General features: G+C 44.8%; 38 protein-coding genes (2 of these 38 running past the window's edge). 23 read left to right on the top strand and 15 right to left on the bottom strand.

Annotated elements, in window-relative coordinates; translation table 11 throughout:
- The 5 genes from GCHA_RS16840 to GCHA_RS16820 form a co-directional block, all read right to left on the bottom strand.
- On the bottom strand, nt 1–1,631 hold the 5' portion of the coding sequence (locus GCHA_RS16840) for an amidohydrolase (protein ID WP_007990372.1). The gene continues 19 nt to the left of window position 1, outside the view; the window shows 1,631 of its 1,650 coding nt (coding positions 1–1,631); it begins with the start codon at nt 1,629–1,631; its stop codon lies off the left edge, out of view.
- Nucleotides 1,632–1,788: 157 nt separating this feature from the next.
- Nucleotides 1,789–3,876, bottom strand: coding sequence for an elongation factor G (fusA, locus tag GCHA_RS16835; RefSeq protein WP_007990371.1), 2,088 nt, complete (start codon nt 3,874–3,876; stop codon nt 1,789–1,791).
- Between the two features lie 295 nt (nt 3,877–4,171).
- Nucleotides 4,172–5,191 carry a GGDEF domain-containing protein gene (locus tag GCHA_RS16830; RefSeq protein ID WP_007990370.1) on the bottom strand — a complete coding sequence of 340 codons (1,020 nt, stop codon included), beginning with the start codon at nt 5,189–5,191 and terminating at the stop codon, nt 4,172–4,174.
- A 144-nt stretch (nt 5,192–5,335) separates the two neighbouring features.
- Nucleotides 5,336–8,680, bottom strand: a complete 3,345-nt coding sequence (locus GCHA_RS16825; protein ID WP_007990369.1) for an amidohydrolase family protein — start codon at nt 8,678–8,680, stop codon at nt 5,336–5,338.
- A gap of 154 nt (nt 8,681–8,834) precedes the next feature.
- A complete protein-coding gene (locus GCHA_RS16820; RefSeq protein ID WP_007990368.1) occupies nt 8,835–11,045 on the bottom strand; it encodes a GspE/PulE family protein in 2,211 nt (736 codons plus the stop codon).
- 354 nt (nt 11,046–11,399) lie between these two features.
- Here GCHA_RS16820 and rpsJ point away from each other — a divergent pair, with 354 nt between their 5' ends.
- The 11 genes from rpsJ to rpsQ are packed head-to-tail and all read left to right on the top strand — an operon-like array spanning nt 11,400 to nt 16,327.
- Complete coding sequence (gene rpsJ / locus GCHA_RS16815; RefSeq protein WP_006992667.1) at nt 11,400–11,711, top strand: 30S ribosomal protein S10; 312 nt, start codon at nt 11,400–11,402, stop codon at nt 11,709–11,711.
- An 18-nt stretch (nt 11,712–11,729) separates the two neighbouring features.
- On the top strand, nt 11,730–12,368 hold the full coding sequence (gene rplC, locus GCHA_RS16810; RefSeq protein ID WP_007990367.1) for a 50S ribosomal protein L3: 639 nt from the start codon (nt 11,730–11,732) through the stop codon (nt 12,366–12,368).
- 18 nt (nt 12,369–12,386) lie between these two features.
- Nucleotides 12,387–12,992, top strand: a complete 606-nt coding sequence (gene rplD / locus GCHA_RS16805; protein ID WP_006992669.1) for a 50S ribosomal protein L4 — start codon at nt 12,387–12,389, stop codon at nt 12,990–12,992.
- Nucleotides 12,989–13,291, top strand: a complete 303-nt coding sequence (rplW, locus tag GCHA_RS16800) for a 50S ribosomal protein L23 (RefSeq protein ID WP_006992670.1) — start codon at nt 12,989–12,991, stop codon at nt 13,289–13,291. Before rplD ends, rplW begins: the two co-directional genes overlap by 4 nt.
- Before the next feature lie 14 nt (nt 13,292–13,305).
- Entirely contained in the window at nt 13,306–14,130 is an 825-nt protein-coding gene (rplB, locus tag GCHA_RS16795) for a 50S ribosomal protein L2 (protein ID WP_007990365.1), read from the top strand.
- 15 nt (nt 14,131–14,145) lie between these two features.
- Nucleotides 14,146–14,421, top strand: coding sequence for a 30S ribosomal protein S19 (rpsS, locus tag GCHA_RS16790; RefSeq protein WP_011573392.1), 276 nt, complete (start codon nt 14,146–14,148; stop codon nt 14,419–14,421).
- A gap of 10 nt (nt 14,422–14,431) precedes the next feature.
- Nucleotides 14,432–14,764, top strand: coding sequence for a 50S ribosomal protein L22 (rplV, locus tag GCHA_RS16785; protein WP_007990362.1), 333 nt, complete (start codon nt 14,432–14,434; stop codon nt 14,762–14,764).
- Between the two features lie 9 nt (nt 14,765–14,773).
- Nucleotides 14,774–15,472 (top strand): 30S ribosomal protein S3, encoded by a 699-nt coding sequence (gene rpsC / locus GCHA_RS16780; RefSeq protein ID WP_006992674.1) that lies wholly within the window; start codon nt 14,774–14,776, stop codon nt 15,470–15,472.
- A 2-nt stretch (nt 15,473–15,474) separates the two neighbouring features.
- Nucleotides 15,475–15,885 carry a 50S ribosomal protein L16 gene (gene rplP / locus GCHA_RS16775; RefSeq protein WP_006992675.1) on the top strand — a complete coding sequence of 137 codons (411 nt, stop codon included), beginning with the start codon at nt 15,475–15,477 and terminating at the stop codon, nt 15,883–15,885.
- A complete protein-coding gene (rpmC, locus tag GCHA_RS16770; protein WP_006992676.1) occupies nt 15,885–16,076 on the top strand; it encodes a 50S ribosomal protein L29 in 192 nt (63 codons plus the stop codon). Before rplP ends, rpmC begins: the two co-directional genes overlap by 1 nt.
- On the top strand, nt 16,076–16,327 hold the full coding sequence (rpsQ, locus tag GCHA_RS16765; RefSeq protein WP_006992677.1) for a 30S ribosomal protein S17: 252 nt from the start codon (nt 16,076–16,078) through the stop codon (nt 16,325–16,327). Before rpmC ends, rpsQ begins: the two co-directional genes overlap by 1 nt.
- A gap of 97 nt (nt 16,328–16,424) precedes the next feature.
- Here the strand turns inward: rpsQ and GCHA_RS16760 are convergent, their stop codons facing one another.
- Complete coding sequence (locus GCHA_RS16760) at nt 16,425–18,047, bottom strand: S41 family peptidase (RefSeq protein ID WP_083881858.1); 1,623 nt, start codon at nt 18,045–18,047, stop codon at nt 16,425–16,427.
- 243 nt (nt 18,048–18,290) lie between these two features.
- Between GCHA_RS16760 and GCHA_RS16755 the strand changes: the two genes are divergently transcribed.
- From GCHA_RS16755 to GCHA_RS16740, 4 genes are all read left to right on the top strand, one after another.
- Nucleotides 18,291–30,467: an Ig-like domain-containing protein gene (locus GCHA_RS16755; protein WP_007990356.1), complete on the top strand. Its 12,177-nt coding sequence runs from the start codon at nt 18,291–18,293 to the stop codon at nt 30,465–30,467.
- A 1-nt stretch (nt 30,468) separates the two neighbouring features.
- On the top strand, nt 30,469–31,194 hold the full coding sequence (locus GCHA_RS16750; RefSeq protein ID WP_007990354.1) for an outer membrane beta-barrel protein: 726 nt from the start codon (nt 30,469–30,471) through the stop codon (nt 31,192–31,194).
- 80 nt (nt 31,195–31,274) lie between these two features.
- Nucleotides 31,275–32,405: a GGDEF domain-containing protein gene (locus GCHA_RS16745; RefSeq protein WP_318249004.1), complete on the top strand. Its 1,131-nt coding sequence runs from the start codon at nt 31,275–31,277 to the stop codon at nt 32,403–32,405.
- A 189-nt stretch (nt 32,406–32,594) separates the two neighbouring features.
- The gene (locus tag GCHA_RS16740; RefSeq protein WP_007990349.1) at nt 32,595–34,091 is read left to right on the top strand and encodes a catalase; all 1,497 of its coding nucleotides are present in this window, start codon (nt 32,595–32,597) and stop codon (nt 34,089–34,091) included.
- Between the two features lie 53 nt (nt 34,092–34,144).
- Here the strand turns inward: GCHA_RS16740 and GCHA_RS16735 are convergent, their stop codons facing one another.
- The 3 genes from GCHA_RS16735 to GCHA_RS16725 are packed head-to-tail and all read right to left on the bottom strand — an operon-like array spanning nt 34,145 to nt 36,447.
- Complete coding sequence (locus GCHA_RS16735) at nt 34,145–34,720, bottom strand: paraquat-inducible protein A (protein WP_007990347.1); 576 nt, start codon at nt 34,718–34,720, stop codon at nt 34,145–34,147.
- A gap of 25 nt (nt 34,721–34,745) precedes the next feature.
- The gene (locus tag GCHA_RS16730; protein ID WP_007990345.1) at nt 34,746–35,174 is read right to left on the bottom strand and encodes a type 2 periplasmic-binding domain-containing protein; all 429 of its coding nucleotides are present in this window, start codon (nt 35,172–35,174) and stop codon (nt 34,746–34,748) included.
- Between the two features lies 1 nt (nt 35,175).
- Nucleotides 35,176–36,447 carry a hypothetical protein gene (locus GCHA_RS16725; RefSeq protein WP_007990343.1) on the bottom strand — a complete coding sequence of 424 codons (1,272 nt, stop codon included), beginning with the start codon at nt 36,445–36,447 and terminating at the stop codon, nt 35,176–35,178.
- A 284-nt stretch (nt 36,448–36,731) separates the two neighbouring features.
- Here GCHA_RS16725 and GCHA_RS16720 point away from each other — a divergent pair, with 284 nt between their 5' ends.
- On the top strand, nt 36,732–37,301 hold the full coding sequence (locus GCHA_RS16720; protein ID WP_007990339.1) for a hypothetical protein: 570 nt from the start codon (nt 36,732–36,734) through the stop codon (nt 37,299–37,301).
- Between the two features lie 27 nt (nt 37,302–37,328).
- Here GCHA_RS16720 and purU read toward each other — a convergent pair whose 3' ends face one another.
- Nucleotides 37,329–38,183 (bottom strand): formyltetrahydrofolate deformylase, encoded by an 855-nt coding sequence (purU, locus tag GCHA_RS16715; RefSeq protein WP_007990336.1) that lies wholly within the window; start codon nt 38,181–38,183, stop codon nt 37,329–37,331.
- A gap of 103 nt (nt 38,184–38,286) precedes the next feature.
- Entirely contained in the window at nt 38,287–38,817 is a 531-nt protein-coding gene (gene thpR / locus GCHA_RS16710) for an RNA 2',3'-cyclic phosphodiesterase (RefSeq protein WP_007990335.1), read from the bottom strand.
- Between the two features lie 115 nt (nt 38,818–38,932).
- Between thpR and hrpB the strand changes: the two genes are divergently transcribed.
- Together hrpB and mrcB are read left to right on the top strand one after the other, a co-directional pair.
- Nucleotides 38,933–41,398, top strand: a complete 2,466-nt coding sequence (gene hrpB, locus GCHA_RS16705; RefSeq protein ID WP_039992675.1) for an ATP-dependent helicase HrpB — start codon at nt 38,933–38,935, stop codon at nt 41,396–41,398.
- Between the two features lie 201 nt (nt 41,399–41,599).
- Nucleotides 41,600–43,924 (top strand): penicillin-binding protein 1B, encoded by a 2,325-nt coding sequence (gene mrcB / locus GCHA_RS16700; protein WP_007990330.1) that lies wholly within the window; start codon nt 41,600–41,602, stop codon nt 43,922–43,924.
- 12 nt (nt 43,925–43,936) lie between these two features.
- Here the strand turns inward: mrcB and GCHA_RS16695 are convergent, their stop codons facing one another.
- Nucleotides 43,937–44,758, bottom strand: coding sequence for a hypothetical protein (locus GCHA_RS16695; protein WP_007990328.1), 822 nt, complete (start codon nt 44,756–44,758; stop codon nt 43,937–43,939).
- A gap of 463 nt (nt 44,759–45,221) precedes the next feature.
- Between GCHA_RS16695 and glnK the strand changes: the two genes are divergently transcribed.
- Together glnK and GCHA_RS16685 are read left to right on the top strand one after the other, a co-directional pair.
- The gene (glnK, locus tag GCHA_RS16690; RefSeq protein WP_006992692.1) at nt 45,222–45,560 is read left to right on the top strand and encodes a P-II family nitrogen regulator; all 339 of its coding nucleotides are present in this window, start codon (nt 45,222–45,224) and stop codon (nt 45,558–45,560) included.
- 20 nt (nt 45,561–45,580) lie between these two features.
- The gene (locus GCHA_RS16685) at nt 45,581–46,849 is read left to right on the top strand and encodes an ammonium transporter (RefSeq protein ID WP_007990326.1); all 1,269 of its coding nucleotides are present in this window, start codon (nt 45,581–45,583) and stop codon (nt 46,847–46,849) included.
- A 124-nt stretch (nt 46,850–46,973) separates the two neighbouring features.
- On the opposite strand, the gene GCHA_RS16680 is transcribed toward GCHA_RS16685, so the two are convergent.
- Together GCHA_RS16680 and GCHA_RS16675 are read right to left on the bottom strand one after the other, a co-directional pair.
- Nucleotides 46,974–47,765, bottom strand: coding sequence for a response regulator transcription factor (locus GCHA_RS16680; RefSeq protein ID WP_007990325.1), 792 nt, complete (start codon nt 47,763–47,765; stop codon nt 46,974–46,976).
- 56 nt (nt 47,766–47,821) lie between these two features.
- Entirely contained in the window at nt 47,822–50,983 is a 3,162-nt protein-coding gene (locus GCHA_RS16675; protein ID WP_007990324.1) for a ligand-binding sensor domain-containing protein, read from the bottom strand.
- 328 nt (nt 50,984–51,311) lie between these two features.
- On the opposite strand from GCHA_RS16675, the gene GCHA_RS16670 reads away from it, so the two are divergent.
- From GCHA_RS16670 to GCHA_RS16660, 3 genes are all read left to right on the top strand, one after another.
- A complete protein-coding gene (locus GCHA_RS16670; protein ID WP_007990323.1) occupies nt 51,312–54,995 on the top strand; it encodes a hypothetical protein in 3,684 nt (1,227 codons plus the stop codon).
- A gap of 88 nt (nt 54,996–55,083) precedes the next feature.
- Nucleotides 55,084–56,217, top strand: a complete 1,134-nt coding sequence (locus tag GCHA_RS16665) for a hypothetical protein (protein ID WP_272994995.1) — start codon at nt 55,084–55,086, stop codon at nt 56,215–56,217.
- Nucleotides 56,218–56,482: 265 nt separating this feature from the next.
- Nucleotides 56,483–57,403 (top strand): Dyp-type peroxidase, encoded by a 921-nt coding sequence (locus tag GCHA_RS16660; RefSeq protein WP_007990320.1) that lies wholly within the window; start codon nt 56,483–56,485, stop codon nt 57,401–57,403.
- Between the two features lie 187 nt (nt 57,404–57,590).
- Here GCHA_RS16660 and GCHA_RS16655 read toward each other — a convergent pair whose 3' ends face one another.
- Nucleotides 57,591–57,671, bottom strand: partial view of an adenylate/guanylate cyclase domain-containing protein gene (locus GCHA_RS16655; protein ID WP_007990319.1) — the 3' end only. 1,014 nt of this gene lie beyond the right edge of the window; 81 of the gene's 1,095 nt are visible here — the last part of the coding sequence; its start codon lies off the right edge, out of view — the gene reads right to left on this strand; its stop codon occupies nt 57,591–57,593.

Genomic DNA, 57,671 nt, shown 5'->3' with positions numbered 1-57,671 from the left:
CGTTTGACCCCACCAATCCACGTTTCAAGTACCTTGGTTTTCCAGATGTCCTGCGGGTTGATGGTAAATATATCTTGGTCAACTAAAATAAAGTCCGCCCACTTTCCAGGTGTTAATCTGCCAAGAACGTGCTCTTGGTGCGCTGCATAAGCTCCATTGAAGGTAAACCCTTTAAATGCCTGTTCCACGGTAACCGCTTCCTCTTTGAGCCAACCGTTTTCGGGTTGATTGTCTCTGTTTTGGCGTGTTACGGCTGCATGTATACCGAAAAAGGGATTGGCTAATTCAACCGGAAAGTCAGAGCCCAGAGCGACTATGGACCCTTGTTGTTCGAACGTCTGCCAAGCGTAGGCCCCCTTTAAGCGGTTTTTACCAATTCTTTGCTGTGCCATATTCATATCGCTCGTTGCGTGCGTAGGTTGCATTGAGGGAATGATATTGAGTGTTTTGAACCTAGGTATGTCAGATACATCAATGACTTGTGCATGCTCTATGCGGTGACGTAAGTGCTGTCCCTTGATACGTGAGAAGGTCTCTTCGAATTGATCTAGCGCTAGACGGTTACCACGATCACCGATTTCGTGAATATTGAGTTGAAAGCCACTGCCAATAATTAAATCAAATAGAGGTTTTAGTTGTTTTTCAGGGGTAAGTAATAAGCCTATGTTCTCATGATCATCGCTATAGGGCGCAAGCATAGCGGCACCGCGACTGCCCAAAGCTCCATCACCGTAAACTTTGACGCTACGAATAGATAAATAGTCATACTGATCGCGGATTGGACCTGCCTCTAGCATGTCGGCCAATTTAGGATCGGTCGCTGCAATCATGGCATATATGCGCAGGGACAAGGTAAGCTCACGGCTACGCTTGAGGTAATATTCATATGTTGCGTAATTTATGCCTGCGTCATGGGTGCTGGTAATTCCTAGAGCGAGCAAGTGTTCGCTAGCAGCATCAAGTTTGCGTTTTAGTTGCTGCTCCGTTTCTTGAGGTATTTTTTCCACAAGCATGTTCATGGCGTTATCGATTAGTATGCCAGTAGGCGCGCCGTTTTTATGACGCATGATCTTGCCCCCCGGTGGGTCGAGGGTGTCTTTTGTTATGCCTGCTATCTGAAGCGCCTTGCTATTTGCCCACCCAGCATGACCGTCTATTCGCCTTATCCATACAGGGCGGTCTTTAACGTATTCATCTAGCATGGCTGACGTAGGAAATGCTTTGTCTGGCCAAAGGACTTGGTTCCATCCACCACCTAATATCCATCCTGCATCGGGGCTTTGCTGGGCATAGTCGCGCACTTTTTTTGCAGCTGCTTTAGCGTTTGGAATTCCTCGAACATCAACCGCGAGCAAGGTTCCCCCTAGCCCGAGTATATGTCCATGTGCGTCGATAAGCCCGGGCATCAACACTCGGCTTTTTCCGTCAATGGCTTGAGCTTGGGGATACGCTCGTGCTGCCTCTTCATTGCCTAAGGCAATAACTTTTCCCCCATCAAACACTATATTACTAAAGCGGGAGAGTTCATTATTATCATTGAGCGTGTAGCCTTGTATATTATATATATGGGTAGGGGCAGCTAGCGCAGTACTGCTCACTAAGCTGAGTATAAAGAAAAGGGCGTGTTTCATAGTCTTGTCCTTGTGCAATAACGCAATCAAGTACAAACGTTGGCCTAAAGTCTGCGAACATGCAAATTTAATGGAATTAGTATTGACCGAATAACGGATACAAAAAAGCCTCACTGGTTTTCACCAGTGAGGCTTTTTTTATAAAGCTAACAAGCGCTTATTTTTTAGCGTCACGCTCTTTAACTTCAGCGATTACTTTTTCAGCTACGTTGTTTGGACATGGTGCGTAGTGTGAGAACTCCATAGAGAACTGACCACGACCTGATGTCATTGTACGTAGTGACCCGATATAACCAAACATTTCTGAAAGAGGAATATCAGCTTTAACACGCACACCAGTTACACCAGCTTCTTGGTCTTTGATCATGCCACGACGACGGTTAAGGTCACCGATAACATCACCAACGTGATCGTCTGGCGTGAACACATCAACTTTCATGATTGGTTCAATCAGCTGAGGACCCGCTTTAGGGATAGACTGACGGAAAGCGCCTTTCGCAGCGATTTCAAATGCTACCGCTGATGAATCCACCGCGTGGAAACCACCGTCAAAAAGCTCAACTTCAACGTCAAGAACAGGGAAGCCAGCTAGAACACCAGTGTCCATCATGCTGTTGAAGCCTTTCTCGATTGCTGGGAAGAATTCCTTAGGAACGTTACCACCAACAACTGTTGAAGAGAATGTGAAACCAGAGTTTGGCTCACCAGGCTTGATACGGTAGTCGATTTTACCAAACTGACCAGAACCACCTGATTGCTTCTTGTGGGTGTAAGAATCTTCAACTTCTTGAGTAATCGTTTCGCGATACGCTACTTGAGGCTCACCAACAACCAAATCAACACCGTAAGTACGCTTAAGGATGTCAACTTTAATGTCTAAGTGAAGCTCACCCATACCAGATAGGATTGTTTCTCCTGAATCTTGGTCAGTTTCAACACGGAACGTAGGATCTTCTGCAACCATCTTACCGATAGCAATACCCATCTTCTCAGTTGAACCTTTATCTTTTGGCGTAACAGAGATTGAGATTACTGGCTCAGGAAATACCATTGCCTCTAGGATAATTGGGTCTTTTGGATCACACAAAGTGTGGCCAGTTTGAACATTAGTTTTCATACCAACGATAGCGATGATGTCACCAGCTTGAGCTGATGTAAGTTCATTACGATCATCTGCTTGCATCTCACACATACGCCCAACACGCTCAGTTTTACCTGTAGCGGCGTTAAGTATGGTGTCGCCTTTCTTAAGCGTACCAGAGTAGATACGTACGAATGTAAGCGAACCAAAACGGTCATCAGTGATTTTAAATGCTAGTGCTTTAAAGGTTTCGTCAGGAGAAACAAGAGCATGTTTACCCGTTGGCTCACCTTCTTCATCTGTAAGAGGTTGTGGATCAACTTCTGTAGGTGAAGGCAAGTAATCAACAACAGCATCAAGAATATTTTGAACACCTTTGTTTTTAAATGCAGAACCACAGTAAGTTGGGAAGAACGACATGTCGCGTGTTCCTTTACGGATACAACGCTTAATGTCTTCAATAGAAGGCTCTTCGCCATCCATGTAAGCCATCATTAGGTCGTCGTCTTGCTCAACAGCAGTTTCGATTAGCATTTCACGATATTCTTCTACTTTATCTACCATGTCCGCTGGAACATCTGTGATTTCGTAGTTTTCAGGAAGACCAGTATCATCCCATATGAATGCTTTACGTGTAAGAAGGTCTACAACACCAACAAAGTCATCTTCGATACCAATAGGCAAAACCATAACGAGTGGGTTAGCACCAAGTACTCTTTTAGTTTGCTCAACAACACGGTAAAAATCAGCACCCATACGGTCTAATTTGTTTACGAAGATAATACGTGCAACTTCTGAGTCATTCGCATAGCGCCAGTTAGTTTCTGATTGCGGCTCAACACCACCAGAACCACAGAATACACCGATGCCGCCATCAAGTACTTTAAGTGAACGGTAAACTTCTACTGTGAAGTCAACGTGCCCAGGAGTATCGATAACGTTAAAGCGGTGATCTTTCCAAAAACATGTAACAGCCGCAGATTGGATTGTTATCCCACGCTCAGCTTCTTGTTCCATAAAGTCAGTAGTAGATTCACCGTCGTGAACTTCGCCAGTTTTATGGATCTGACCTGTAAGTTTGAGGATACGCTCTGTCGTAGTCGTTTTACCCGCGTCAACGTGGGCAAAAATACCAATATTCCTATATTTTGATAAATCTTTCATTATTCCAACTTCAATATGAGTAAAATTTGCGCGGGATTATACAAGATATTTCCGCGGGATGCCGATTTTCTTTTAAGAAAAATCTAAATATTCACACTTCTCTACGGATTTCGAGCGTCCGTTTAAAAGAATGCGCGGATTTTACATGGTTTGGGGTGGCGAATAAAGCGGTGTTTTGTTTGTTTAATCGTCAGCTTAATTAAAAAAATATACTGCTTTGTTATTTGTTCGTAAGTTACAAGTATTTTGCTTCGTTTTTTTGTAAGGGGCATGGCTGAAATAACATATGATTTGGTTAATTTGAAATAGGCATAACGCGATTACGCCCTAAATTCTTCGCATCATATAAATGTTTATCAGCTGCTTGAATAAGTCCTAATGGGTTCATGCCTTGCTTCATTTCGGCAACGCCAAAAGAAGCACTGATACCACCAAGCACCTCGGATGTGCGCTTATCTCGAACACCTATTTTTTCGATCGCTCGGCGCATAGTTTCGGCGATTTGCCGTGCTACATTTAGCTTGCAATTGGGTACGATGATCGCGAATTCCTCGCCACCAAAACGGAACGCCTGAGCTCCTTCACGACAAGCGACCTGAAGCTTTTTAGCGCAGGCCTTTAATACTAAATCGCCCATGACGTGGCCGTGAGTGTCGTTGATCGTTTTAAAGTTATCGAGGTCGACTAATATTAAACACATGTGTGGTCGCATGGCATGGGCGGCTAGCTCTTCGTCAAAATATCTGCGATTGCATAAGCCCGTTAGCGCGTCATACAGGGCGGCTTGTTGACTTTGTTCTAGTTGACTTCTCAAACGGGAGATTTCTTTTTCTGCATCGTTTAGCGCACTGCTAAAAGATAAGGTGCTGCCACGAATTTGTTTTGTTTGGTTAACGAGTGTGCGGACCAGATCCATCACTTCTTCCATGCTTAACCCTTCACGCTCAACTTTGGCTAAATCGTCCATGCAGGTATCCATGGTACTTTTGAAGTTGCGGGTTTCACTGCGGGTATCTTGTACTGATTGGGACAGTTCAATGACCATGCTTTCAAGAGAATGGCGAAGATCCCATGTATCTATATCCTGTTCATCGGCGACATGTTTTCGATACAAATCTTTGGTTTTTGAGTCTGATATGGGCAAATTACGTTGCAACGCATCATCCAGCGTTTCATTTAGAGATTCAGATTCTTTACTGGCGTATGTATACCATAAAGCATAGTTTAGCGGCACAGCGGGAATTTTGTGCTTAAGCAACAATGGAATGGTATTTTTAAGATGCTTAAATGAATTTTCTAAATCGTGATTCTTCACACAGGTCACTCATAAACCGATTATATTTCAAGCTTACCAGACTGTCGTATTAGTTCCAGAAAATGTCTTGCCGTGTTGAGTTGATAAAAGACTAAAAAAGACAGTGGCTTAAGAAATATGCCACTGTCTTTTAGTGACTGAATTTTAATGAACCCAGTGATGCTTTTCAGATTTACGTTGTATGCTCTGCTGAGTTGCTTCTGGCAAAAAGAGTTTATTATTCTTTTCGAAGAAAAAAGCGGGGCGTTTGGTTTTGCTGCCAACCTCATTCATGGTTGCTGCGTCATATACACGACCATTAATAACGGTGTAGCTAACATATTCGCTACGACGAATATCATTTAGCACATCGCCATCAACTATCATCATGTCCGCCAATTTACCAGCTTCGATGCTGCCCAAATGGTCGCCCATACCTAAGTGTTTAGCACCGTCAATTGTGCCACCGCGTAAGGCTTCCCATGGTGTAAATCCGCCGTGTGTCATCAGCCACAGCTCCCAGTGGGCGGCTAAACCTTCACGTTGACCATGGGCCCCAATGTGAACGCTAACACCTTCATCACGCACTTCTTTAGCGTACTTTGCTACTTCAACGTGATTATATTGGTTATCCGGCGCGGTTGGACGGCGGATCGCGCGCTCGTCTAGCAAGAAACTTGGGGTATAGCGCAGCAGGCGTTCGTTTTTCCACACTTCTGTGCGGTCGTACCAATATTCTTCGCCCATTAAGCCGCCGTAAGACACGACAAAGGTAGGGGTGTAGCCAAACTCTGTTTCAGCCCACAGTGAGGTTAAATCTTGATAACCCTTGGCAATAGGCAGTGAATGTTCAAGGCCTGTGTGCCCATCAACTAGCATGGAAATATTCTGCTGGAACTTACCACCACCTTCAGGCACCACCATCAAGTTTAATTCTCGAGCGGCAGCTAAAATTTGTTGGCGTTGGTCGCGACGAGGTTGGTTATAACTTTTAACTGAAATTGCCCCTGCGTCTTTTAGGCGCTGCAGATGTGTTAGCGCATCGTCATAACTATTAATAATCGCTTTATAGCCCAGAGCTTCAGCACCATAGATGATAGTGCCTGTAGAATAGGTTCGCGGTGCAACGCGCTTTCCAGCCTTTTGCAATTCAGCGGCAGCGAATATTTCTGACGTATCGTTCGAGGGGTCATGAATGGTGGTTACGCCAAATGCCAAGGCAGAATACATATTCCAATTTTGCTCAGGAATAATTTCGTAGCTACCTTGTGAACCATGAGCATGGGCATCAATGAGGCCAGGTAATATGGTTTTACCCGTGGTATCAATTTCTAGTGCTCCGTTGGGAATTGCCACGTCAGCACGTTTACCCACTTCGATGATTTTGTTTTCTTTGATAATAACCACCGCATCTTCAATCACTTCTTGTTGGTTATCAGCATCACGCATAGTGACGACAGTCCCACCTACGAGGGCTTTGTAGCCAGAAGGTTTATCTGCTTTTTGTTCGAAAGAAAGGGATATTCCTTGGGTAACTGGATCGGGTAAGGTTTCTTCTGCACCTGGCACGAAAGCAAACGCTTCGTTTAATTCGCGCTCGTAATAGGTGGCTGCGTGATACCAACTCACCGTTTGGCTATCGCTGTGCCATGTAAGGTACTCGCCAGCTCTGTCTGACAACTGCTTAATAGGGATCGTGGTACTGCTGGGACCAATATCTTGCCTTTGGCCAATCTCGGTGAAGGGGGCTACATAGGCTTTGTATTGATATACAAAGGCGATCCACTTCTTATCCGGAGACAAACGATATTCTGCGATTTTGTCACCACCGTAAAGGTGTTCCCGTTTGTCTTCGCCGTTCAAGTCGACGCTGACGAGTTGTTGCTCAGGGTAGTCGCTACCGGCGACTGATTCGGTGATATAAACGCGGCTGTTGTCGCCAGCAAAGTGCGGCGCTGCGCCTTTTTTAGCGACACGTTTATGGTTCTTGCCTTTACTGCTCGCAACATAGATACCTGGTTCAACTGAGTATTCTGGAGCTAATAAATATCCGCCGGTTTTTTTATTGTAGGTTATTAGCTTGTCGTCAGTGGAAAAGCTTGGTTCTATATAATGGCCGGGTGCTGTGGTAATAACCTTCTCTGATCGGCCGCTGGCTGACACGGTACGTACACTGCCTAAGGTTTCGTCACTCCAAGTAGTGAATACGATTTTTTTACCGTCATGAGAATAGCGAGGGTAGTATTCATCATGATCATTCTGCCGAGTTAGGCGTTTGGCTTTGCCGCTTTTTATGTCCTGCACGTAAAGCTTGCCTAGCGCTTGGAATAAGATACTTTTTCCATCTGGTGATTTTTGTGCCCAGCGAGCCATCTTGATATCAAATGTATCTGGAGCTACATCTACATCAAAACGCACTGCATCTGCGTATTTCACGCTGGCCTTTACTGACACAGGTATGTCTTTTATGGCTTGCGTTTTAACGTCCAACGCGTGAAATTTGCCAGCGGTCCAAAAGACGATGCTTTTTGAATCAGGCATCCAGTCGAAGTAGGGGAAGTACCCTTCAGAACCAAAACCTTCTTGCATGTCACGTTCAAGGGCTAAATAGAGAGGGGTTTCAATACCGGTCGCGATATTCTTAATAAATAAGCCTGTTTTGTTTTTTACTCGGCGTATAAAAGCAATGTGTTTTCCGTCAGGAGAGGGGGTAGGCACCACAGCGCCGCCGGTGCCACTAATATAGCGCTCTTCTTCACCCGTGTTTAGATCGTAGCGCGCGATTGCGAAGATAGATTTTAGTGGATCACGGTTATAATCGAAGGTACTGCCTGGTGAGACATCTTGCGTGTAATAAAGGTATTTTCCATCAGGAGAAAACGCAGGGTCGGCAATATTTTTTTGATCTGGATTACCGTGCACGCGCTTTTTTATCACCATGCCGTCTCCGCCTGAGTGGTGATATAACCAAATTTCCCCTGCAGGAATACTACGGCTAGACATGATGCCTTTATTAGCCACTATATATTGGCCGTCAGGGCTCCACTTAGGCGAGTGAATGAGATTATTTTTTTCGTCAGTAACTTGAACTAAATTACTTCCGTCGCTGTTCATTACCCACACATTGGATAGGCCATCCCGGTCAGAGATGAAAGCAATTTTACTGCCGTCGGGGCTAAAGGTAGGTTGAATATTCCAAGCAAAATCTTGGGTTAGTGATTTTGCCTCACCGCCAGCGATGGGGCTTACATAAATATCACCCAACATATCAAAGACAAATTGCTTACCATCAGGAGAGACATCCAAGCTAGACCATGTTGTTTCGTCGGTGCTGATGGATACTTCGTGTAAGTCAAAGGGAGGGTTCAATACGTCCCATTCAGGTTCTTTGTTACTTTTCTCTTCGTGGGTTGCAGGTTTGCTGTCTTGGGGCTCAACGCGACTAAGCGCATCGCCACTTAAGCTAAACATCGCACCAAACAATGCGACATTGATGAGGTTTTTATACATATGTGTTTCCCTGATGGATTATTGTTATGCAAATGAAGCGAGTAAATCGTGTCAGGAATATACAAAACATCGATGGCCGTGACTATTAACTGAGCCGAGTTACTTCGCTATCAAAATCTCACTTTGTGAACTTAAGTTCACAGCTTGGAAAAGATCAAACCCCAGCAAGCATTTGGATTTGTGCAATATCAGTATCCCCTTTAATGACTTTTAAAATGCCATCTTGGATTAAGGTGCGCATGCCGTCGTCCATTGCTTGAGATTTTAATTGACTAACGGGGGCTTCCTTATATACCAATGAGCGTAGGGCAGGCGTCATGCTCAATAATTCGTGGACCCCAGTTCGACCTTTATAGCCCGTGTTTCCGCAACTGTCACAGCCTTTGGGTTTATATAGCATTAACGGTGTTGGTAATCCGAGTTCTGGTAGGTAGTCTGCGCCATATTGGCGGCTAATAAAGTCTAAATCTAACTCTGAGGCGGGGGTGGCCTCTTTACAGTTTTTACACAGAGTTCGCACCAGCCGCTGGGCTAAAATCCCGATACAAGCATCAGAAAAATTAACCGGGTCTATTCCTAGGTCGAGTAAACGGGTAATGGTTTCAGGCGCAGAGTTAGTATGTAAAGTAGAGAAAACCAAGTGACCAGTAAGTGAGGCCTCGACACCCGCGTGAGCGGTTTCTTTATCGCGCATTTCACCAATCAATATAATGTCTGGGTCTGCGCGTAGAAAGGCTCGTAATGCACTGGCAAAAGTAAAGCCAATTCGCGGGCTTACTTGTACCTGTTGCAACCCTGCCTGGGTGATTTCTACTGGATCTTCTGCTGTCCAAATCTTTTTATCAGGCGTGTTTATATGCCCAAGCACTGCATGCAGGGTCGTGGTTTTACCTGAACCCGTAGGTCCCACGACTAATAAAATGCCATGCGGCTTATCTATCATGCGGGTAATGCTTTTGTTATTAGCAGGGGATAGGTTCATCTTCTCCATTGGTAGCGCGCCGCCTGTGGCAAGAATACGCATGACCACCCCTTCGCCGGCCACAGTAGGAATGGTTGCTACTCGTACCTCAATAATTTGCCCCGACAGCTTAAAGGCAAGCTTGCCGTCTTGAGGCAGGCGCTTTTCGGCAATATTTAGATTCGACATGATCTTAATGCGGGCGATAACGGCATTGTGATGAGAAGCTGGCACTTGGGTAATATCGCGGCACACACCGTCAATTCGCATACGTACCCGGGTTGGTGCGTTTTTCTCTGCATCTATATGGATATCAGATGCATCTAATCGTTTGGCATCATGCAATATACGGCTGACCAAACGTACCACCGCCGGTGCATCGTCTGACATATCATCTGTTTGTTCGTCGGCTTCTTGGCCACTGGTTTCAATCTCATCCAGTATTTCATCCATTGCACCAGGCCCAGCTCCGCCGCCACTTGCTTCACCTAGATACTGTAAAATGGTGTTCGGCAAGGCCACAGAGATACCGTAGCTATCAATGCCTAAGGCGCTTTCAATTTCCATAAGTAAATTGGCATTGCTAGGCTGAGCCATCAACACTATGGGTTTTTCTGTCGCATCTGTGACTACGGCAACGAAGTTGCGTTTTAAATAAGACAAGTTTAGCTTGCTGTCACTTTGGTAAAGGTGAAAGCGGTCGGGTTTGTATCCTATATAAGGAACTTGGTAGTGAACGGAGAGTGCGATGCCCATTTCATCTTCTGGGATACGCTTTTCAGTCATTAAACGTTGAACAAGCTGAGCATGCTCTGGATTAGCCTGTACATACTTGGTTAACGTGGCTTCATCAATGACGTTTCTGTGCACTAGGTAATCAAACGGTTGACTTGTTCCACCCAGTTCATAACGAAACTTATTACCTAAGGCTTGGGCCACTTTATCAGCCAGGGCTAAATCAGCCGACTGAAACGCGCCGTCATTCTTGTTGATAATTTGCATGATGCCCATTAACACACCGGAATTTAAAATAGGGATGCAAATCAGGTTTTCGGTTTTAAATGCGGCGCTTTTATCAAATTTGTCGGCAAACTTGAGGCGAGGATGTATCGCTGAGAGTTCTTCACTACTATATGGGTCGTTAACGATAAGGGGCTTTTGACTTAACGCTACGTAACCGGCGATTGACTGTGGGCTAATGGGCACCTTAATCTCTTGAACTTCGCTCCCGGTTTTGAAGCGTGCCACCAAGTCTTGATGTTGCATGCGCCGCTGAAAGATACTCATGCGCTTTGCATTGAATAACCTTAAAAGTAGCGGTTCTAATTTGTCGTACGCGCTAAGTAGCGAAGGTGCGTTAGTTAATAGTTGCTTTAGTTCTTGTAAAGCCAATTGCTGTTCCATAAACGCCTGCGTTAAAATTATTGTTATTTACACTTATGTTCACACTATAGCCGAGTGAATAATGGGTTAACACTTGTTTTACGAACAGGCGAATACTCTTGCGTATTCTTAGTGGAAAAGGTACCGGCGATTAATCTCTATTTATTTACAAAAGGTTGTTGCAAAAGTAAGCGATAAAGGTATAATTTGCGCCCACTTGTCCAGAAGGGCAGTGGTTTTGACCAAAGCCTAGGCTGAACGTCATTAAATACAGGACCCTAATTTTGGGTTAGCAGTTTTTCATTCATCCCCCTACCTAAAGTAAAAAGGTAGTCGAGGATGGTTTTTTTTGTTCTTTCGATTGGAGCTTAATCGATGCCAAATCAAAGAATTCGTATTCGTTTGAAAGCGTTTGATCACAAGTTGATCGATCAGTCTACGGCTGAAATCGTTGAAACTGCGAAGCGTACCGGTGCTCAGGTTAGTGGACCTATTCCTCTACCTACCCGTAAAGAGCGTTATACAATACTTACTTCACCTCACGTAAACAAAGATGCGCGTGATCAGTATGAAATTCGTACACATAAGCGTTTGGTGGATATCATCGAGCCTACTGATAAAACAGTAGATGCGTTGATGAGATTGGACTTGGCTGCCGGTGTTGATGTTCAAATCAGCCTGGGCTAACAAGAGAGGGTTTTAACAATGGCGATTGGTCTTATCGGTCGTAAAGTTGGTATGACACGTATCTTCACTGAAGACGGCGTTTCAATACCAGTGACTGTTATAGAAGCCACCCCGAACCGTGTTACTCAGTTACGCACTGACGAAACCGACGGGTATACAGCGCTTCAAGTAACCGCTGGCGACAAAAAAGCAAGCCGCGTAAATAAAGCTGAAGCAGGTCATTTTGCTAAAGCTGGCGTGGAAGCTGGTCGCGGTTTATGGGAATTCCGTTTAGACGGCACCGAAGGTGAAGGCATTGAAGTAGGCAGTGAAATCACTGTTGAAATTTTTGCTGAAACTAAAATGGTTGACGTTGCAGGAACTTCTAAAGGTAAAGGTTTCCAAGGTGCAATTAAGCGCTGGAACTTCAGCCACCAACGTAATTCACATGGTAACTCATTGTCTCACCGTGCTCCTGGTTCAATTGGCCAAAACCAATCACCAGGTAAAGTCTTCAAAGGCAAAAAAATGGCCGGTCAGATGGGAAATAAACGTGTGACAGTTCAGTCTTTGGATGTAGTGCGTGTTGACGCAGAGAACAACCTTCTTCTAGTAAGAGGCAACGTTCCTGGAGCGCCAGGTGGCGACGTCATCATCAAAGCTGCAGTTAAAGCGTAACGTCTGGGGAGTTAAGTGATGGAATTAGTATTGAAAGATGCGCAAAGCGCTCTTGAAGTATCCGAAGCAACCTTTGGACGTGAATTTAACGAAGCACTAGTACACCAAGTAGTAGTTGCATTCGGTGCAGGCGCCCGTCAGGGTTCTAAAGCACAAAAAACACGCTCTGAAGTTCGTGGTGGTGGTGCCAAACCTTGGCGTCAAAAAGGAACTGGTCGTGCCCGTGCTGGTACTATCCGTAGTCCTATCTGGCGTTCTGGTGGTGTAACATTCGCTGCTAAGCCACAGGATCACAGCCAAAAGGTTAACAAGAAGATGTACCGTGGTGCTATTCAAAGCATCCTTTCAGAATTGGTACGTCAAGAACGTTTAATCGTGGTTGAAAAGTTTTCAGTTGAAGCGCCAAAGACTAAGGAATTACTTTCTAAGTTGAACGGCCTTGAACTAAGTGATGTGCTTATCGTAACGTCTGAAGTTGATGAGAACTTGTTCTTAGCAGCTCGCAACTTATACAAAGTTGACGTACGTGATGTACAAGGCATTGACCCAGTCAGCCTGATCGCATTCGAAAAAGTGTTGATAACTGCTGACGCAGTGAAAGCATTAGAGGAGGCGTTAGCATGATTAACGAAGAACGTCTTTTAAAAGTGGTTTTAGCACCACATGTTTCTGAAAAAGCAACGCTTGCAGCTGAAGTTAACAACACGGTTGTTTTCAAAGTGCTTAAAGATGCGAACAAAGAAGAAATCAAAGCGGCAGTTGAGAAATTGTTCGAAGTTGAAGTTAACTCTGTTCGTACTGTTAACGTAAAGGGTAAAACCAAGCGTCACGGTGCATCTTTCGGCAAGCGTAAAGACTGGAAAAAAGCCTACGTTGTGCTTAAAGAAGGTCAAGACATCGACTTTGCTGGCAGCGAAGGCTAAGAAGGGGACTAGACATGCCATTATTGAAAGCTAAGCCGACTTCTGCTGGTCGTCGTCACGTAGTTCAGGTTGTTAACCCTGATCTACACAAAGGCGCTCCTTACGCACCTTTGCTTGAAAAGAACAGCAAATCTGGTGGCCGTAACAATAACGGACGTATTACAGTACGTCACGTTGGTGGTGGCCACAAGCAACACTATCGTGTTATAGATTTCAAACGCAACAAAGACGGCATTCCAGCTAAAATTGAGCGTTTAGAATACGATCCTAATCGTTCTGCAAACATCTGTTTGGTGTTGTACGCAGACGGCGAGCGTCGCTATATCTTGGCTCCTAAGGGTGCTAAAGCGGGTGATCAGATTCAATCTGGTTCAGACGCTGCGATCAAAGCTGGTAACTCTTTACCAATGCGCAACATCCCAGTAGGTACAACTGTACACGCTATTGAGATGAAGCCTGGTAAAGGTGCACAAATTGCTCGTTCTGCTGGTCAGTACGCACAAATCCTAGCGCGCGCCGAAGGTTATGTAACTCTTCGTCTACGTTCTGGTGAAGTTCGTCGAGTATTAGCAGACTGCCGTGCCACTATTGGTGAAATCGGTAATGCAGAACATATGCTACGTTCACTTGGTAAAGCCGGTGCGAACAGATGGCGCGGTATCCGCCCAACTGTACGTGGTGTTGCCATGAACCCGGTAGATCACCCACACGGTGGTGGTGAAGGACGCACATCAGGCGGTCGTCACCCAGTATCACCTTGGGGTATTCCTACTAAGGGTAAGAAAACCCGTAGTAACAAGCGTACCGATAAACTTATCGTACGTCGTCGTAATAAGTAACAGCGAGGATTCACCATGCCACGTTCTCTCAAGAAGGGTCCATTTATAGACCTACACTTGCTGAAGAAGGTTGAGGCTGCAGTGGAAAAGAACGACAAGAAACCAATCAAAACTTGGTCTCGTCGTTCTATGATCATCCCAGATATGATTGGGTTGACCATTGCGGTCCATAACGGTCGCCAGCACGTTCCAGTTTTCGTCAGTGACGAAATGGTCGGCCATAAGTTGGGCGAATTTGCGCCAACGCGTACTTACCGCGGCCATGTCGCGGATAAGAAAGCTAAGAGATAGGGGATAAAATATGGAAGCATTAGCTACACATCGCCATGCCCGTACCTCAGCTCAAAAGGCACGCTTGGTTGCAGATCAAATTCGCGGTTTACATGTTGAAAAAGCACTTGAGCTTTTGGCTTACAGCCCTAAGAAAAGTGCCGATCTAATGAAGAAAGTATTAGAGTCAGCAATTGCGAACGCTGAACATAACGAAGGCGCCGACATCGATGAATTGACTGTCGCAAAAGTTTTCGTTGATGAAGGCCCAACTATGAAGCGTATCAAGCCAAGAGCTAAAGGCCGTGCTGATCGTATATTTAAGCGTAGCAGTCACATCACTGTTGTTGTGTCTGATAACTAGGAGAAGATAATGGGACAGAAGGTACATCCTACAGGCATACGCCTGGGTATCAGCAAACCATGGACATCTACCTGGTACGCTAATACTGCAGATTATGCAGATAACTTGTTTAATGATCATCAGGTACGTCAGTATCTGACGAAGGCACTTAAAACTGCTTCTCTTTCTAAGATCGTTATTGAGCGTCCAGCGAAAAGCATCCGTGTGACTATTCACACTGCGCGTCCTGGCGTTGTAATCGGTAAGAAAGGTGAAGACGTTGAGAAGCTACGTAAGCATGTATCTAAGTTGGCCGGCGTGCCTGCTCAGATTAACATCGCTGAAGTACGTAAGCCTGAATTAGACGGTCAATTGGTTGCTGACAGCATTGCTAGTCAGTTAGAGCGTCGTGTAATGTTCCGTCGTGCTATGAAGCGCGCAGTACAAAACGCGATGAGAATTGGTGCCAAAGGTATCAAAGTTCAAGTTAGTGGCCGTTTAGGCGGTGCTGAGATTGCGCGTGCCGAGTGGTATCGTGAAGGTCGTGTACCACTACACACTTTCCGTGCTGACATCGACTATGCAACATCAGAAGCTAACACGACTTACGGTATCATTGGCGTGAAGGTCTGGATCTTCAAAGGTGAAGTATTGGGCGGATTGCCTCTTACGCAAGAGCAACCAGCTCAGCCTAAGAAGAAAGGCCGTTCACCTAAGCGTGAGGGCTAATTATGTTACAACCTAAACGTATGAAGTTCCGTAAAATGCACAAAGGTCGTAACCGTGGCTATGCCGCTGGTGACAGTGTGAGTTTTGGAACGTTCGGACTAAAATCCGTTGGCCGTGGTCGTATGACTGCTCGCCAAATCGAAGCAGCTCGTCGTGCTATGACACGTGCCGTTAAGCGTCAAGGTAAAATTTGGATTCGAGTTTTCCCTGACAAGCCAATTACTGAGAAGCCTCTAGAAGTGCGTCAAGGTAAAGGTAAAGGTAACGTTGAATACTGGGTTTGCCAAATTCAACCAGGTCGTGTTCTATATGAAATGGAAGGTGTTCCAGAGTCAGTAGCTCGCGAAGCGTTTGAATTGGCCGCGTCAAAACTGCCGTTTAAAACCACCTTTGTAACTCGGACGGTGATGTAATGAAAGCCACAGAACTGAAAGATAAAAGCGTAGAAGAGTTGAACACTGAGCTATTAAACTTGCTTCGTGAACAATTTAACCTACGTATGCAAGCGAGTACTGGTCAGCTTGAAAAAACTGACCAAATTCGTAAAGTACGTCGCAGTATTGCGCGTGTTAAAACCATTCTGACTCAAAAGGCTGCTGCATAATGACTGAACAATCAAGTCGTACAGTACAAGGTCGTGTGGTCAGCAACAAAATGGATAAAACCATTACTGTTGCAGTAGAACGTAAAGTGAAACACCCAATTTATGGTAAGTTCATTAAGCGTACTACTAAACTACACGCTCATGACGAGACTAACCAATGCAACACAGGCGACGTAGTAACAGTACGTGAATGTCGTCCTATGTCTAAGTCCAAAAACTGGATGTTGGTAGATATCGTTACTAAAGCTTAATAAGTTTTAGATACATAGCTAAAAGGCGCGTCTCGTAAGAGTCGCGCCTTTTTTGTATTTAACCTTTAGCTAATACTGCTAAAACGATGAATTGGTATTAATTACTAGGTTCACTAATAGGTTGGTTAATCGCGTTTTCAACTATGATCGCATCCAAGATACTTGATGAGGTTTGAATCTTCAGACTATCGTTTGCAGATAAGCGCATTATGGGGCTTTTAGCCGCAGTTTGAACGGGACATTTTCCTGTTTGCAAATGATTCAATGCTGCGCTCAGCATGCCTTCGTTAACATTGCCTAAAGCATGGTTGAAATCATCTTCAACTAGACAACCTTGCACGTCTGCTTCAAATAACGGAGACGGGGTAGGAATGAAGCCATCTGCGTATTCACCAAAGCCTTTTTGATTACTGCCTTGAAATTGTATGGTGAAGTAGGTGGTGCCGCAGTTGTCGGTCGGGTAGAAGCCATAAGGCTTTCCACAGGTTGTATCACCCATCAACACAACATCAATGTCGATACCTCTGAGGCCATTAATCAAAGCCTCGCTGGCTGAACACGTTGATGCACTTGTGAGGATATAAACACGCGTTAAGCCTAGACTTGGTAACGAAGTACTTGTGAATACGTTTCGATCATAATCAATTTCACGGCTGTAAAATAAAGTGGGTTGAACTTGTCCTCCTGTCACGGGATTGATATTTGGGCGTTTATTATTGAATGTGAGCTTATTGAAGGTTAGGCCATCGGTTTGACCAGCGCCTGTAATCATATAAGCGAGTTGCGAAGCCAAGGCTAATAAACCACCACCGTTGTAACGCATATCGAGTACTAAAGCATGAATACGGCTCTGATCGAATAGCTCGAATGCTGAAATCAATTGGCTCTGCGCGCTTTGAATGTGGCTATTAAACTGCAGATAACCAATTTCAGCATTTTCTGTGCTGATAACCTTGGCATTATGCACAGGGGAAATCGCTACGCTTTGTGCGCTAAGCTGATAATCTAATTGCTCTCCACTTGTTTTACGTAAAGTGAACTGGGTTTCTCTTCCTGCGTTTGATGGAAATAATATTTCATTAATCATATCAATTTCATCACTGTTTTCGGTGTTGATGAAGTCGATATCATTTAGGGCTATTAGTTCATCTCCTCGTGCAAAACCCGCTTGTTCAGCTGGCGACCCAGGCTCTGTGTAGCGCACGATAATGCGTCTGGGCGCTGTGGCTTGTACAAATTCCCAACTTACTCCATAGCCAAATGAAGTGCTGGTCTGTGTTCGAGTTAAGTACTCTTGGGTACTTTGGGAAAAATGGAAGTTATCTTTAAACGACCCAGAATCTGTACGAAAATCGGTTTTGAGTTGATTAAAGTAGCTTAGTATTGAAAAGTCTGCTGGGTCATTATCATCGACTTCGTTATACCAAAGGTAGGTGGTGTTGGTCCATGAACGCAACCATAGCTTTTCATCCATGGAATCACCGGCTGTGTCGGTATACATTTCACCCGTGATCTCACTCACGCCACTTCTGGGTGCAACGCAACGATCTTTATATAAAGATGCATCTTCGAACAGGCCTCGTGTCCAGCGCTCATCCGCTTGAGGGGTTGGTGCTACAGGCGTTATTGAAGATGACTCACTTCCTCCACCACCGCAGCCAAACAATAACAGACATGCTGAACTTGAAATCGTTAATGTAAAACAGTGTTTTATTCGCACGTACTACTCTCTTGTTGAAAGATTAAGCGCATTACGCGATAAAAAATTAGGCTTGGCAATTTTATTTTCCTTTTTTTGTGTTTAGAGCCAGCGTTCGAACATGAGAGATATAGCTGTATATCAAGTAGACCGCGCGGTGTCAGCTTTTCTTACACTAAAGTTGAATAACCAAAAGTTCAATTTTTAACGGGTGTTCGTAAAGCTAAGATTTCACTGTATTTTTAGCCAAAATGAAGAACCACCATGCGTCAGTTTTTTCGAGCCAGTTTATTTACGGTATCTTTTGTTGCTTTTCAAGCATACGGAGCAACGCCCTCTACAACAAATACATTACCTGCAGAGGTGTTTTCAGGGGAACAAGTCTGCTTTGATGCTAACTTTAGGAATGCTGGCACAACTGGCTATGGCCCCTATTTAAGGGCATTTATTGATCCTGAGATAACACTCGACTCAGTTTCCGTGTTTGGCAGCAGCGTCAATGTCACGAATGTAGGCATTTTTGGTGCGAATAACACCCTAGAGGATCCCAAGATAGAGTCTGATGTAACGGGAACTCAAGGTGACTCGTTAGTGGTCTTTTCATTACCTGCTGGTTCTGTGGTTGCCGGTGGCCCTGCACTTACCAGCGAAATTTGTATCACAGCGAATAGTTCGGCAGATATCGGTGTGCCACTGTCACTCGCATTGCAACCCGTGTATGAGTTTGGTGATACAGCGACGGGTGACAATGGACCCATTGAAGGGGCTAGTGTTAATGCGAATATTACACCTACCGTTGTTAATTATGAGGTGACGAACAATGCATCTGAGTCAGAACGTGTGCCAGGCGCAGGGTTTGAAGTTGCATTTAATCATGTCATAGATGTGGCGAACGGAAAAACACTAACTGCTCCGCAAATAATCGATAATTTAAGTGCTTCATCAGCCTTTGTTGCATCGGCTACGTTTAATGGTGGCAATGGTTGTGCAATCAGCAGCGAGCCCGCAGCTGATGAAGTTAATGGTCAGGTGCAAGGCAGCTGTACTAATATTGCAGGCAGCGCCTCTGAAGCGGACGCGACACTGAGTTATTCTGTTTACGTAGGGGATGTATTAAATGGCGCAACGTGTGCGGTTTTGCCCATTACCCACTCAAGCACGTCTGATAGTCAGTTTCCTGCAGGGACATCTTTAACGCAAGCGGCGCAGGATAGTACATTTACCGCTAAGCACTTAGCTATTCAAGAAGCGCATTCTAAAGAAATCCTTGTTCCAGGAGACACATTTACGGTCACCAATCGTATTCAGTTATCTGATTATGAGACAGCTAACGCGCTTACCGTTACCGATACCCTCGATGATGGTTTAACGTTCAGCAACCATAACGCAATGACAATAAGTGGGAATGTTTCTATCACTCCTACGGTAACCGTTAATAGTGACAGCACTACCACGGTTGAGTACGACATTCATTCCGTAACAGGAGATTTAGCTGGGGGTACGGAAATCACCATAGTCTACACAGTAAGTGTGGACCAAACATATGGCTCAACAGAAGATCCGGTATTAGCAAATGACAGCTTAGCGACTAGCACTAGTGCAAAATACGGACTAATAGCCGGTGCTACTGGGTGTACGGATGGCTCCAGCGACTCTGTAGCTGTACAAACTATTTCCACCTCGAAAGTTATTGTGAACGAGCAAACAGAATATGCCCCACAATCACAGGTAACGTTCACGTTATCGATGGAGATTCCGTCGGGGGACACCAGCGGCATCGTGTTTGAAGATTATTTCCCGCTGCCTATTTTTGATGTGACTGATATTAATCTGACTTTTGGTAATCATATCGCGTTGGCCAGCACAGATACTGCAAATTTAACCCCTACTAGCATTACCGCTGATGGCGGTTCAAATGTATTGCGTATTGAATGGCCTAACCTAAGCAGTACTGAAACTGAAACGATTGCGGTGGACGTCACAGTGACAGTGTCGGATGAACCGTTTGCGGATAATTTAGAACTAACTAACTTATTTCAGGGGGCAACAAGTAGTACGCAAAATGGTCAAGCTGTCAGTCTAAAAGGCAGTTCGCTGACCGTGCGTGCTCCTGAGTTGTCTGTTGTGTTTACAGACGACATAGCGGATGACATTGTAGATGCAGGTGATGTTATCGGCTATACCCTTACTATTACCAATGATGGCGGGGCACCAGCTTATGATGTCACTGCGTCTTCACCCGCCGCAACGGGCCTTGATGACGCGGTATTAACTCAGGTGACCGTAGACGGTAACGTTACGATAGCCTACTCAGGCACGTTAGCGGGCGGTGATTTTAAACTAGATGATCCTGTTCCGGCAGGCAGTGTAGTGGTGATTACTTATACGCGCACGGTGGCAGAAAATGTCACCCCTCGTCAAGAAATAGAATCAGTTACTAATACAGTGTGGGCGAGTAATACTAATGCGACGGCTTTCCCAACAGAAGTGGCGACAACTGACCTGGTTGTTGATGGGCCGGTAATCAGTACAACGATTGATTCCATTTCACCTAACGGCGACGGTAGTAATTTTGTCGTGGGCGATATCGTTACCTATTTAACGAGTGTCACTTTACCTGAAGGACAAACACCTGATTTATCCCTAGCCCTAGTACTACCTGCAGGCCTTTCCTATGTAGCCTCTAGCTCCAACGTCGATACCACGGGATTTGCCGGAACTGTAGATACTGCACCAGCGGTTTCTACCTCAGGAACGTTAGCAACTGGGCAAGAAATTGATGTTGTCTTTGATAGTCCTGCCACCACTACCGTGACCGAAGATAACAACGACAGCAATAATACCTTTACCTTTACGGTTCAGGCGTTAGTAGAAGATGATACTGCCAATAGTGCCACTACAGCAGGGCAAAGCAAGAGTATTAATAGTAGCCTTGAATACACAGGAATAACGGGGAGTGACGTCACCTCTGCTGTTGCGCGTAATTTTACCGAGCATGTTTTAGTTACATCGACTTCCGCTAGCCCTGCTAGTAACCTACAAGCTGGGGACACAGTAACCACAACCGTAACTGTGCAAAACACCGGTACCGCCCCAGCTTATGATGTCGTGGTGTCGAGCGCAGTTAATTCAGATATTTTTGATTTAGCCACCCCTGCACAAGGTTCTACCGCAGCGGGCTATACCTATGCTTATTCAAGCCCGAACGTTACCTATACATTAGACTCAGGAAGCTTAGCAGCCGGAGATAGTGTTACCTTCACGTACACAGCAGTAGCTAAAGATGATGTACAAAGCGGGGCAACGTTTAGTGTGGATGCCTCGTCAACGGGTGATAGTCAAGATGGTGATACGGCTGTTGAGCGAGACAGTTCAAATTCCGGTAGTAGCAATGTCAGTACTGCCAACCCAACTGCCGATTCTATTTCCCTTATTGCTTCTAGTGAAGCGTGGACCGCAGACTCAGGTACAGTAGAGTTTGCTATAGGTGAGATTGCGACCTACGAATTCGAGGTTACCTTACCTGAAGGCGTTACTAATGAAACGGGTAGTAACTCTATTGTTGAAGTGACATTACCCGATGGATTTCAGTATTTAACGACTACCGCTCGTATTAGAGGGGAATTTGATACAAGCCTTACAGGCAGTAATAGTGGAGCACTTAATAGTTCGAATACCAGCATTACCCCAACGTTTACTAGTCAGGTTTTAGCATTTGATCTTGGTAGCGTAACGAATGCCGATAATGACGCAAATGCTGAAAAAGTGATCGTTACCTTTGATGCGTTAATCCTCAATACCACGGATAATAATCGCGCAGACACTAAAACCCTAACCGGCCGCGTGCATTACAATAATCAAGCAAACGCTGCACAAGCTGATTCAACGCAAGCATCTTCAAAGGTGGCTCTACCGAATATCGCACTTACTCATGTTGCCACACCTGACAGTGTCGATGGCGGCGATACGGTGACATACACCTTAACGGCGACCAACACTGGTGGAACAAATGTGACACGTGGTTGGGAGTGGCTAATCGAAGATACATTGCCTGTACGTTTGCAATCGCCAGCCATTAGCAGTGCAACATTATCTCGTGGCGATGTAGACATTGCCACCTGTGCGAGCTTCAGTGGCAATGATCTTACTGTCGATAGTAATTGTTTAGCTGCTTCAGAGCGCTATATCGCACCAGGAGAGTCAGTTGAGGTAGTATTTACTGCGCAAGTCGACCCCGCAATTGGCTTTGAAGAAGAGGTTAGCAATACTGCAACAGTAAGCGTGACAAGCTTGCCAAGTAACAATGGCACTGGCGATGTTACTCCTGGAACTCCAGGCTCAGACACGGGCGAGCGTAATGGCACTCAAACAAATAATGACTCTGGTCAGGCCGTAAATGATTTGACGGCAATGACAAGTGAAGTGATTACGTCTGGCGCACCTACCGTTTCTTTAGTGACTTCCAGTGAAAATGCCCATATAGGTGAGACAGTTACCATGACTGCTACCTTCAGCATTCCTACTGGCTCAACCGATAATTTCGAATATTCATTAAACTTACCAGATGGTTTGACATACAGTGGGGCACCAATCAGCATCACCTTGCCTGATAACGATTTTAGCGCGACTAATTCACCTAGTACCACTCCAGCGACTACCACGAATCCGTTGGTGTTAGATTTTGGAACCATCACCAACAGCGCCAGCACGTCTCAAGTCATCACCATAGATGTTGATGTTGTGGTTGATAATATTCTGGATAATCAAAACGGCACGACGTTAGAAGCTAAGGCTGAGTTGGGTTATGACGGCGCAAGTACACCCATACCTAGTGCGCTGGAAACCGTAACCGTAATAGAAGCGAACTTAGACATTCAACAGACCATTACCGCCGGAGCAACAGGCAGTGATGCTGGAGACACAATTTCATATCAGACGGTCATCACGAATACATCAACTGATGCAACAGCATATTCGGTTGATTTAGCGAGCTTAATTGACGCTGGATTACTTGGTGCGCCCGATGGTACTGGTAGCGGTAATGCTTTTAGCAATATTGTGCTTACAAACACCTCGGATCTTGTTGTTCTTGAATCAAGTAACACCCCTGTAACTGATGCTAACCTTAGCCAAGTTGAAACCAACGCTGCTGGCGATACGTTAGAGTTGGCTACAGTTGACTTCCCCCCAAGTGGCGTTCTCACGTTAACCTACGATGTTGTCGTTAGTAATAACGCCGCCGCAGGAGACGTTTTGGGTAACGATTTCAGTGCTAGTTATTCAAGCCAGCCTAATGACCAAGGCCGCGACGGCTCAAGCGTAAATAGTGATGATGATAGCGATACGTTACTGAATAACTACAACGAGTTAGCGAGCAGTGAGTTAACTGTAGCAAATACCTTGGCAGTACAGTCTTCACTCAACTCTGTGCACACGACTAACGATGTGACTATTGGCGATACAGTGACCATAGATTTACGTGTAGATGTTATTGAGGGTGATATAGCAAATGTGATCATCAGCAATGAATTGCCTGACGGTTTACGTTTTGAATCTAGTTCGATAAGCGCGGGTAGTCATATAAGCGTTACAGGGGATGCCAGTGGTTCAGTCGATGGCAACAACCTAGTAACGATCGACCTAGGAACGGTAAGTAACATAGCAGATGCAGACAATAGTAATGACAGTTTTATCGTCAGCATTGTAGCGACTGTTATTGATGACGTAAGCAATGCTAACGGTGTTACATTGCAAAACTCGGTTAACGTTGCTGGTGGGGGGGCTACTGCAGGCCCTAGCACACTCGATATTGACATTGTAGAGCCTGCTTTATCTGTATCTCTAACGTCTAATAGAGAATCAGTTACGCTTGGTGACATTGTGACTTATACCTTTACTGCCACTCCGCAAATGAATCGTACCAATGCCTTTGAAACCAGTTTAGAGGTAGCGATACCTGCCGGTTTAACCTATGTCGATGGTAGTTTTATGGGGCAAAGTGTAGATGTTTCAGATCCAACAAATCTCGAGGTTGATTTTGGCACTATCGCGGTAGTGGATGGCGCAGAAACGTTTACCTTTGATGCGCGAGTAGACAACGACGTCGATATTGGGGAACCCTTAGTGGTCTCAATCAATAAGGGTGTGTATTCCAGCGCACCGGGCGTCAATGCAGATGAGCGATCCTACGCCTTTACAACAGATAAGTCTGTGGTAAGCGATGATGCTAACTTTATCTCTGCAGAGCAGGGTGTCGTTTTGCAAAATGATATCAATGGTAATGGCTTCGCGGACCCAGGTGATACCCTGCTGTATACCGTGAACATAACTAACAATGGTACTGATGCAACTCAAGTAACATTTGACGAAAGTATACCGGCAAATACCACTTATGTTGTCAACTCTGTTACTACAGATGCAGGCACCGCGGATGACACTTCGGGTATTTCGGTTGATATAGGGAATTTAACAGCGAATGAAGCCGCTACTATCTCATTTGAAGTAACTGTTAATGACAATGTGATTCTCGGTACGGTTATCTCAGCGCAAGGTGTTGTTGATTCAGCTAATACAGTGGCTGAATTGACCGATGCAGATGCTAATGATGCCAACGGTGATCAGCCAACTACATTGCGAGTGGGAGAGCCAAGTGAGGACGTAACGAATTTGTACGTTTCGCAAGCGGCGCAACTGAGCAGTGATAATGATAGTGACAATGCTATATCTGTTGGTGATGAATTATTAATGACTTACGTCATAAGTAATTCAGGAACTACAACACTGGACAACATAAATTTAAGCGACTCTTTGCCTGATGGTTTGTCCTATGTTGCCAACTCGATCCAAATCGAGGGAGCAAACACCGCCGGTGTCGTGAGTGACAACATTAGTGCTGACATCGTCTCTCTTGCTGCTAACGACAGTGTTGTCGTAACGCTATCTGTAACGGTTGACTCACCCCTAGTCGATAATAACGGCGGAACTGATGATGAAGTCATCACACTACAAGGTTCACATTCAAGTGATCAAACAAGCACGCAATTAACAGACAGCAACGGTGTTCAGCTTGATGGTTACCAAGCACTGAATATTGCGATTGTAGATAATCAAGCGGGCGAGCCTGACCTCGAATTTAGCCAAACTTGGGAGCTTTTAAGCGACCAAAATGGCAACGGTCAAATTGACCAAGGTGACACGGTGAAAGTTAATTTGAGCGTATTGAATCAGGGGTCTGCCAACGCTGAAGGCGTACAAATTAATCAGGCATTGCCAGCCGACACACAGCTTATTGCAAACAGTGCTTTGGTCAGCCAAGGGATTATTGTGACTGACGAGCCTTATTTAGCAAATGTAGGAGATATCGCACCAGGTAATATTGTTACCGGCAGCTTTGCGTTCATCGTTGATGATGTTTCTGATGGCACAGTGCTGGGGGGGCAAGCAACCGTAGGGGGCGATAACTTCACTGATTTAGGTTCTGACGATAATGCGCTAAGCGATGATGGTACTAACCCGACTCTAGTAACAATCAGCGGGGGGAGCAATTTATATACGGTTCCTACTTTTACCCTTACTGATACATCAGATCTAAATACAGACAATGCGGAATTTGTTCAGGGTGAGACCTTAGAGCTTGCTATTAGCATGGTGATCCCCGCTGGCAGCACTAACGAATCAAACTTTTCCTTAGTGCTTCCAGAAGGATTAGCGTATTTGGCTAACTCAGCTACGTTGACACGTGTGTACGATACAGGCTTGAGTGCTGGTAACGATCCTGGTCAAATTAACAGTACGACAAGTGACCTATCAACCAATGTTGATAGTCAAATACAACTCAATGGGCAGGCTGTAAATCTAGCGTTGGGCGGACTCATCAATTCTGATAATGATGTGAATGATGAGCAATTCATTCTGACGTTAACCCTTGATAGTGACGCTATTATTCCTACGCAAAGTAGTGAAGACTTCGCCGCTCAGGCAGCATTTAGTTACCGAGATGGCCTGGGCCAACGTCAAACATTAAGTGCACAAAATGTGACCCTAACCTTGCTAAATCAGCTACCTGTTACCAGCCCTGACGCTTTTAATATCACTGAAGATGACGCAAGTGCAGCGTTTAATGTGGTTTCAAATGATACAGATGCAGATGTTGGGCAAACCATTAGTGTAGCCTCTGTTACCTCAACTTCCGGCAACGGTGTTGCCAGTGTTTCTGCAAATGGTACAAGTATTGAGTATCAGCCTGCAGCGGACTTCTTTGGCACTGAAACGGTTAACTTTATCGTTTCGGACGGCGCTGGCGGCACAGATGTGGGTTCTGTTAGCTTCACAGTGGCAGGCACGCCAGATGCCCCAGTTGCTATAGCTGACCAAACAAGTGTTGCTGAAGATACAATATTGACCTTCTCTGCATTAGCGAATGACATCGACGTGGATAACGATACCTTAACGATTGATAGTGTTTCAGTTGATTTTGGCAGTGTAAGTGTCAACGGCGATGGCGACATTGTATATGTACCACCCGGTGACTTTAATGGTCCTGCTGTTATTAGCTACACAGTGGCTGATGGAACAGGACTGTTCGACAGCACAACCGTTTCAGTTGATGTGCAAAATGTAAACGATTTGCCTGTCGCGACAGGAGAAACAGCGACGATTGCCGAAGATAATACGCTTAATCTAAACGTATTAAGCAATGATTCTGATGTGGATGGCGATACATTGAGCGTTGTTTCGGTTAGTGCATCTGTTGGCTCAGCATCGGTCGCGAGCAATGGTAATGTGATTTACACGCCTCCTGCAGATTACTTCGGCCCAGTCACTATTAGCTATACTGTCAGCGACGGTAATGGTGGTTCAGATGATGCGAGTATTTCGCTAACAGTCACGTCAGTAAATGATGCTCCTGTTGCTAACAGCGACAGTTACGGCACCTCTGAAGACCAAACAGTGACAATCTCAGTATTGAATAATGATGTGGACGTTGAAAACGATAACCTAAACATTTCACAAATTTCGGTGGATGTAGGCAGCCTCACTGCCAATGGAAACAATACATATTTGTACACGCCTGTGGATAATTTTAACGGTAACGTCACTATTAATTACAGTATCACTGATGGAAATGGCGGTACTGCGAATGCGACATCAACCATCACAGTGGCAAGTGTGAATGATACGCCTGTGGTTAACGGCGAAACCGCCACAATCGATGAAGACGAGACACTGAACTTAGACGTACTAAGTAATGATTCTGACATCGATGGCGATGTGCTGAGTATTGCCTCAGTCAGCGCTTCCGTAGGCGCTGTGAGTGTGGGTAGTGACGGTAACCTCGTGTTCACACCGCCGGCACATTACTTCGGCCCGGTGACGATCAGCTATACAGTGAGCGATGGAAATGGCGGTACAGCCAGCAGCACAGTTGATTTGACCGTTACTTCGGTTAACGATGCACCTCAGTTGACTTCAGATCGAACAACATTGAGAGCATCTACTGAGTTGGTTGCGCCAGTAGATATCGACATATTATCCAATTTTGATGATGCCGATAAAGATCCGATGAGTATTACATCAGCAGGTAGCGCAAATGGAACAGTGCAAATTAATTCAAACGGTAGTATCACGTTTGTCGCTAATGAAGGCTTTGTAGGAACGGCAGAGGTGAACGTGTGTGTCTCTGATACAAACGATGCTGTGACCTGTATTATTGTTCCAGTGGTGGTGATTAACCCGAATATTGCACCCGTACTAACCGATTTGGTTGTTTCTGTGCAGGAAGATGGCAGCTTACCACTTAGTTTGGTTGGCACCGATGCCGAAGGTGATGCATTAACCTACACCCTGTTAACGCTACCTAACGGTGAATTAATAGGTGATATGCCAAATGTAATCTACAACCCACCAGAAAACTTTACCGGTGAGGTGACCTTCACGTATCAAGCTAACGATGGGCAATTGGACTCAAACATCGCAACCGTGACTATTGAAGTGCAAGGTGAGAATGACGCTCCTCTGGCGGTAGACGATGTATTCACCTTAACCAGTTTCGAACCTGCCGTATTAGACGTACTAGCAAATGACACTGACTCTGACGGCGATACATTACGTATTGTGGGGGCTACGGCCACCATCGGTGAAGTTAATTACACCGACAGCACCCTTACTTATACGCCTGTCGATGGTTTTATTGGAAATGCGATCATCGAGTACAGCATCGAAGATACTGAGGGATTAGCTTCAAATGCCCGTGCGGTGGTGACTGTCACCCCTGATGGTGTGGAGCTACTTCCGGTTATAGAAGTACCTGAAGACGTATTCATCGATGCAACTGCCTTGTTTACTAAAGTGGACCTTGGTGTAGCGTCGGCTGTGGATCGTTTCGGCAATCCTCTACCTGTATCCTTGGTGGATGGGGTGACGTTCTACGAGCCTGGAGTGAATACCGCATTCTGGTTGGCTGAAGATGGCGAAGGTCGTCAACGAATTGCCAGTCAGTTCGTGCGCGTAAGACCGCTGGTGTCAATTGAAAAAGACCAAAGTGTGCTAGAAGGTCGTCAAATCACAATCGGTGTTCATTTAAACGGTACATCTCCTGTTTATCCTTTAGAGGTGCCATACAGCGTGTCAGGCACGGCCGATGGCAGTGATCATAATCTGGTCGATGGGGTACTCGTTTTTGAGTCAGGCAGTGATGCTTACATTACCTTTGAGTCATTCAGTGATGATGATATTGAAGGCATCGAAACCGTTATTGTAACACTTGACCCTAGTATCAATCGCGGCAACAAGTTTGAGCATGTCATCTCCATTCGTGAAGATAACGTGAATCCAGATGTGGCCTTATTCGCAAAACAAGGTGGCAACAACACGATTTTAATTGCTAAAAATGGCGGTTTAACCACTGTATTTAGTGATATTACCCACCCTGATGCAGATAACGAATATGACTTTGAATGGGAAAACGTAGAGCAGGTATTGTTTGATGAAGACAGTAACCTAGATACCTTTACCTTTGACCCTGCAAATGTTCCAGTTGGTATTTACCGCATTAGCTTGCGCATAACTGACAGTGACGCGCCCAACTTTGGTGATGCAGAAATTATCTATCTAGAAGTTGTGGACGCATTCCCTGTGCTGACATCGGTTGATTCTGATGGTGATGGCATTCCTGATGATCAAGAAGGGCTTGATGACAGTGATAGAGACGGCATTCCAGACTACTTAGATGCTATCCCTGAATGTAATGTACTGCCAGAGGAAGAGGCATTCACCAATGGCTACTTGGTCGAAGGCGACCCTGGCGTATGTTTGCGCTTAGGTAACTTCGCGATTGATGCGATTGAAGGGGGCGCGAAAATATTAGACGAAGATATTGAGCTTGATTCTGAGTTAATTCCTGACCCAGACGCAACCAATATTGGAGGCATCTTCGACTTTATTGCTTACGGACTGCCTGATGTTGGTCAAGCATACAAGATTGTTATGCCGCAAATTCGCCCAGTTCCGCAAAACGCGGTGTATCGCAAGTTCTATGTCTCAACGGGTTGGTTCCTGTTTGCTGAGTCAGAATTGAATCGCGTTTGGTCGACAAAAGGTGAACCTGGCTTCTGCCCACCTCCTGGCGGTGATATTTGGCAGCCGGGGCTAAATGAAGGTGATTGGTGCGTTCAGATTCAGATTGTCGATGGCGGCCCTAATGATGCCGACGGTATTGCTAACGGCACAATCGTTGACCCAGGCGGCGTGGCGGTTATGGGTGTTGGGCAAAACGAACTGCCTGTGGCAACCGACGATGAAGCAGAGCTGTTAATCGATACCAGTATTGAAATCTCGGTGTTAGATAATGACATTGATGCTGACGGAGATACGTTAACAGTTACTTCAGCTAATGCTGCCTTTGGCGAAGTTACCTTTACCGCGACAAGCATAATTTATACGCCTAGAGACGGTTTTGTAGGGGAAGATATTATCCGCTACGGTATTAGTGACGGCAACGGTGGAACGGCCTTAGGCGTTGTTCGACTTGGGGTCATCACCAATAAGGCTCCCATTGCACAGGACGATAGTGTCAGTATGACCGTTAACCAAAGTGTCACGGTAGACGTACTAAGCAATGATTCAGACCCAGATGGTGAGGTGTTATTTATTGTTAGTGCGACTGCGCAAAATGGCACTGTGGTGGTTAATAACGATTCCACATTAACCTATACACCAAACAAAGGTTATGCGGGAACAGATGTCATACGTTATGGCATTAACGACGCTGATGGCGCGTTAGCTGAAGCGCAATTAGTGATTACCGTTAACCCCGCCGAGGTGCGTATTGAAAACTCCGGTGGCGGGGGTGGCGGAACATTTGGTTGGATGTTGCTTCTCTTGGCGCTAGCAGGCGCTGCAAGAGGGTATCAAAGAAATGTATTTACCCGTGGGGAACTATGACATGAAGTGTATTAAAGCAGGGTTAGGCCTAGGGTTGTCGCTGGCGTTAGGGCAAGCGGCTTGGGCGCAGACCGCGAATTCAGTACAGGATGAGTCCCAGCTTCCGTTACTCGCATCGAAATCACTGTGTGTGGTTGACGAAGATTGTTTGTTTGAAAACTGGTATGTACAAGCGAGTTTAGGCTATGCGTCAGGAGCGAGTTCAGAACAAAATATCTATAACGAAGCGCAAAACATTGGCTTTGAAGTATATGACATTGATGTGGACGACTCTCGAAGCGCCTTTAAATTGGGAGTGGGCACATCTTTGAGTGAGAAATTCAGCTTAGAGTTCGGGTATACGGATTTAGGCGAGGTGAGTACCGCATTTACGACGACCACCACTGAGCCAGAGAAATTTCTTGATCTCGCTAGAGCAATCCATCCTGATTCGGTAGAGGGATTTACCGCCAGCTTAAATTATCAATTTTGGCGGCATCAAGACTGGTTTGTAAATGCGCGCGCAGGGCTGTATGTGTGGGAAAGCGAGTATGACTCTAGAGAGGTATTCAGCGACACGCCATTGCCTGCATTAGATGGTGAGGACGGCATCGACCTATACATAGGTCTCGGTGCGAATTACCGTTTATCAAAGCGTTTTCAAGTAAATGTGGAATGGGAGAGATACTACCTTGAAAGCGACGATGTGGATTTAATTACCTTAGGCGTGAGTTACCACTTCCATTAAACGCGAACACAACTTAGAGGCGTAAGAGCATGGCGGCAATCTTTACTAAATATAATCGACCTGGTTGTATACAAGGAGCTATGCTCACAAGCATCGTTTATTTATTACTTGGCGGATTGTTGGCCATTTTCGTGCACATAACGTTGGAAAAAGTGATCCAAGCACAAGCCAACGTCGCGCAGGAGGCTAATATTAGCGGGCAACAGCGAATGCTGTTGCAACGTGCCAGTCTATTTGCCACCGCATACTTATACAGTGAAGATATTGCTGCTAAGCAAACCAGCTTGCAAGCGTTAGGAACAATGCAGGCCAATCATCAACTATTACTCGAACCACACTATAGCGCACTGAAAAATGGGTTAGCCTCGCCTTTGTCGCCCGAGCTACAAGCGCTATATTTTACCTCAGATAATAATGTGAGTGATCAGCTTAATGCATTTGGAGAACAAATTTATTACGCGTTAAACTTACAGGTTAAGCAAGGCGATACTAAATTGGATGCAAAAGCGTTAATGGAAATGGCATATACGCCGTTACTAAATAGCCTAAACGAGGTGGCTTACGAGTACGAAAGTCAAGACAACGAAAGAATGAGCACATTAAAACTAACTCAGTTTGTGGTGTTCTGGCTTATCGTGGCTATTATGGTCATTGGCTTCATCGTCATCATATTGAATGCCAAAAAACAGCGCAAAAATTTGGCTATTTCTAAAATTCTAAATGTTAATTCTGAGCAAACTAAACCAATGTTTAATCGCAAAGCATTTGAATTATCTGCATCTAAACTTATTGCTACTGCGCGCAGACATAACGAGACAATGAGTATATTGGCTTTCGATATAGACCGCTTTTCACGAATACTTACTCACCAGGGGCATGACGTCGCTGAAGATGTGTTATCTCATGTGGCCCAAGGGCTGTTAACCATCTCTCGAGAATCAGATTATCTCGGGCGCGTTGCTGATGACAAGTTCGTGCTGCTATTACCAAAAACGTCAGCAGCGCAAGCTTTATGCTTAGCCAACAAAATACGCGCATTTTTTAATGATATGCAAGTTCATGATGTTCCAAATGGTATTCATGTATCGGTAAGCATAGGTGTCACTGAACTAGAAAAAGAAGACAGCATGCTACAACATATTATTTCCCGTGCGGACAATGCCTTGAGAGGTAAAGAAAACCAAGGTAACGCTAGGGTCTGCATGGCTTAATAGAATCACTTGATTAAGCCTATCTAATTTCCTCTTTGTTCTTTCATTAGGTATTACTGCTACTATTGTTCATAACAAGCGACTGACCTGCGTAATGCGTAGCGGTTGTAAATGAACGTAGCGGTTGTAAATAAACGTAGCGATTTATATGCACGTAGCGTTTTCAAATGAAGCAATGGAGATAAGCGAATGACAGATAAGCCAAGATTAACCACCAGTGCAGGTGCACCAGTGCCTTCCAATCAAACCTCGAAATCAGCCGGAGAGCGGGGGCCATTACTGCTTACTGATTACCAATTGATCGAAAAACTTGCTCATCAAAATCGCGAGCGCATTCCAGAGCGCGCCGTGCACGCAAAGGGCTGGGGATTGAAAGGAAAATTCACAGTTACCCATGACATCAGTCAATATTCCTGCGCTAAATTATTTTCACAAATTGGAAAAACAACTGAAGTGCTCAGCCGTTGGTCAACGGTGGCCGGTGAGTCAGGGGCGGCAGATACAGAACGTGATGTGCGCGGCTTTAGCCTTAAGTTTTATACCGAAGAAGGTAATTGGGACATGGTAGGGAACAATACGCCAGTGTTCTTTATACGAGACGGCTTTAAGTTCCCTGACTTTATTCGCACTCAGAAAAGGCACCCAAAAACAAACTTGCGGTCTCCCGAGGCTATGTTTGATTTCTGGGCAGCACAACCGGAATGTGTGCACCAAGTGACCATTCTAATGTCAGATCGCGGGATCCCAGTCAACCCTATGTACATGAATGGCTATGGTAGCCATACGTTTAGTATGTGGAACAAAGATGGTGAACGCCATTGGGTGAAATTCCACTTTAAAACGCAGCAGGGACATAAGCATTATACTAATGCAGAGGCCGAAGCTCTGACCGGTAAAACTCGCGAGGCTTATCAAGAAGATTTGTACAACGCGATAGAAGAAGGCAACTTTCCGAAATGGACCATGTACATCCAAGTCATGCCTGAGTTAGATGCAGAAAATCAGCCGTTTAATCCGTTTGATATTACCAAAATCTGGCCTCATGGTGACTTCCCGCTGATTGAAGTAGGGGAGCTAGAGATGAACGAGAACCCTGAGAACTATTTTCAAATGGTAGAGAATGCTGCTTATAGTCCATCTAACGTTGTTCCTGGAATTGGATACAGTCCAGATAAAATGCTGCAAGCGCGGGTCTTTTCCTACGCTGATGCACACCGCTATCGTTTAGGAACGCACTATGAAGCTTTGCCTGCGAATGCGGCTAAAGCATCTAACGTGCAGCATTATCATAAAGATGGCGCGATGCGTTTTTTCACTAATGATTTTGGCAACCCAGATGCTTATTACGAGCCGAATCAACATAACGGACCAGTCGCTGATGCCAGTGTAGAAGAACCACCACTGCGCATCGACGGTGATGCAGCGCGATACGACCAACTCGAAAGTGATGCAGATTACGTTCAGCCACGCGCTTTGTATGAAATGTTTGACGCTGAGCAAAAACAGCGCCTATATGAAAATTACGCCGCAGCAATGGGGCCATGCTCATCGGCAGTTAAAGAACGTTGGTATGCGGTACTTGAAAAGGTACACCCTGATTATGCAAAAGGGGTGCGTCAGGCGAATGAAAAGCTAGACAGTGACACGAACGCTGTACCGATCACGGATGATACCCCAGCACGCTAGTTAAATGCTGTGACAAAGATTAAAGGCCGCTAAGAGCGGCCTTTTTGTGGGTGTTATTCGCTGTCCAGTCGTTTTATACCATAAGGTGACGTTGCGATATGGCTTGCAAGCAAAGAAAGTAAACAATACCCCACAAAATAGAAAAAACCATCTCCAACGGCTGAGAGCGTTTGAGTGCTAATATCAATACCTAAGGTAAAACCGAATAAGGTGAGGGTTTCTTGGGATAGAGTGTCGGCGTGATTAGTCGACAAAATAGCCAAAAATACTGCCACGACAAACACGTCTGCCATCGACCATTTCCCTATTGCAGATACAAACTGCGATAGATTTCGTCGGACGTTTATATTGCGGGTAAAATAAGCCAAACTCATCAATATTGTTTTTAGTATTGGGACGCACACAGAAAATAAAAAAATAAGCGCTGCGACAAGAAAGCGCTCTCCTTCCCATAATTCCTGTACCGTATTAAGGATAGATAGCTCTTTGTCTATTAATGTGGATGAAATACCTGCCGCGTTCAATAGAGCGGACATTTCCATGTTTAACGCAAACATGGGTAGGGTAATGCCGGGGATAAATAGCCCAATGGCAATAATATTTAATGCGAATGCAACGTGTTGTTTCAAAAAAGTAATCTCAAAAAAGGCTTTATTATTTTTCGAAACGATAAACGACTTTCAATGAATCATCCACCTCTGATTCAAGCACATAACCTATCGTTTGTTTTGAGCTACGCAATTCATCTAGCATTTCATCATTAGTGGCATAGCTACTGGGGGGGCTAGCACGGCCTGAAAAGAGCAATCGAGCCCAGTAAGCATTAATTTTTTCTTCACTTTTATTAACCAATAAACGATAAAATTTTTGTTTCGCATCGCTGCCAGCAACGCGGTCCAGAGGTCTGGCGACCACGCCATTTGGAAAGGTGTTGTACCTGCCCATATAAATATCAATCACTTGTGTTTTACTAAGTGCTTCAACGGGATTGTTTTTACCTACCACGACAACCAAAGCATGTGCTGAGTATGAACAGGAAACGAACAAGAAAAAGGTGATGAGATGGATCATGCACTGGCGCATGTTAAAACACCCAATTCAAGCTAAGACTTGCCACATTGACAGTATGGTCTGCTTCGGGCTCATTATATACGCGCCATAATGCATAATCATCGTCTGCGATAACACTATGATCCAATTGTAATTTTGCCACTAAAGAGGCTGAGAACATCCAATTTACGCCTAAGCTAAAGGTATGCTGGTTAGCTACATTTTGCTCAAGCGCCTCACGTATTAACGGCCTAAATGACTGTATTGCAGCAGCGATAGCGGCAGGAGCGTTAGGTGAAATCTCTCCAACTCTGTCACTCAAGTTGTTTTTAGTCGGCTCTACTGCGGATACAGTAGCAAAATACGTCATACCGTCATTTTGATACCCTAAGCTAACGTAGCCAGATACTGTGTCTCTTTCTATATCCCACTGTGAATTGATGAAGCCAATTTCAGATTGCACTAGCCAAGTGTCATTATCAAACCGGTAACCTAAGCCAAAAAATTGCTGCTTTTTACCGACAAAATCAAAACGCTCCCTTAGTCGAGGCCCCCCAGGCCAGATGTTAGGTGGAAACAAGGCTATAGCGTCATCAATGGTGTTGAGGTCGGCGCTAAAATCATTTACTCTCGCATCAAGAAATGATGCTCTAACCTGCCAATTATTTTGCTGATATGACGCTGAGGCCATTAGCATATTAGTAAAATGTACGTCTAAACCATCCCCCGTGGTTGCTATTGATGCGTCGGTTTCGCCATAGCCTAATTTTGCGGTAAAGAAACCATCGCCCAGTGAGCGCTTAAAAAGAACATCTCCTCCTTCGAATTGAGAAACTGATGTCACTTTTGAATAAAACTCCGCTGGTGGTCGTGCCCAGAGGTACGCATAACCTACAGACTTGTACTCTGACAAAAAGTAGATATCGGTATTCATTCTACCGCCACGTAATTCTAAGCGATTATTTAAACGGTAACGTAGAAAGGCCACATCTAAATAGTTAATTGCTTTTTCATCCAGCTTATCGCGATATACAGCCTGAATCACTGCGTCCCATTGTGGGCTGATGTTGATGTTGGCTTGCAGGCCTATCAAAGAGTCAGGTGCTAAAGACAGCCCAGTGCGACCAGGAATTTTTAAGTTAGGGCGAAAACCCAAATCATCGCTATCGTTATAGATTGCCCCTAATGTAGCAAAACCATTCAATTTAACTTTATCGTTCGCGGCGAAGCTATCCGACACAGCACATAAACTTAGCATTAATAAGCAGGCAGCAAAATGCAGTTGTGAACGTTTGAAATGTAGCATGATTAACAATTTACTCGGTCTTTAGCATTAAAATACGTTGTTAGTTTCTGCTGCGCTAAATAATAAGCTTTTAACATGAAACTACCCCTTAACTAGGTAAATTACCTTTTAGTTTGTCCATTACCATGTCGTTATGACTAGTTAAGCTCTGTGCTGCCAGAAGTATAGCGGCCAATATTAGGTTATCAGTATCAAAAACTATACTAAATAATGTGCCTAAATACCCATGTTCCATCATTGCAGTCTACAGTTAAAGCCTGTTTTAAACGGTTAGAGTAAGAACGTTGCGCTCACTCATTGCTATTTTCACTATTTGTTTTGCCACCCAGATATCTGCAGCTGAGTTAAATTGGCAGCAAACGTTACAGTGGTTGAAACAATCGTTGCCGCAAAGCACTGAACTCGATTTTAATAAAAAAAGCATTAAATTCGACGGGTGTCATCAACGAGATTATCAACTGACTTTTCATCAAAAATTTGGTGATGCGATTTCAGTTGATACGCAAGTGGGCTATGTCAAAGGTGAATTAAGCTGGGGGGCGCACAATCAAAAAACAACCACACGTCAGTGGGCTATTTTACCCCGCTATCGTTTGAATCATCATGTGAGTTTGGGGCTAGGGTACATCAGACAAATGGACACCAACCTTGAAACTTCCCAAGGTGCAGATATTCAACTTCCTGCGAGTAACCAGTGGCTATTGAGTTCGCGTTTTATGTTGAACTCAGAGCATCAGTATGTTGAGGTCGCTTTGTCGCGCGCGCTTTGGCAAGCAAACGACGCGGGACATACTTGGGCAGGCCAAGGACGCACAGACAAGCATATTAATTTGGTGTACGTCGCAAACTTTTAGCCTGTATGCCCCGCGCTATAGCTGATACTAAGCAAATACCACGGTTTTAGAGCGGTGAATAATCACCCTATCTTCTAAATGATAGCGAACACCATTCGCCAGCGCGGTCTTTTCACAATTCTTCCCTTTGCGAACCATGTCTTGCGCAGAATCACTGTGGCTAATACGCATTACCTCTTGTTCAATAATCGGCCCTTCATCTAAGTCGCTGGTCACATAATGACAGGTCGCCCCAATTAATTTCACTCCTCTGTCATAGGCTTGCTGGTAGGGTTTTGCGCCAGCAAATGAAGGTAAGAAGCTGTGATGTATATTAATCGCTCGCCCAGCTAGTTCTTTGCATAAAGAATCAGGCAGAATTTGCATGAAACGGGCAAGTACCGTTAAATCAATATTGTACTGTTTCAGCAGTTGACTAATTTGCGCAAACGCAGCTTCTTTTCCTAAGGTTTTGAAATCAATCCAGTGAAACGGAATGCTATGCCAATCAGCAAATTGTTTCATTTGTGGGTGATTGGCAATAATGCATGGGATCTCACAGTTCAACTCTTTGCTGTGCCAGCGGTGCAATAAGTCCATTAGGCAGTGAGATTCATGACTGGCTAACAAGGCCATTCTAGGCTTTTTGTTTGAATCTACGAGCTTCCAATTCATCGAGTATTTGTCAGCGATTGGGGTAAAAGCTAAACGAATTTGCTCGATATCCATAGTGAGAGAATTGGTGCAAATTTCATGACGCATAAAAAAGCGCCCTGTTTGTAAGTCTGTATGGTGGCTAGCTTCTACGATGGTGGCGTTATGCTGAGCTAAAAATTGGCTTACGCTGGCTACAAGACCAACTTGATCTGGGCAATCGATGACCAGTCTTAATGTTTGTTCCATGGGGAAATCATCACTTCAAAAATTTGCACCTGTTTTACCTTGCCTGCAGTGTAAGGTAAATAGCGAATCGTTATTGATTAGCTCAATTAGTATTATTTTTTGCTTAAAATGAAAAACGTGGTGAAAATGGCCAGCTTAATATTGGTCTATACAGGACTCCATAGGGGCTAGAAACAGATTCGTATAATGTCAGCTCAGTATTTTGAAACGTGAAGTTCGGTTCAATTAACGCTGCTGGAGGATTTTCATGGCATTTTCGAGCAAGGGTTAAATGAGAGATATAATCCCGTTTTTGCATTTTAATTCCGCACGTGGCAGCCGCTTTTTGTAAACAATCGACTAGTTCAAGCTGTTCTTTTGGTAGTGCTGTATTGCCTAGCCACAACGCTTTGGGTTTTGACCAATAACCTACGTAGTCCAAGGTGATGGAAAAGCACTGCATGTTCAAATGGCTATCCACGTATTGACTTAACGCGTCCAAGTGGTTCTCGGTTATTTCTCCTAAAAAAGCTAACGTTATGTGTAAGTTACTCGCTTTGACAGGGCTAAAAAAATGCGGAAACGCCTTTTCTCGCCAAGCGTCTATAGCAAGTTTGCTTGATGGGGGTGGGGTGAGTGCAAAAAAAGCGCGCATTAAGAACTCCTGAAATTTCTGAAAAATACACCATCAGAGGATACACTAATCACAGACCTTGTTATGGGGTCGTTGTTGATAACCTGTATGAGATAAAGCCTTGCCCACTGTGAAAATGTCATTACCCGTCGAAGAGATTCTACCTTCATTAAATAGTAGCCTACATAAGCGAGACGTTATTTTAGTCGCGCCGCCAGGGGCAGGCAAGTCCACATGTGTTCCCCTCGCTTTATTGGAGCATAGCGCCTTTGTAAAGCAAAAAATGATTATGTTACAGCCTAGGCGAATTGCTGCGCGCAATATTGCGCATTTTCTAGCGCGGCAATTAGGGGAAGAGGTAGGCCAAACAGTGGGTTATCGAATTCGTGGCGAGAGCAAAGTAGGTAAAGACACGCGTTTAGAAATTGTCACTGAAGGAATTTTGACGCGAATGCTACAAAATGACCCTGAGTTGCCAGAGGTTGGTTTGGTGATTTTTGATGAATTTCATGAGCGTAGTATGCACGCTGATTTTTCACTTGCGCTGTGCTTAGAAGTCAAAGACGCCCTTCGAGACGATTTGCGCCTATTGGTTATGTCAGCCACGCTTGACGTTTCAAGTCTCAGGGAGCTTTTGCCTAGCGCCGAGTCCATTGCTTGTAGTGGCAGAAGTTATCCTATTGAAACCAACTATCGGCCTGATACCAGCAATGGTTCAATCGTTGATAAAACTGCGCGCCTCACATTATTTGCCGCATCTGAGCACCAGGGAGATATTTTGGTGTTTTTGCCCGGCCAAGGTGAAATTCGGCGTTGTGAAAGAGCACTCGCCCAGTCGCTGACGAAAGACACCCAAATTCATTGTTTGTTTTCACAACAAGCAATGTCGGCGCAAGAGGCGGCCCTAACGCCAGACCCCCAAGGACGTAGGAAAATTATACTGGCGACTAATATTGCAGAAACCAGTTTAACCATAGAGGGCGTTAGTGTGGTGGTTGACAGTGGCATGCAAAAAAAAGCAATTTACCAGTTAAATAAGGGCTTAACCCAGTTACAAAGCCAGATGATTTCTAAGGCCTCAGCCACGCAACGAGCGGGCCGTGCAGGGCGCTTGGGACCGGGAGCGTGTTACCGTTTATGGAGTGAAGAGCAGCATCAGCGCTTTGTTGAGCATGACCAAGCAGAAATACTGACCAACGATTTATCGTCCTTTTTGCTCGAAGCCTGTATGTGGGGGGCGAAAATCACCGACTTTGCCCTTATTGATATGCCCAGCGAAGCGCAGATTACCCAAGCACACAGTGTATTAATGGGCTTGCAAATAGTTGATGAAAACTTGCAGGTGAGCCTGCATGGCAAGGCGGTGCACAGGCTTGGTAGCCAAGTTCATATAGGCACAATGTTGCTTAAAAGCCGACAACTGAGTCCTGCCCATCAAAGTCTAGCTTGCGCTTTAGCGGTTCTGCTAGAAGATAAAGACCCAATGGGTAATCAAGCGGGTAGTTTGTGTTATGAACGCCTAACGCTGTTACAGCAACAGAAAAATCATTCACTTTGGCGCGGGATACGCCAGTGGCATAAAAAACTAGAATGTAAGTTAACACCCTGGCCACTGGAAGACACCGCTGTGTTACTGGGCTTTGCTTTCCCGCATTGGATTGGCAAGGCAAGTGGTGCAGCGCGTTACGCACTGGTCAATGGTACTGGTGCCCAGCTTTTGGAGCATGACCCGTTAATCGGACAGGATTGGCTAGCTGTCGGTAACATGTTACTGACTGATAGCGGCCAAGCAAATGCCAGAATTACCCTAGCAGAACCTTTGAGTCGTCAGCAAATTGACCAGTATTTCAATCACCTGATCATTGCTGAAACTCGATGTGAATGGGATACGTCTCGGGCGGCTATTTCAAGTCACACTGTGCAGCGTTTAGGGCGCATTGTGATGCAAAAAACACCCAGCGCGAAGCCAAGCGGTGAACTAATCATCGCCCTTTGGCACAAGCAAATTGATGCGCGCGGTATAATGGGGCTGCCATTTAACGAGGCGGCACTACAACTTATCTATCGTTTGCGATTAGCTAAAAAACACCTGACGGATGGGCAATGGCCAGATGCCAGTGAGGCAGGCTTGCTAAACAGTGTAGAGCAATGGCTAATGCCATATCTACACGATGTATTGAGTTGGCAACAACTGACTAAAGTCGATTTCTACTCCCTGGTGCTTAATCAGCTGACTTATGCCGATCAGCAGGCGTTAAATCAGCTATTACCCACTAGTATTACCGTGCCTAGTAACAGCCGTATCCGCCTACATTACGACGAGACAGGTGGAGTGTCTTTGTCCGTCAGAATGCAAGAGGTTTATGGATTAACGGACACACCTAGCGTTGCTAGGGGAAACGTAAAAGTGCAAATGGTTTTACTCTCGCCAGCGGGACGACCGCTACAGCAAACACAAGATTTAGCCGGGTTTTGGCAAGGTAGCTACAAAGAAGTGCAAAAAGAAATGAAAGGCCGTTATCAAAAGCATTTCTGGCCTGATGATCCTGCAACAGCCCCCGCTACGACCAAAACAAACAAGCGCCGTTTAGCGTCAGGCTGAGCGCACTTTGTGGTAAAAATAAGTCGTGGTTGGGGTAATAGTAAATGGCACTATAGCGTTAGATTTGCTCGCGCTGCAGCGGTTTTAATACACAAAAATACACCTTTGGTACGGTTATTTACTTCAGGCCTACCTGTATTAACAGGTAGGATATGTCACAATAGAACAAAGAAATCTCCCCTTTGACACAGTATTCAATAAATGCCGAAAAAGCCCCAAAAAAAACAGCCTTCTTTGCCAAGTAAATTAAATCCATTTCGTTGGCTAATGCGCCATTGGTGGCGACTACTCATTATTATTGCAGCAGTTATCGCCGCCTACGGAGTATATTTAGACGCACAAATTGTAAAGCAATTTAGTGGCAATAAGTGGCAAGTACCCGCACAAATTTTTGCTCGGCCAATGCATTTAGAACTCAAGCAAGAAATCACTATAAAGGAAATAGTCGAAGAGCTAGAGTTGCTGGGGTATCGAAAAGTACGCCATGCTGACGATACGGGGGAGTATCAATTAAAAGCAACGGGGGTACGTATTCAGCGCAGGGCTTTTCATTTCCCCCACGGACAAGAGTCTGAAATTTCAGTGGACATCACTTTGGCCAATGGCCGCATCAGTAGCTTACGAAACCTAAAAAATAACCGAGCGCTGGATGAAATATACCTAGAGCCTTGGCTGGTTACCCGCTTGATGAGCAGTGGCCGAGAAGACCGCATGTTGGTTAATTTAAAAGGTGTACCCCCGTCTTTGATCAAAGCCTTAGTATTGGTTGAAGACAAGGACTTTTACCAGCATTACGGTATTGCACCCTTGTCGATTTTACGCGCGCTTATTGCCAATGTATCCGCCGGGCGCGCTGTTCAAGGTGGCAGCACCTTGACGCAACAATTAGTGAAAAATCTGTTTTTAACCAATGAAAAGTCACTCGTACGCAAAGCGAAAGAAGCGCTAATGGCGCTGATCATCGATGCGCGTTACAGCAAAGATGAAATTATTGAAGCGTATTTAAACGAGGTTTTTCTCGGCCAAAATGGTAATACTGGGGTACATGGGTTTGGCTTAGCGAGCTTATTTTACTTTGACCGGCCAATAGCTGAACTGAACGTGTCTGAGATTGCCACGTTAGTGGGGATCATCAAAGGACCGTCTTACTATAATCCTCGCCGTCACCCTGAGCGCGTCACGGAGCGCAGAAATCTGGTACTGCGTATTCTTTTTGAAAACAATGAGCTACAGCGAAGTGAATACGAGTACGCAATTAATCAACCTTTGAACTTAGCGTCAGGGGCAAGCTTAAAGTCAGGTAAACATCCTGCGTTTATGAACTTAGTACGCAGAGAGCTTAAAACAGTGTTAGCTGATCCAAACATGCGGGAGTCAGGCTTGAAAGTGTTTACCACTTTAGACTCGGTTGCGCAGCGTAAAGCAGAAGAAGCGGTGATCGCTGGAGTCGCCGCGCAGCAGAAGCGCATGAAATTAACTCAGTTACAATCCGCTATGGTCGTCACTGATATCAAAAGTGGTGAAGTGCGCTCTATTGTTGGCGATGCAAATCCTCAGTATCAAGGCTTCAATCGTGCTTTAGATGCTAAGCGTGCCATTGGCTCATTAATTAAGCCGACGATCTACTTAACAGCATTGGAACGCGCTGCACAATATAACTTAGCGAAACCCCTTACTGACGAGGCTATTAAGCTTAAAAGCACCTACGGTAAAATGTGGGAGCCAAAGAATGCGGACAAAAAATTCCGTGGCCAAGTGACGTTGGTCGACGCCCTAACTCAATCACTGAATGTGCCGACAGTAAATCTGGGCATGGAAGTCGGTTTAGATGATATAGCCTCAACGATCAGGCGCTTGGGCGTGAATGAGCCTATTGATATTTACCCTGCTATGACATTAGGCGCAGTAAATTTCTCGCCAATGCAAGTCAACCAAATGTATCAAACGATTGCCAATAACGGGCGCTATATACCTTTACATGCAGTTACTGCGGTTCTATCTCCTAAAGATAAGCCATTGTGGAAGTTTAGTGCCAGAGGCGAGCAAAGAGCGGATTTAAAAGCGACTTACTTATTAAACTATGCACTTCATAAAGTGACGCGCGAGGGAACAGCCAAACAAATAAGAAAGACGTTCGGCGACATCAATATGGCGGGTAAAACTGGCACCACTGATGACTATCGTGACAGCTGGTTCAGCGGCTTTGACAATAACATCTTGGTGACTACTTGGATGGGTAAGGACAACAACGAGCCGATTAATTTAAGTGGCGCAACGGGAGCCATGCAGTTATTCGTAGGTTATCAAAAGCTGCAGCAACCTAAGTCACTTGTTAGGCGTTACCCTAAAGGCCTTGGCATAGCACATTTCGATGAAGAAAGTGGAGCGCTTAGTCGCCCAGGGTGTGCTAACACTATCAGTGTACCGGCCATTTTAGATGCGCTGCCCCCCGTACCGAAAACATGTAACGGGGAAGTACGCGGGCCGCTCAAAAAGTCACTTTGGGAACGTTTATTTGGTAACTAATGGATGAGTAAATTACTTGTCTTTTTTATCTTTCATTGCAGGAAGGTGGGCTGATTTATTTAGCCTGTCTTGAATGAAAGATTCTGCACCATTGGTGGTGGTACATTTGATATTTCCGCCGGTTAAGCCAGCCAATATGGCTACACCTTTATTGGTGTAGCTAGAACAATCTGCCAGTATTTCATTTTCTTTTTCTAGCTTTTCGTCCTCAGTCAATTGACTGAGCTCAGGTTTGTCTAACAAACTAGGAGAGGTTTGCTCGCGTCGATAGCGTGCTGCCTCTTCTGCTGCTAACTCAGCGATCGATTGCTGCGTGCTGTTGTGCAGCTGGCCTTTTACCTTATCTGCAATGGTTTGTTCTTGCCCTTCTGCGAGCGTCGGTTTCTTGCTGCTTTCAGGCGGTGCTAAAGGGTCTTGCTGCATAAAACTGGCTTCACTTTCTGTTTTTGGCTGCGCTACCTCGGTGTTTGGGGGTTCTGGAACGGTTTCGGCAACGGCTTCTGGCTCCGGTTCAGGAGCTACAACTGGCTCAGGGCTGTTTATTGGCTCAGGGCTGTCCATAGGCTCAGGGCTGTCTATCGGCTCAAGGCTGTCAACAGGTGTTGATTCAACTTCAGCAGGCACCTCAATAGGCGGAAAGATCAACCGTGCGGTAATTGGTTTTATTTTCACTTCGCCATCTTTTGACGTATCGAAGTTGGGGATTTCATGTGGCGTTTGGGCAACAAGAAAAAGAATGCCTAGATGCAACAGCACAGACGCTAAAATTATCCATAATGTACCCGTTTTCGGTTTGGGTCTGGGTGGCAGGCTAGGGCTGAAATCCACTTTCATTGGGTAGTGTTCTGTTGTAAGCACGCGATCCTTAATGGGCATAAGGCAGTAAAACAGAGTAGAGTAACAGATGAACCGATAAGTTCAGCGCTTTGAATGTAAAGGTAGTGTAAAGATGAAGCGCACCTCGCTATTTTTTATCCTTCAAGCCTAAGGTTGTTCGCTTCGCTATGCTTTTGCTGGCTTTTAGGCAGTCCTTCAAACTAAAAAACGCGCTTTATTGACATCTATTTGATGGCAAATACTCTCTGAAACGAGATGATACAAAATTTACTCTCCACCTCGTGCGCTAATTAGGTGCAATTGTCCAAAATTGAACCAATATTGTGCGCTGCATATCAACTAAAGTCCGCTTTTTTATTGTAACTATCTGATTTTTATTAAATAAAATTTATGGCATAGCTCTTGTTCTATTCAATGCAAACAAAGCGTGAATATCATAATAATTATCGGGAGCAGCAATATGAAACTAGTCACAGCGATCATCAAGCCATTCAAGCTAGATGATGTGCGCGAAGCCATTTCTGAAATAGGGATCGACGGTCTAACCGTTACCGAAGTCAAAGGCTTTGGGCGTCAAAAAGGTCACACAGAGTTATATCGTGGCGCAGAATATCAAGTGGATTTCCTACCTAAAGTGAAACTAGAGGTCGCGGTTCAAGACGACCAAGTTGAGCGTCTAGTAGAAGCCATAGTCGGTGCAGCCAAAACAGGCAAAATCGGTGACGGTAAAGTCTTTGTTTATGACTTAGAGCACGCAGTTAGAATTCGTACGGGTGAGACCGACGGCGAAGCTATTTAGAGATACAGAGGATAATAATAATGGAACAAGCATTTCACCTACAATACGCTATGGATACGTTTTATTTCCTAGTGTGTGGCGCACTCGTTATGTGGATGGCCGCCGGCTTCTCAATGTTAGAAGCAGGCCTAGTCCGCTCAAAAAACACCACTGAAATACTGACTAAAAACATCGCTTTGTTTGCGATCTCTTGCCTTATGTACCTAGTGTGCGGTTACGCCATCATGTACGGTGGCGACTACTTCTTAACTGGCATCGAAAGTGTTGATGTAACAGAAACATTAGGCGAATTCGCTGGTCGTGAAGATGGTTTTGAAGGTGGCTCAATTTACTCAGGTGCATCAGATTTCTTCTTCCAAGTAGTATTTGTTGCAACCGCTATGTCAATCGTATCTGGCGCAGTGGCTGAGCGCATGAAGCTTTGGGCTTTCCTTGCTTTTGCTGTTGTGATGACTGCTTTTATCTATCCTATGGAAGGCGGTTGGACATGGGGCGGCAACTCTGTTTTCGGAATGTACAGCTTAGGCGACGACTTCGGATTCTCTGATTTTGCTGGTTCAGGTATCGTACATATGGCTGGTGCCGCTGCAGCGCTTGCGGGCGTATTGCTACTTGGTGCTCGTAAAGGTAAATACACCGCGGATGGCAAAGTGAACGCTATTCCAGGCGCTAACTTACCAATGGCGACATTAGGTACATTCATTTTATGGATGGGTTGGTTTGGCTTTAACGGCGGTTCAGTTTTGAAGCTAGGTGATATCGCGAATGCTAACTCAGTGGCCATGGTATTTTTGAATACGAACGCTGCGGCAGCAGGTGGTGCAGTTGCTGCTTTAATCTTGGCCAAAATATTATTTAAGAAAGCTGACTTAACCATGGTCCTTAACGGTGCGTTGGCAGGCTTGGTAGCGATTACCGCTGAACCTTCTACACCTTCAGCGTTAGGTGCAACGATTATCGGCGCAATCGGTGGTATTATTGTTGTATTCTCAATCATTAGCTTAGATAAACTGAAAATTGATGATCCAGTGGGCGCTATCTCGGTTCACGGCGTAGTTGGTTTCTTCGGTGTAATGGTTGTACCTGCAACAAACGACGGCGCAACGTACCTAGGTCAATTCGTCGGTGCACTTACCATCTTTGTATGGGTGTTCTTTGCTAGCTTGATAGTATGGGCAATCCTGAAAGCGGTAATGGGTATCAGAGTCTCTGAAGAAGAAGAATTTGAAGGTGTTGATATTAGCGAATGTGGTTTAGAAGCTTACCCAGACTTCACGACCGGTCGTTAATCACGCGTTCAGATAAACAAAACACACATGGTGGGCAAACAATAATAATAGTACCCACCCTGCATTCTTTCTAGAGTGTGAAGTAAAAATCAAAGCCTCGCTTATTAAGCGAGGCTTTTTCGTTTTATTTGCTTAGGGTTTTAATAAATTTTAAAGGGGGAGCGGTGTATTTCGCTTTAAATGCATTACTAAAATTGGCTGAGTTAGAGTATCCCAGTGCATCTGATACGTCTTGTGTTGACGGCAATTGGCGTAATAGTTTAGACGCTAAATAGAGTCGATAACTGATAATGTATTCTTGGCTAGATAACTGAAAGTATTTGTTAAGCAGTGGATACAGTTTACTTTTTGGTTGAGTCATCAACGCGTATATGTCTTTTAGCTTGTCGCCAGATTTAATACGCTTTTGCGCCGCTTGATGAAAATCCAGTAAAACCGCTAACTCCTTATCGTTCATGGCCAGCGCACTCAAATGGGCTTGTTCGCTCTGTGTCATACTGGGGCTGGCTGAAAGAAGCGTTTTTATTTGTTCTTCTAGAATGTCGCTATAGCGCTCTGCTTTCTCTAAGAATACAGTCGCCCCGTGCTGCAGCGCTTTTTTATGGGTGTCATTTTGCGCTGAACCGGTTAAAAACAACATAAATACGGTTTTAGAATGTTTTCTTCGCACAGCGCGCATGAAGTTCAGGCCATTCATCGGCTGCATTAACCAATCTACGATAATTAGAGATGGATTGACCAGCGAGATATTATCAAGTGCAACGAGTGCTTCATGATAAACAAAAGGTTCTACCTTTAGATCCAAGCATAACTCTTCTAGGTAGTCAGTCATTGAGCTGTCGTCGTCAATGATCATCACTTTTCGGGTGTTTTCCGTTAGCGTATCTAGTTCTGCGAAATAGTGATCAATTAACATCGTTACAAACAGTGTTGAAAAATGGTTGGGAAACGTTCATCAATAACCTAGTTAGTTCACGTCTCGCTAAGGGGTATTTTAATCCAAACATTTGTGCCTTTGTTGTTGTTTTTAGTGACAAAATCAATGCTGCCATTAAGGATATCGAGCAACGACTTTACATTGGTTAAGCCCACACCGGACCCCCTACTTTTGTATGAGTTGCTATTAGAGCGATAATGCAACTGAAAAATCTTCTCTAAATCTTGCTCATCAAATCCACATCCTCTATCTCGAATATTGACCTGCAACTGTGCGCCGTGTAATTCAGCAAATACATTGACCACACCACCTTGTTCTGAAAACTTGATGGCATTGCTGAGCAGGTTTTCTAGGATCAAAAACAAGGCTTTTTCTGGGGCGAGTAGGTTTAATTCGTTGTGAATGGAGGGGGCTATTTTCACCTTAATAGAAACATCAGTGTCATGGGCGACAGGTTGCAATAACTCAACGGTTTTAAGTATCGTTGAGCGTATTGCTTGCAACGTAAATACTGGTGCTTGGTAGCCTTGTTTACTTAATTGTAAAAGCTCATCAATCAACTCAGAGGTATCGCTAAGGGCGCTTTGCAACTTATGGTTTTTACGTTTAAGGCTATCAATGTCGCTATGAGTGAGTAGGTTGCTGTGCTGCAAACGTTTGTCTATTTGTTTAGATAAACCAATACTGGCAAATATAGGAGATTTAAAACTGTGTTGGATTTGTAAGTACAGGTTTTCCTTAAAGGATAGGTGTTGTTTGATCTGACTATGTTGTTCAGAAATCATGCGGTTTTTATTTACCAGCATACGTGTATAGCGCCGATCGTACAGCCATTTGAGTATAATAAAGATGAGTAGCGAAACTAAGATTAGGTAGCCGAAATAGGCGATAGGAGAAAGTAAAGGATGGCCTTTCTTGACGACGCTAAGCACGTCATCAGTCTTGGTGGATAAAGGGACAGTGAATTGCCCATTTGCTAGTCGGCTCAAGCTTAAATTCGGTGTGCGATAATCTATATTTTTAGCCTCAGGCGTCACTAAACCGAAATATGGATTGCTAAAGGTGAGAGTGAAATCTCGTACGGCCCAATCAAGTGTTAATTGCTGGGTCAAAAACATGGGGCCTGAGGTAATTTGCGGTACTTTTTGCCACAGGCCATAGGTCTCGCCAGCGTACTCAATGCTTGAAATAACGCGAGAATAAGACGGCACATCTTTCGTGATAAAGGTTTTAGGGTCAAACACTACAAAACCATTAATTGTTCCCAGCACTAATCGCTGTTGAGTATCCAGTAAGGCTGCGTTGAGATTATGTTCGTTGCTTGATAAACCATGTTCTTCTTTGAGTACCAATGCTTTGCCTGTTTGCATAGAATATTTATACACGCCGTTATTCGATGTCACCCACAGCGTATCGTCGTGTAAATCAGGCGCTGGTTTTTGTATCACGACAGAATAAGCGTTGCCTTGAGTGATCCCCAGATATTCAAAGCTGCTGAGGTTTTCATCGAAAATGTATACCCCACCATCCGTGGCAACAAAATACTTCTCATCATGCCAAGGAGTAATATCGAACACCCAATCGGTCTTTAAGTCTGAGTTGTGCTCATCGAAATGGCGAAATTGATGACTGGTTAAGTCAAAAATACTTAAACCGCCACCCGTACCGATCAGCACTTTTGTGTCTTTCATCGTAAGTGTATAAATATCTTTTCTACCCATGGCATGTTCGGTTCCCCACACGTGCCATGTTCGATTGTTGGTGTCAAAAGAGACTAAACCCACTGTTGAGCCAATCCATAAAGTATCGTCCTTTATGGCCAAACTGTAGTTATAAGAAGCGCCTATGGGGGAGTTGGTTTCGTCAAAATGCTGAATGACTTCATGTGTGTGGGCGTCTACTTGATACAGGTTATTACGCGCCGCCACCCACAAAAAATCACCGGATTGCAAGGTGTCATAAATGACTTGATTGCCCAATGCAGAAATGGGTTGAGCACGGTTCTCATCAAACAGATACAAGCCAGCTAGCGTGCCTACCCAATATTTGCCAGCTGTTTGCTCGGTGAATGACAAAATATAATTGTTGTACGTTTGACTGTCTGTTGCCCGATATATAGCGACTTGCTTACGTTGCAAATTGGTTACCGATAGCCCGCGGTTTGTACCTACCCAGATACGACCAGCTTCATCCAACACTATTTTGCGTACCGTATTGCTTAATAAAGAATGGTAGCTCAAATTATTGTGGTAGATGTTAGTCCAGCCACGTTGCAAAGGCTGTTTAGCATCAAGTGAGCGATAATTTAACCCAAAGCGCGTACCGACCCACAACGTATTGTTTGTATCTAACGCCAGCGTAAGGATTCGGTTGGCTGATAGGGTATCTGATATATCTGAATCAGCGTATATGTGATGGTAGCCGCCTGCGGCGCTTAAAAAATGTAAGCCGTTATCGGTTGCCAGCCAGAGCCCACCTTCGTCGTCAAATAACATATCCTGAATATGGTTATTTTGAGTAGATTGCTGACTCAGTGGTTGTGAGACAAATTGAAGGTCTTTCAAGTTGTATGCAAACAGTTCGTTATTGCCACTAAACCATACTTTTTCACGTTCTGGGTGATATAAAATCTTACGTACAAAAAAGTGACATTCCACTGTTTGTTGTGCCTTGGCGCAATAGTCGACTGGCAGTGAGCGTGGTGAGGTTTCACCACCGTAAAATGCTTGAATATGAAGCGCGTTGTTCAGTATATAAATACCGCGATCCGTCCCTAACCAAAATGTGTCCTTTACTTGCGTAATGGAATACACCCCAGCACCCGATAGATCAACATATTGTTTGTTGCCTGTTAATTGTTCAACAACGACCAATCCATCTAGAGTGGCAACAAAAAGACGCTCATCGAAAGCTTTAATGTCGCGAATGTAACGATACTTAGGCAAAGAACTAGGGCTGAGATCGACTAAGGTAACCGTATTGCCATCAAAGCGATGGAGCCCGTCTTGAGTGCCTATCCACGTAAAGCCATATTGGTCATTCGCTAGGCTGTAAACAGATGCTTGGTTTAGTCCTTGTTCTAGTGAAATGTTATCGAAATAGAAGTCTCGCTTTACCGCTTGTTGCTTTGTTTGCGGTACGGATAACGCGGAAAAACTGCATAAAATCAGACTGATTAAAAGAATAAAAAACTGCACAAAACGTCCATGTGTCAAGGGCTTACAAAAACTAAGTATGCAAAATTTCATCGGTCTAGGAAACTATTAAAGTTTATTCATTTATTGTGCTAATTCATTCTTTTACCTGAGGTAAATCGCCGCAGCCCTTTGTTTATCAGCTTATTAGTGACTTTTTAGCGACACTAAAAGCGGTGTAATACTTTCTAACGTTTTAACCTTTGACATCGATTCAAAGGAGACACTGTTGAGGTTTGTTTCATTCTATTTTGAGAAGCGTTTATGGGATGGTTTGGAGCAACAGCAGCGAATGATAATAAAAAATGCTAGAAGTTGATTAAGGATAAGTATGAAAGCACACAAGACGTTAGTTTCCATGTCAGTAGCAGCGTTGCTCAGTGCATGTGGTGGTTCTTCTAACGATAGTATCGATGCACCCGTCGTTGTCGCGCCTGCCCCAGTGGAAACCACCATTAGTGGAAAAGCGATTAAAGGTTTATTAGCCAATGCAGTTGTCACTGTATTCAAATATGTTGATGGCGAAGCGATAGCCCTATCCGGTGATGAGCTAAAAGACAGTGAAATAAAAACAGATGCGCAAGGCGGTTATACCTTTACCGTGTTGGATTATACAGGCCCTATTAAGGTAGAACTGTCAGTAGACAGCGATAGCCCAACGACTATGGTGTGTGATGCTCCTTCGGGCTGTGGTAGCGCCGAATTTGGTGAAACAGTCGATTTAACCGCACTAGATCCAAACTTTACCTTATCCTCAGTAGCGAATGTTACGTCAGGCGAAGAAACTCAAATTAACGTTTCTGCATTGACACACTTAGCGACCTTATTGGTTGAACAGCAAGAGACCATTAGTGCAGAGGTGATCACTGAGCAAAGTGCCATTATTGCCAACACCTTCAAAATTCAAGGTAGTTTATCAAGTCAAACCCCAACGTCAGTTGAAGATAGTGCACAAGTCGCTGCTGAAGATAACGCCAACGAGCTGCGCTACGGGCTGATTAATGCGGGTATCGCCCAAGCGTTATTCGCTGGTGAAAGCAGTGCAGAAAATGTGATGTCAGAGAAGTTTGCCGCGCTTGCGGCTGATCTGATAGAAGGTAATGGTCAATTACTGAATAGCCAAGATGAAGATGACGATTTTGAATTGGCGATCAGCGATGTACTATCGGGCGCACAATCAGCGGCAAACACGGTTGCTCAGCAAGTAGCCGATAACGCTGAACTAACTGATACTCAAGCGCTTCTCACCTCGTTATCTCAGCTTGATGTAAAACTAGCCAACGAACAACAAAATAATAACCTACTGGCGGGTGAAAGCGGACGAGTAGCGGTAGGAGCCGATACTGTCACCCAAGGTGATGCAGTGGCCAAAGCCAGAGCTATGGTTGATGATGTGCGCGTGTTAGCAAATTTGTTCGATTTACAAAGCGACGAAAATGCCGCAGTGACCACGTTAGGCGAGGAGTATTTAACCTTGCTAGATGAAGCAGGACAAATGATAGAAGCCCAGGCCGATGACTTTGTATTGCTCAGCCAAGTGGCTCAAGCCGTCACGCAACTCAGTTTAGTGCTAGAAGACGAAAGCGAAACACAAACCCAGTTTACCATCAGCGAGCTTATCGACGCTGAAGGTATAACCGGTAGTATTACCTTTGATGAAGAAAATTACCTGTATGCTATTGATGCTTCTTCCGCCGACGGTCAAGTAGTGAAGTTGACTACGAATGTCTCGCTTGACGATACTGGTACAAAAGTAACCCTAGCGCTAGAAGGGGAGCTAGACAATACCCACGCGAGTTTTGTGATTGCACCGGGCAGTCAGATTTCACTTGAGCTTGCAGAAGCTGCCGAAAGCTTAGATTACTTGCAAGGTCGAGATGTGGACGTCATGCCCATTGCAGGGGAATTAGCTCTTGATGTTACCTTGGCGCAAAAAGCCAATGATACGGTAACAGACCCTGTGACATTTAGCGGTCAAGTCTCGGCTAAATTACTGCCGCTAGAAATCGCTCGCCTGAGAGAAGATCACGACCATCAAGTCAACAATGGAAATTTGTATATCCCTCAGTCCGAAGTTGTCGCTCTGCCAGAGATGCTTAGTTTAGCTGGTCGCTTCAGTTCACTTAGTGGCAATGAAGTACGTGCTTCACTTACGGTTGATGTGGCGAATGCTGATGGCTACCAAGCCCCTGAATTCACTTATATTGGTCGTGAAATAGATGACGTGTATGGCATTCAAGTGTCGGAAGACGGCTTGACCTTAAAAACGATTGTACCTGAAGAGACAGATCACCTAGGTTACACCAGCACAAGTGTATTTGAACCACTGAGCTTCAGTGAAGGTGCCTACAAACAGACCTTTAGTTATGTGGCTGATGTGCCAAGTGAAGACTTTTTTGGTAATGGTTACGAAGCTGTCATAGTCAGTAGTGGTGGCTTTAATGGCAACCCCTCTGAATCCTTCTTTATCACAAAGGCCTACAAGTATGAGGATGGTGGGTATTACGTTACGTCACAAACGGTAGAACCCGTGTTTAACAATGATGGTAGCGTCGGTGGCTTTGAAGTCTATTGGCTACAGTTTAGCTCTAACAACCTAGAAGATTTTGAAATCGACCGAGACAACATGTTTAACGGTCAGGGCGAGATCATCGATGTTCAAGGCAATGTTGTTTCGCGTACGACATATTCTGTCGGTTTCTATTACAGTTTCGAAGAGTTAACCCAAGTGAGTTGGTTATACTCCGACTTGATGTACCAAGCGAATAATGCAGCGGACCTTTTCGTAGCGGCTCGCGAAGATTACCCTAAACCTTTCGTATTTTACTTGCCGGACTTAGGTAACGCAGCCCTACTGTGGACAGAAGAAAATATTGGCCAAGTTACACCAGGGGCGGATGTGTCGTTCAGCGGCATACTCTATCAAGCTCGCATTGAAGGTGCCTTGAATATTGATGTCAGTGAAGATGCCAATATGGTGACCGCTACGCTAGCCGATCAATTAATGGCGACCACAAGCTATGTTGAAGATGAAGCGGGTAACCATGAGGTTTCGATATTATCTACGGATCAAAATGGTGAGGTATTTAAGCAGCATATTAGTGTTGAAAAAACGGCTAGAAACCTTGATAAACCATTGCTATTGGTAAATATGCAGGCGACTTTTTATCAACAGTTTAGTCAAGCACAACGTTTGCTATTGATTCCTGGGGATGCTAACGATGATGGTATTGCTGATGGATATGCAGTTACTGTTTTTTATGGTGAATACTTTGATAGCGAAGGTAATTTAATTAACTATGGCTCTGATGAAATAGTCAATCATCCAAGCTCTAATTATTATCTTTCTGCCAACGAACGATGGGATGATTTTTTCGATCAAATTACGATCGGCTATGACCCGCTAACAGTAAGCAACGCTTTAGATGTATTTTCCGGTTTGATGGAGTACAACAATGGTGATTCGCTAACAGAACTTCAGTACAGCTTTGATGATTATACTGTTGCTGAACAAGGGGTTTATAACATTCGCTTAAGTGCCGAAGAACTCTCAACTCTAGCTGCTGGAGCGAGCACCCGCTTTGACGCTGTTATAGCGGAGCCAGAATCAAGCACAATGCTAGAAGATGATGAAACCTACTTTGACGTTAATGCCGCTTTATCTGTAGGGGTGACGTTAGGGGACTATGTGCTTGATTTGACATTGCAAGGTCAACGAAGTGCGCGGGAAGAGGGGCAGTTTTCGTTAGACGTTCAATATCAAATCCCAGATGAGGAAACTCAACGTTCGTTCACGGTTAACGCCAACACCGAGCAAGAGGACGCTTACATCGTTAGAAACAGCGAAAGTGTCACCTTGGTGCTCAGTAACGTTGAGGCGCAGGCTGATGCACAAGGCGAAGCTTCTCTTGGCCAAATACTGGTTGGTTCAAATGCTGAAGTTGCTGCCGAAATCGTCGACCGTGATGGGGTTATTATGGTGCTTTACGCTGATGAAACAGTAGAAAGCCTGTAGTTACCTCATTCATTTTCATAACCTTTAAAAGCATGTCATTCACTTTGTGAGTGGCATGCTTCTCTCGTTGTTAATTCCTTCGTAAAAGATGATGCTAAAACTAAATATATTTAAATATTCTCTGCTCGCCAGTGTTGGTTTACCCATGTGTGTAGCCGCTGTTCATGCAAGTGAGTCTTCACAGCAGTTTTCACCGCCTTCTCAAGTCAGTATGTATTTTAAGAGTGAATCTTACAGTCATATTTTGCCGATAAAACAATTAGTAGAAGACGAGTGGCACACCAAACCGAAAGACGATGCTGATCTCGCATTTAGTCAAAACGAACTGGGTAGCGAAATTCTGATAAATAATTGGAGTATCAACCCAGCGTATCGAGTGGATTATTTTGTACGTACCAACCCTGATACCGCCGCTGCGTTCTATGCGGATCGCACGGATCTACCGTTTGAAAAGACGCAAACTTACAACCTCTCTCTAGCACTGCGAGAGAACCGAGCGAAAGGTCTTCGACTTGGTTATCAATGGCAGAATGAACATTTTTTTAGTCATATTAAGTTAGGTTATTGGGCCGTTGCCGGAGCGCGAGATTCCAGATTAAGCGGTACTTTGACTCAAAATAGTGCGGGTGAATTGCAAGGTACCGGCCAGTTAACGGAACACTACACTGATAATAACTTTTTGAAGCGCCCCAACGTCAAAGGGGAGCGCTGGAATGACAGTGGAACGGGTTATACTGTGGATATCGCATTAGCATGGCGGGTCACATCGGCTCTCTTGTTACGTCTCGATGCCCAGGATCTATATTCTCGCTTCTCATTGGACGACGCAGGCCTAAGTGACGGCTTAGTTGATACCGACAATCAATACACTAGAGCCAGTGGAATAACCGGCTTCAAACCGTTATACAGTGGTATCGAAACCAGCGCCTCGCATGATTACCAATTACCAAAACGGGTAAAACTTGAAGCTGCCTATCAATTTGACAAGGTGGTTATGCACACACAACTGCGTTATATCGCTAGCCAAGCTTTTTATTTATTGGGTGCGAGTGTTTCCTTGGCGGAAGAAAGTCGCTTAACCTTGCTGATTGATATAGAGCGTGCCACGCCGCACCTGATATTAGATACTAAGTGGCTGGACGTTACTCTAGCTCTAGACAAATTAGCCACCAAGAGCGCATATCAGTTTGCCTTGGGGGCAACGTTTAGTTACTCGTTCTAAATTAGGGTAATTTATATTGATAGTCGCTTTGCTCATGCTCAGCGGCTGGCTTTTAAAAGCGCTAAAAGGTGTTTTCGCTTTATATGCACAGCGGGAACTCTTGTCGTGGCGTATTCTAGTGGCAGGGATTATGCGTAACGGTGAAAATCGCGTATATTAGTTATTAGCGTAAAGCCCCGTGCAAGAGGGTATTCATATTCATCGGGATTGTATTCCCAGTATGAGCATAACGCTTGACTAAAACCACAACCACACTAAGAATTTTATGCCACAACCACAAAAAGGGATTTGTGCTGAAGCAAGCTTGCATGCCCTGTATTTATTGCTCAATGTGAACGACGACGATGATCACGCTATGCGGGTCAAAATCGCGCAAATTGTTGATCTAATTGCCCATTATGACGAAGAATATTATGAGGCTATGGTCACAGGGGTTGTTGCGATCGGTAGTAGCTACTGGCACGAGGTATATCCTGGGCTAATACCGGTAGAGTTGGCCCCCTTTCCTGATGTGCAGTGCGACGATCGCGGTGCCCCAGTTGCCCCATGCGACCTATTCATTCAAATTCGTGCTGACCGTGCCGATGTTTGCCACGCCCTCGCGATGGAAATCATGCGTTTGCTGGGAAATCATGTAGATTTGATTGAAGATATACGTGGATTCAGATATTTAGATGGCCGTGATCTAACAGGGTTTATATACGCCGATGACAACCCCAAAGGCATGCAAAAATTGGATATTGCTTTGGTGGGGGAACTTGACCCCGACTTCGCTGGTGGCAGTTACTTACATGTTCAACGCTATCGCCACAATATTGCCAAATGGGAGCAATTGTCGACCTATCAGCAAGAATACATTATGGGTCGTAAAAAGTCAGATAACAGCCCGTTAAGCGACGCGTTTAAGTCCCCGCGTAGTCACTATGATTGTACGCAAGTCACGGACACGCAAAATCAAGCTATGCGTCTTTTACGTCAGAGCATGCCTTACGGAGATATGCATGTGCAGGGGCTGTTTTTCGTCAGTTGTGCTCGAAGTCCTAAGCCTTTCGAGCATATGCTGCGTAGTATGCTTATGAATGATGAAAATGGTGAGTACGACCGCTTTTTGGATTTTACCAGTGCAGAAACTGGAGCTGCTTTTTTTGCGCCTTCACTGACCTTTATCAAACAACGAGCTAACTAGTTACATTTTACAGAGCGTGTCACGTTAACGTAATGTATCAGCCATGCTTTTGTCATACAAAGCACCTACTATAAGGCCGCCTTTTCGGGCTTAATGTATGTGTTCCGTGAACCTTTAAGGGCAGCGCAATGGCTGCCCTCTTTTTATCGCTTAAATCCAGCTACTTCCCCCATTTATAAAAGGCAGTCTATAACTGCACTGTGCCGTCCCAATTTTCCGGCAAAGCGCTTTCTGCCAGTTGCTGGCATTGCAGGATATGTAGCCGGGG

Source organism: Paraglaciecola chathamensis S18K6 (genome assembly GCA_000314955.1).
GTDB classification, from domain to species: Bacteria; Pseudomonadota; Gammaproteobacteria; order Enterobacterales; family Alteromonadaceae; genus Paraglaciecola; species Paraglaciecola chathamensis.
Note: the sequence above shows the minus strand (reverse complement) of the source record. Positions and strands in the feature narration are given on the sequence as shown.

Coding starts and splice junctions, on each gene's coding strand:
- GCHA_RS16825 (WP_007990369.1), bottom strand. CDS start 8,680: ATGTATAAAAACCTCATCAATGTCGCATTGTTTGGTGCGATGTTTAGC.
- mrcB (WP_007990330.1), top strand. CDS start 41,600: ATGCCGAAAAAGCCCCAAAAAAAACAGCCTTCTTTGCCAAGTAAATTA.
- hrpB (WP_039992675.1), top strand. CDS start 38,933: ATGTCATTACCCGTCGAAGAGATTCTACCTTCATTAAATAGTAGCCTA.
- GCHA_RS16755 (WP_007990356.1), top strand. CDS start 18,291: ATGCGTCAGTTTTTTCGAGCCAGTTTATTTACGGTATCTTTTGTTGCT.
- GCHA_RS16695 (WP_007990328.1), bottom strand. CDS start 44,758: ATGAAAGTGGATTTCAGCCCTAGCCTGCCACCCAGACCCAAACCGAAA.
- rplP (WP_006992675.1), top strand. CDS start 15,475: ATGTTACAACCTAAACGTATGAAGTTCCGTAAAATGCACAAAGGTCGT.
- fusA (WP_007990371.1), bottom strand. CDS start 3,876: ATGAAAGATTTATCAAAATATAGGAATATTGGTATTTTTGCCCACGTT.
- GCHA_RS16750 (WP_007990354.1), top strand. CDS start 30,469: ATGAAGTGTATTAAAGCAGGGTTAGGCCTAGGGTTGTCGCTGGCGTTA.
- rplC (WP_007990367.1), top strand. CDS start 11,730: ATGGCGATTGGTCTTATCGGTCGTAAAGTTGGTATGACACGTATCTTC.
- GCHA_RS16665 (WP_272994995.1), top strand. CDS start 55,084: ATGATGCTAAAACTAAATATATTTAAATATTCTCTGCTCGCCAGTGTT.
- GCHA_RS16745 (WP_318249004.1), top strand. CDS start 31,275: ATGCTCACAAGCATCGTTTATTTATTACTTGGCGGATTGTTGGCCATT.
- rplW (WP_006992670.1), top strand. CDS start 12,989: ATGATTAACGAAGAACGTCTTTTAAAAGTGGTTTTAGCACCACATGTT.
- glnK (WP_006992692.1), top strand. CDS start 45,222: ATGAAACTAGTCACAGCGATCATCAAGCCATTCAAGCTAGATGATGTG.
- rpsQ (WP_006992677.1), top strand. CDS start 16,076: ATGACTGAACAATCAAGTCGTACAGTACAAGGTCGTGTGGTCAGCAAC.
- rpsC (WP_006992674.1), top strand. CDS start 14,774: ATGGGACAGAAGGTACATCCTACAGGCATACGCCTGGGTATCAGCAAA.
- rplV (WP_007990362.1), top strand. CDS start 14,432: ATGGAAGCATTAGCTACACATCGCCATGCCCGTACCTCAGCTCAAAAG.
- rpsS (WP_011573392.1), top strand. CDS start 14,146: ATGCCACGTTCTCTCAAGAAGGGTCCATTTATAGACCTACACTTGCTG.
- GCHA_RS16685 (WP_007990326.1), top strand. CDS start 45,581: ATGGAACAAGCATTTCACCTACAATACGCTATGGATACGTTTTATTTC.
- GCHA_RS16740 (WP_007990349.1), top strand. CDS start 32,595: ATGACAGATAAGCCAAGATTAACCACCAGTGCAGGTGCACCAGTGCCT.
- GCHA_RS16660 (WP_007990320.1), top strand. CDS start 56,483: ATGCCACAACCACAAAAAGGGATTTGTGCTGAAGCAAGCTTGCATGCC.
- rpsJ (WP_006992667.1), top strand. CDS start 11,400: ATGCCAAATCAAAGAATTCGTATTCGTTTGAAAGCGTTTGATCACAAG.
- GCHA_RS16725 (WP_007990343.1), bottom strand. CDS start 36,447: ATGCTACATTTCAAACGTTCACAACTGCATTTTGCTGCCTGCTTATTA.
- GCHA_RS16670 (WP_007990323.1), top strand. CDS start 51,312: ATGAAAGCACACAAGACGTTAGTTTCCATGTCAGTAGCAGCGTTGCTC.
- purU (WP_007990336.1), bottom strand. CDS start 38,183: ATGGAACAAACATTAAGACTGGTCATCGATTGCCCAGATCAAGTTGGT.
- rplD (WP_006992669.1), top strand. CDS start 12,387: ATGGAATTAGTATTGAAAGATGCGCAAAGCGCTCTTGAAGTATCCGAA.
- rplB (WP_007990365.1), top strand. CDS start 13,306: ATGCCATTATTGAAAGCTAAGCCGACTTCTGCTGGTCGTCGTCACGTA.
- rpmC (WP_006992676.1), top strand. CDS start 15,885: ATGAAAGCCACAGAACTGAAAGATAAAAGCGTAGAAGAGTTGAACACT.
- GCHA_RS16730 (WP_007990345.1), bottom strand. CDS start 35,174: ATGCGCCAGTGCATGATCCATCTCATCACCTTTTTCTTGTTCGTTTCC.
- GCHA_RS16680 (WP_007990325.1), bottom strand. CDS start 47,765: ATGTTAATTGATCACTATTTCGCAGAACTAGATACGCTAACGGAAAAC.
- thpR (WP_007990335.1), bottom strand. CDS start 38,817: ATGCGCGCTTTTTTTGCACTCACCCCACCCCCATCAAGCAAACTTGCT.
- GCHA_RS16820 (WP_007990368.1), bottom strand. CDS start 11,045: ATGGAACAGCAATTGGCTTTACAAGAACTAAAGCAACTATTAACTAAC.